The following is a 57,671-nucleotide window of genomic DNA, read 5'->3' on the forward strand; positions in this document are numbered from 1 at the left end:
ATGAGTAGTTTTACAGGCAAAGCCGAAACGGATGATAACCACCTACTGAAGTAGGTGGTTTAGGGCTGAAAATAAAAGAGCGGCAATCGCCGCTCCGAAAATTAAATAGAAGTAGAAAATCACTTAATACCGTGAAGGCTATTTTCTGCATCCATAGCTAAAGGATTGAACGAGTCGTTACGAAGTTCTGCTATCGCGTATAGCATGCGCCCCATGCGACCATTTCCATCGGTAAAGCCATGGTACCCGATAACTCCGGCGAACAAATGTTTACCTAAGTCTTTATCTTCTACAGGGTTCTCTTTCAAAAAGCCTTCAATGTGCTGCTTTAACATGCCCTCACCGCCAATACTTGACGGCAAAGTGCCACCCGAAATATTTGGCCCTCGGTAATCACGCTCAACATTAGGCACCAATCGAGCGTGTAGCTCTTTTAGGTTTTCCATATTCAATAAGTCTTTACCATTAGACGCGTATTCTTTCAGTAAAGACGTAATATTTTCGGCATCGTTTCCTTTAGAGTTAGAAGCATTAATGATCCACGCCGCAGCTCTTTCAACATTATTGGTTACGCCACTTTTGTTAAACGCGTCCTCTGCCAGTCCTTCAGCGTATACACCTTGGTTTAGATCGGTGCTTGCTAGACCTTCGATATGACGTTGCGCCGATTTAAGATGCATCACCTCCATATCAAACACCGCTTGCATTTGATTGATGCTACCTGCCGGATTTTTCTGCGCTGCAGATATACCACCGCCGTAGTCCTTTACTACACGTCCAGCAAGCGACTTCGCTGCACTTTCGCCAATCAGTGATGTGAGGTTTTTACCAGAATCGGTTTCTAACATTGCCTCTGTCATCGCTCGCTCTGCTAACTGGTTTAGCTCAGCAGAGTTCGACTGAACTGATTTACTGTCTAACTTCGCAAAGGCATTTAAGACATCTGATGCGGTTTTTATGTTTCCATCTTTGAAGAACATTTGTCCATGCTCAACAGAAGAAGCAGCTCGTAAACGCTGAGCTTGGCCTTGCTCATTATCAAATACGGCTTTTGTAAGGGCTTTCGCAACCGATTGTGAGCTGCCTTCGCGAAACAATTTTCCTGTCGCTTCAAAAAATCGCGCTACCGCACCATTAGTAGGATTGGTACGAGTAAATTCTTGGGTCGCTGCGTTGATTTGGTATTCTTTGCCACCAATACTCAGCTTACCTTCGTTAAGTATCTCGTTACGAGCTTGCGGCATGGCGGCCTGCAACGCGCTAACACTTCCAAAACTGATCATGTTTTAAACCCTTAATGTGGAAAAATGAGTGGTATTCGTTTCCGGTACTTCGGTTGTTTTGTTGGTTACTTCTTGTGTATTCGCACTTTTTAACCACTCGATGAAATTCGCAAATGACTCATCGAAAAAAGATGCAGTTAGCAGTTGCTGAGGCAGGTGTATGAAACCGATGTATCCGGTCTCTTCCTCCCAGCATACCGCTGGAGAACCTTGCGTTAAGGCATCTTTCATATGTTGATGCAAAATATCAGCACTCGGTTCATCACCTGAAATCAGCCCGATAAGCGTCGCACGATCTTCTTGTGCACGAATTGTGATTGCTGTGTTTTGCTCAACGAGTAGATGGCAACAATCATCTTCATCAAAAACCAACGGCTCCAATTGGCAGCGGCTGGCAAAATCTGTCAGTAAAGAAGTTATAAATCCATTAGCCATTCGACTAAATAATCCTATTTTTGTTGTTTTAGAGGCGCTGCTTGGTTGCAACACTTATCAACTAAGCAGCTTTCTTAGGTGTATTCTTAAGGATTTATGGCAGTGAATATTTTAGAAATGGTCGGATTTTTTTTGTTTAAAGGCATTAAAATGAAAAAACTCAGCAAGTGCTGAGTTTTTAAGGTTTATTCATGAATCGTAATTTTACGCTCGCTGAGCTGCTTCACCATAGCTTGCTTTAACGCATGCAGCTGTCCATCAATACTGGCGTCGATGATCCCAACTTCTGTTTCCAAAATGCAGCCTCCATTTTTCAAGCGCGCATCTGCTACCACGTCAACGTAACCGACTTCAGGGAAATCACTTAATACTCCAGCCACCTTTTCTCTCACCTCAACAACCTGCTCTGGGTGGACATGTAAAATGACCTGCTTTTGGTTACTCACCAGTTGCAACGCTTCTCGAACTACACTCACCGTGGTATCGACATCATCGAAGGTATCGATGATCTTACGTACTGCTTCTAACACCACACCTGTCATTTTTTCTTCGACTTGCTGATAGTAGTCATTACAACGTGCTAAGGTTTCAACCATCGTTTGCGCATTTTCAATCTTGGCTTGTGCAAGGCCATCTTGATAACCACGTTGTTTTTCGGTTTCGTAGGCTTGCTGGGCATTAGCAATGATGCTTTCAGCTTTGGAGTTCGCGGCTTCAACTAAGTGTTGCGAATCCAGATAACTGGCATAATCTTTCGCTTTCAGCACCTTTAAGCCAGGTGCCAGCTGCAAATTGTCTGTTTTTATTTCAACAAATGAAACCATTGAGGAATAACCTGTTTTGCGATTTTTTTTGTGAGTCGATACGCCAGATCTCGTTGATCCGCTTCCAACCAGTTAGCTGTTTCCGCGTTTTCGCTAAGTTGCTTTTCTAATTTGAATTGCCAACGAAGAACAACATCTTCCGGTGAGTTAATCAAAATAAACCTCATCCAAAAATATCCCAGCGCCCTCATGCTTGCTTCAACAGACCTTTCATCCAGTAGTTCTGGTAACGAACGCTGCCAGCCTTGCGGCCAGCTGGATAACAGCATCGGCCCGTTTTGAATTAAGAACCGAGCGCCTTCCAAACCAAAAACGTTGTTCAGAACCTGTTTCGGGTGTTTTAAGACAACGCTTCGCATCGCAACGCAATGTAAAGCTCCACCCACCATCAATACGAGTTGATTCAACGCGTCTGTCGGGAGCAATGCCAAACTATGACAAGGTCTGTTAAAAGCCATCTCAGGAACGGGAGATAACGCCCACTCATTGATACACCATTGGTTGAACATGGGGTTATCTCTCCAGCCTTCGATATTTAGTAACCAAGGCTGCTTTTGCTCTATCCAACTTCTATGGATGTACTGGCAAGGCGCATAGTTAAACTGGTGTTGTACCTGCGCGAGTGGTGTTTCTGGTTTAACCACGCTTCGTGTTCCTACGACACCATGTAAAAGTAGCGATATTCGAGCCGATGAGTGCCGCTACCAAGAACACCAAAATGGCGATAAGATTATTCGCCGTCTCTTTGGTGACCTGAACCGACAAAATGCTTTTAAATTGATTGTTTTGAGTAGCAACTCGAACCTCTGATGAGGGTACCATCACTACGCTGATTCGATCGTAGTTCAACCCCTCAATACTGTTGTTCACTAATAATTTGATCTGCGGAACATATGAATCAAGCGCAATATCTGCCGCGTGTTTAATAAATACGGAGGCAGAAGCTGGAGTTGGACGCTCTCCTGGACGCAGATCTTGATCTTCCAAAACAACATGAACACGTGCCACTAGCACGCCATCAATCTGAGATAAGGTTGAGGAGAGCTCTTGAGATTTCGCGTATACCAAACGTGCTCGTTCTGCTAATGGTGACGAGATCAAATCGTCTTTAGGAAACACCTCTTTCAGTGTAGAAAACTGCTCTCTTGGATAGCCTTTTCGCTTTAGCGCGTCTACCGCGAAGGCGATTTGAGAACTGTCTACCATTAACTTGACGGTGTTGTCTTTGTCAGGTTCTTTTGTTGCAACGACACCTTCGGATAGTAAGATCGACAACATCTCATTACCCTCTTTCTGAGTAACGTTGGTGTATAGCTCGGTCTGACAACCTACCAGAAACAACGTGAGCATGATGAAAACTGCTCTCATTTTATTCATCATCACTATTGTGCCTTCAATAAGGTTTCTACGTTTTGTGTGGTTTTACCCACGGTTTTCGCGATCAGCTCTTCTTGAAAAGTAATGCGTGTCAGCGCCCACTGCATTTGCAGTAATTGCGCCGGATCATCACCCACCATCTTCATGTTGTCTTGCAGGTTACTTTTCGCGTTATCGATAGTGTTTTTCAACTCGCTGATGTTTTCTAGCAAACCTCCCTCCAGGCCATTACTTGCCTCGGGAACCGACATGGCTTGCTCAAAACGTTCGCTTAAACCGTCTTCGACTTGCGCATCCTGCAACTTATCAATGTTGGTTTGCATCACCTCGGTGTACTGCGTGTTTATCATATGTACTCCTAAGATAAATCTAACTTGTGACTGTGAGTCATGATGTTTTTCACCATCGCATTTTTTTGGATCATGAAGCTAAGTTCATCACGAACCATGTCCAGTGTTGATGCCATATCAGGTAACGACTTCAACTCTGCCCAGCAATGCCATAAGGCTTGTTCTTTCTGGGCACCCAGTGGAAAATGCTGCGCTAGCATTGCTTTTAGTGCTGTTTTATCAGCAGGTGGTTCGGCAATAAGCTGTCCCGAAAAATTCCCTAGTAACTCCTGCTTCAACACCTTTAACAAATCAGATTGTGGCTGCTCGTTGCCTTTTGCACTCTTCGCCTCATGAAAGGCGTACCACATTGCCTCTCGTTTAACTTGAGGGTCGGAGAACGCTTCATTTAACGATGATAAGACACTTTGTTTACTGACAACCTCTGCGTCTTTTAATGATTCGTACCACGCTTTAATCTCCGCCAGTTTGGCTTCTGTTTTCTCTAGCGTCTCTTTTGGAGAAACATGTGAAACTTGCTCTTGCTTGTCACTTCGCTCCATGAGTGCTTTCATCTTGTCTTCATCGCTCCGCTCATAATGGCGCGACTCCGACTGACGCAAAGATTGGTGTTGAAGACTTAGGTTGCTTGAATCAATGATCATCCAAGATTCCTAATGTCCTGAGAAAAGCTCGCAGCAAATGCTTGGCTTTCTTCGCTTCCTTGTGACGCAAGTTCTACCCAGCTTTCCGCTTTGCTCAGTAAACCGGCTTTGGCAGAAGCAAGAGCCGCTAAGCTGATCAGATCTGGATAGGCATTACAAAGTGGTTCGAGTAATTGATGAGCCTCTTCATACAAGCCTTTATTCATGAGGCTCATTGCACGAATCATCGCAACGGTCTCTTCAGAACCTGAGCTTGCTTCAAGGCCATCTGCAATCGTGTTGGCTTCTTGATGACGATGCATACCTGTTGCCATCAGCGCGATTTCAGCCAGCAGTTGGCGCGTTTCTCGTTCCATGCTTTACACCTTCTGGAGAATCGACTGCATCACATCTTTAATCGCACGAGTGGTGGTCGCATTGATATTGTAAACAACAGACCATTTGTTGATCGCGTGCTGAAGCTCGGCAAGCTTTGATGGATCATCGGCATTGGTTTCTAGGTTCTTGATGGCTGCCGTCACTTCTGTGTTGGCATCTTTCGCTTGTTGTTCTAACTTAGCTTTAACATCATCAAGGTTTACACTGTTACTAGCATCGTAAAATGACATAAGACTTCCTCGTATTTTTTAGTTAGCTTCGTATGATTCAACGACCGCATGGGCGGCTGTGTAAGCTTCATACTGTTTGAGTAGCAATTGGTACTGCTGTGGTGAGCACCCTAAATCCAACTGACGTTTCACCACCGCTTGTGCTTCTAAGAGCTTGCTCTTAATCTTGTGCACTTCCGCACCGTTTGTGTCGTTATTTAAAATTTGTTCAAGATTTGTCATTGTTCGTCTCGCCTTCATATCCGAGTTCTATTGTTATCACCCGCCCGCCTTTAACCAACTCAATACCAGCAGGTGTAACACTGGATATTCGGTAGCCCTGAGGCGTTCTTGCACCGACCATATAGCGAACGTTATCGGTCAGAATCACATATGGAACCTGGCCAAAGTTAACGCTACGAAACGGGAAATCGATATTGGTGCCTTTACTCACCTTAGGTATGGATTTCAAAACTAAGTACGGTTTCTCACCATATTGTTCCCGGAAGTCTCGGGTCACACCGTAAAATCGAGTCGTTTCGATATCATCAAGCTCACCACGAACTTCGATGCGATCACCGCTGGTGACCAACTGGACTTTTTTCAGTAACTCCGCATCCGTCAATAACGCTTTTAGCGTATCCATGTAGGCACCCGCTCGCTGCAGTTCAACCTTCCACGCAATAAGACCCGGCACGTCTCGCTCCAAGATTTGTTCAACTTGGTTCCAGCGGCTTGCATCATCGATATAGCCCGTCAGCAGCAGTGTTCCGGTCTCATCGCCATTTTCGACTTTCACTTGGTGATAGCCGAGGTTGCGCAAAATAAATCGAACCCCGCGACGGATTTCTTCCATCGTTCTTAAGTCACTTTTGTAATTGATGCCCAATACATCAATTCGACCAAGCAGATCGAGTTTCTGTGTTCGGTCTTCAACATAGCCCTCTAAGACTGCTTGGCGTGCGGCGGCATTCCATTCCACACGAACGTCGCTAAGTTTGAGCTCGCCTAAGATGTTACGTACCAAAACAATGGGTTCTGCTTCTGTAACAATTTCATTGTTGTTTCCGTTAGCTTGGCTGTACCACATACCGGCAAAAATGACACTCGGGACAAAACTACAGAGCAAAGCGATGAGCGTTGTTTTTTTCCAGCTAGAGCGTTGCACAGCAACCACAGGTGTATTCTGTTGGCTAGATTCGTCGCTGACGTTACTCACAATTAACGCATCTTCCGCGTATCCCAGAGCGAACTTCACAACGCCGACCGAGACAACAGCATGGCGTGACAACTCGATACCATCACCTGCAACAGCGATGTCTTCACTGTTAATATTTGCCTCTTCGCAGCCTCGTAAAATGACCGAGTCTTGCTGGCAAACGAGGGTGAAATGGTTCGCTTCGACCCCAGCATCAGACAGTACAAGATCAGCAATAAAGTCGTCACTGCCAAGCACGAGAGCACCTTCAGGTAAGGTGACTTCTACTCCGGTATGCACGCCTGATAAAATACGAATTTTCCATTGCTGCATCGCGGTTAAGACTCCTCTGAAGGGCGCACACACTCACTTTGTGAGTCATCACATTCCAATACTTTCACCCGCCAACCCTTTTGCCCTGTTGGTAATCGGCACTGCGTTAATTGAGACGACTTTTGCTGTGACAATAAGTCTTGTTGATAGCGCTCGGCTTGAACCCTCGATGTGCAGCTATATACTTCCACTACAGATTTAAATTCAGCGCTATTGTTGGAGATGTTGTTAAGCTTGCCGATACTTGGTCGCAAGTCATATTCGTTGCCAATCAACACACTATCGCCAATACCATCCACAACAATTCGAGGTTCTAAAATAAACATTCGTACTGTGCGGCGCTTAGTATTGGTATTACTTCTAAACAGCGCGCCTAAATATGGGATGTCTCCTAGCAATGGCACTTTACGTAACTGATGGCTCACTTCATCTCGGTACACACCACCGATAAGTAAGCTTTGCCCTTGTTTAACCGTCGCTAAGGTGCTGATTTCAGTTTTACGAACGGAAGGAAGGTCATCGACGCCACCATCAGCGATCTTTGCACCGTCTTCGAGATGAAGGCTCAGGTTAATTTCAGGTCGTGCAGCAAATCTATCACCAACGATACGTGGGACAATTCTCAGTAACGTGCCATACGTGACCTCTTCCAGTGCTGCGGTTTCTTTACCAACCAGCTTGACGTAAAACGTGCTGCTGTTGTTCAGTACCGCTTCGACATTTTCCTGAGTTAACAATGTTGGTCTTGAAACCACTTGAGCACTGCCTTTGGATTCCAATAAACGAATTTGAGCCAGCAAGTAATTTAGGTTGGTTGAATCAAGCAAGGACTTAAAGTTCTGTCCACTGCCGAGCGTCACATCCCCCGAATTCACATCCCCTGTTGTTTTGATATCGACAATGCGGTTGTTTCCGACAGACACTCCCGCTCGCCAATCCACGCCTAACTGACTTAAATCGTTGGCACTGATATCGACAATCGATAGCGCGACTTCAATTCTTGATTGCGGCTGGTCTAATTGCGCGACCAGTTTACGATAGAGCGGTAATCGTGCTTGAGTATCACGAACGATAATCGCATTAAGGCCCGGCTCTGCTTCAACTGTTGCGCCACCATGAACTGAGGCGGTTTTATTACTTTTTACAGGCTTATCTGAACTGGTAACTTCTTTGCTAGACGCACTCGTCACTTGAGTTTGAACACCAGACACGACCCGTTTTAACACCGATGCGATGCCAGGGACCGTAATTGTCTGATCTCGATATGCAATTTCTCTATCCGTTGCAGAAGCGTACTTCAAAGGAATTATCTCAACGAATAATTCGTCGGTTGAATTCGATTTCTGCAGCAAGCGCGTTTCCAATGCCTCCGCCGTTTGTACCACTAAGTCGACATAACGTGGAGGACCCGCAAGATAGACTAACCCTTTGCTCTCAGCGGCTCTCCAACCATAACGAGAATCCCAAACGCCGGTGGAAATTAACGTACTGCGTAGCTCTCTAGCCGTAAGTAATTCCAATTGAAGTAAACGTGAGCGAGTTTCTGTCGCCTTATAGACATGTAAGACGGCACCATCGAAATACCACATCAAGTTGTACACTTGCGATAAGTAATCGAGGAATTCCGCCGGATCTTCAGGGGTAAAACGCCCATTCACTCGATCGTTGACTTTGTCACTAACAGAAACCGAGACACGATAATTTGCACCGAAGTTATTCAACAACTCTTTTAATGAGTCGTTATCTGCATAGTAGCGAAACGGTTGTTCAGGCCAGTGTAAGTCTGTTGCTTGCGCATATCCCAAAGGAACAACACTCACTGCGCATAACAATGCCTTTGTTGCAGCACGTCTAATGTTGGGAAAGATTTTTTGCATCATGGTAACCACACTGTATGGTTGATTGTGTGGTTCACGCGTTCTTGTTCCAATAATGCAATGTAACGTTCACATAGATTGACGTGCTTAGAAAGTAAAGTAGAGAACCGTTCCACGGAACAGTCCTCAACCCTTACTTTACTTTGCAAAATCAATTGCTGATCATCATTGGTTGTCAGTACGCCGCCATCCTCACGAATGGTTTTTAATGAGAGCTGCATGCAACGTTGTAACGCTTGTTCTTGTTGATAATCTAGATGCTCTTTAAACTGGAAGGGTAACGTCGCTTCCCATAAAATCCATGACGCATGTTGCTTGATGGTCAGTGATAACTGGTCAACCTCGATGTTGTAAGAACCATTTTCTGAGGCAATAAAATCCCCTACCTTTAGCGCTTCCGCTAAAGATTTCATCATCTTATCTAACATTTAACGCCCTATTTAGATCTGGCTGAGGTGATTGCAAGCCTGGCCGCACTGACCACTTTGAGTATCAAAATAGTAGTGATCGATATCACCAACAGTTTGCATGTTCTTGAACCATTGCCATACTTTCGCAACCGCATTTTGGTCGTTGTAAACCACATCGCATGCATCCCAAACTTCGTTCAGCTCGGGGGCCTCAAGTCGCACTTCCGAACACCAATTTTTCCACTCAGAAATAAATTGTTCGGTTGTAGAGGTGTACTCCGCGAACCCTTTCAGCTCGTCTAAAGACGGTTGCCACTTCTCAATTAACGAACGATGACATTCAATCACTTGCAACTGTTGTTCGCTTAACGTCCCAAGTTGCTTTTTAAGTTGATGCTGCTGGCTCTTAATAAGATCGAGTTGCTGTTGAACAAAGACGGCACTGGTGTCTTCCCCTGATAGCTTCGACCAATATTCCTTCTGAATATCGAGTTGATTGATAAGTTGTTCAACTTTAATCGAAGCATGAAGAGCACTTTGATCGACTTGTCGGTTAATCCACTCGTTGAGTGATAAATGGAAACAAAGCATCAACGTTTTTGGGACAGCCAAATTAAAGCGAAAGCCCAGACGAGAGTTGATGTAGTCCAGCCTTTGTTCGAACGTTGTGATTGTGCTGCTATCACTGAGCTGCGATCCAATTTCCAAAAATAAACGCATAGCAAACCGGTCTATCGAAGCACCAAGTTTTTGATACGTTTTTACTAACTGGCTAGCGCACAGGCTATCGACGACATTTCTATCCAACAAGCGTTGAAGTAAAGATAACTGCTCATAATTTATGACGCCTTCACTCAACAATTGTCGGTGATTGACGTGCACAACATTGAGATCCTGCGTAGGTTTCGAGGCGTTTTCATAACGAGCTCCTCTTTGTAAAACAGTCACTTTCCGCTGTGTCACTATGCTGTCTGGAAAAAGCGAACGGCGTCGCCAATGCTGCTTTTTCATTTATGTTCGTCTCCGCACCCCTTTCGAACAATCCAGAAAGAAAGAGATGTAATAATTTTTAATCGTTCGTTGTTACACGATACATAATAGAATTTACACTGGTGAGTGACTTTCAAAATTAGTCAGAAAATTTTAGTCTCAAGTCATTTCATTTCGCGATAGCCACTTGATCGTCTCCCGAACGTACGCGGCTTGGGGTCGTTCCAAAACGACGACGGTAACTCTGCGTAAAGTAAGACTGGCTGGAAAACCCTGCCTCCATCGCCACATCTACGATGCTCATCTTGCTCGTCAACAGCAGTTTATGAGCATGCAGTAGTCGACGCTCACTGATCCAAGCTCTTGGAGAAATGCCATAGTGCTCATTAAAAAGCTCTTTAAAAGTGGTTAAGCTGGCACCAAACTCCTGCGCGTAGTCTGTCAACTTCCATTCTTTTAAGTAATGCTGTTCCATAAATCGACGTAACCGTTCCGACGTACGGTTTGTTTGTTGTGACAGCAACGCATACAGTGATTCTCCTCCTTTGCTGTGTAGCAAGAGAATGAGTAGTTCTTCGTATTTTAGGCACATAATGGCATCAGGGTACGCTTGTTGCTCAAGCGTCTGCATGCTAGAAAGCACTTGTTCAACGAGTATGTTCAAACCAAAAGTAAACAAACCAGAACAAACTTTGTCTACCTTAGGCAGCATCATCAAGAGATCACTGTGTTTTTGCAGCAACTGACTAACGAGTTCATTGTCGTAAGCAATAATCGACGCTTTGTATGCCCCATCTAGCGGAGAGTACTCTAACAAGTAATCCCCTTGGGATAGAAATACCCCATTTTCTGCAGCAACATCGATTGTGCAATCACCTGTTTGAACTCGAAGCTGACCATTGTGAACGACAACAATGTGAGACTGGTCTGAGTGAAATACTTCGTCAGATTTTTCATAGCAGGAAAAACTACGAATTTTTCGTGAACTCGAGTCGACCCTTTCTGAGTTTAGTTGGCCTGACACATCCATTTTCTACCCTTCATTATTTTGAGTTTCTCAGTGCAAATGTTGAGAAACTTTCAAAGCACTACTTTGATTGTTGTTATTTCTAAGTACTGCTGTATGAATTAAAGAAGCAAAGAAAAGAGCATAGAAGTTCTATCACTTACCATACCCCCCGAATAATTAGCGAATAACCCAAGCATTACCTTTACCTAAAGGTAAAAGTTTGACTTAGTAAATTTCTGCTGTCCGTCTTTATTATTTTTATCAGATAGCGTTTATCATTAGCCAAAACTTAAATATGATTTCGTTATTTAAGTTTGGTTGTTTTGTTATACATTAGAATACAATTAAATAGACTTCGGCATCGTTTCGAGAACAAAATTAAATTTCCAAAATCATAAAAATGTATGTTTTATAGCCTAAAACGCCAAGCCAACGTGTTCAAGGAGCGAGATATAATCATAAAAAATACTGTTTTTGCAACAAGTATGAGTCTAAAAAACAACTGACCCGATGACTTCAAAGTCATGTAATTAATGTTTATAAAAGACAACAAATCTTTCACAAAAGGAAAGATATAGTCTTTATTTTTATAAATTAGAAAACTCTAATAAAAATGTAGTACTTAAAATTTTATCTGTTTATTTTTGGAACAAGAATCAAGTTTTCTTGTTTATTTCCCTCAAAAAATAAATAGTTCTTTTCTTTTTCCGCAACGAGATCACCGTTTGAATAAAGCTTTCCAATAATCTTCATTTTTCCTTCACCAGCTTGAATTGGTGCAATTAAAAACGAATACTGCACAGGCAACTGAACACCTTGGTAGCTCTGAGATGCTGATTTAAGACATTGATTATCAATAACTTTACATATTTCCACCTCAAGAGAAGTAATCGAAGGTGGAAAGTAGCCGTCGACAGAAACCCAACCATAGACTGATGCCTGACTCTGTGTATCAAAGCCATCCACCCCATTGACGGACACAGTCTGACTGCACCCACTCAGTATGAATAACCCAATAAAACCAGCCCATATAGAATTGTTCATTATGACCCCATAAACTTATTTTATATAATCTAGCTCATTTGAAATTCACACAATTCTTTATGTAAAAATATAAAAGATCAACTTATATTTATACTACAAGCGGACAATAAATCGCATTTTTTAACAACACGTAGTTAACATGGACTGTAATTTCAAAAGCAGTTTCTGCTCACTTTCATTCCTTCCTTAATTGAAGTTTATTAGAGAAAAATGATATTCATATATCTCATTGCCATTGAGATATGCATCTGAACACATTTACTTTTGCCTTTCTATTTCTCTCAACACATTTAAAAGCCAAAATATAATAACAACCGACTAATATTGATAAACATGAAGAGATACATCTAATATTTTCCTTGATAAAATTTCAAAAGGGACTATTCCTATGTCAGCACGCCAAACTATCGATGAGATTTTGCTAAAGTTTGCTCATCAAATAGGCTTGCCTGCACTGCATCTAACGGAAAATGAAGTAAGCTTAGCCTTTGATGATAATCTAAGGGTGCATATCATCTTTCATCCTGAATCGACAACTCTGCAGCTCGAAGCTGAGATTGTTGGCCTTCAAATTGTAAATTCCGATCTTTATCGTTCTTTTTTGGCCTTTAATTATCACTGGCCTGAGCACCAGTTATTTTTTAGTTTAGATAACCACCGACACGTCCTATGTTTAAACCGACTCATTAACATTAGGCGACTGGATTACGAATATTTTGAAACAGCTTTAGCAGAATTGCTGACGCACAGCGAGTCGTGGGAAGCGTTATTGTCTTCTCATGTAACTATTGATGAGGCACCACCGATGCCACAAACTTTAGACTTGAGAGTTTAGGTGTCTTTATGTCCAATGACATCCAATCCACATACACCAATTCATCGGTTCATGACGTTCAACAAGCGCAGCAAAGTGATGCAGTGCCGCAAGGAACGTTTCATGGCCGTAAAGTCACCCTACTCTCCTCATCAGAAAGCAGTCTGATGCGAACAAGCTCTAAAAGAGAGCTTGGTGAATGTTTAAATCAATTTGCCAGTCTCGAATCTTGCAATCGCGTTTTGGACTTTGATCCGCAACTCAACATTGACAAGCAAAACGCCGCCGTAGAAAAGCTTATGGAACGAAAAGTGGCGATAATTCAACGTTCCTGATATCACAATATAAGCAGGTTAAACATCTAAGTTAACCTTCAGCCGACAAGCTCACGCTAATAAAAAACCCCGAAGATTCGGGGTTTTGATTCATACTGCTTTTTCTTTATTAATTACTTAGTTTCACTAGAAGAAGCCTAACGGGTCGATGCTGTAGCTAATCAGCAAGTTCTTCGTGTTCTGGTAGTGATCCAGCATCATCTTGTGCGTTTCGCGCCCGATACCCGATTTTTTGTAACCACCGAACGCTGCGTGTGCAGGGTAAGCGTGGTAACAGTTAATCCAGATCCGGCCAGCTTCAATATTACGGCCCATACGATATGCAACGTTCGCATCACGTGTCCAAACACCTGCGCCTAAGCCATATTCAGTGTCGTTTGCGATTTCCAACGCTTCAGCCTCATCTTTGAATTTGGTGATAGCGATCACTGGGCCAAAGATTTCTTCTTGGAAGATTCGCATCTTGTTGTGGCCTTCCAACATGGTTGGCTGAATGTAGTACCCCTGGTTGATAGACTCTGGCTGTTCTGACACTCCCCCACCAAAGACCACTTTTGCGCCTTCTTCACGGCCGATTTCCAGGTAACTTAAAATCTTATCAAACTGTTCTTGAGAAGCCTGAGCACCAACTTGAGTATCGGTATCGAGCGGATTACCTTGTTTAATCAGCTGTGCACGTTCCGTCAGTTTCTCTACAAACTTGTCATAAATCGCTTCATGAACCAGTACGCGAGATGGACAAGTACAAACTTCACCTTGGTTGAAGAAACCAAGTAACGTACCTTCGATACACTTATCAAGATACTCATCTTCGTAATCGAAGATATCTGAGAAGTAGATGTTTGGAGATTTACCACCTAACTCAACTGTCGATGGGATCAAGTTGTCTGCTGCACATTTCAGAATGTGGTTGCCAACTTGCGTAGACCCGGTAAAAGCGAGTTTCGCAATGCGGTTGCTGGTTGCTAATGCTTGACCCGCTTCAGAACCATATCCGTTTACAACGTTGATGACACCAGGAGGAAGAAGGTCACCGATTTTTTCCATCAGAACCAGAATGGATGTTGGGGTTTGCTCTGCTGGCTTCAATACCACACAGCAGCCCGCCGCTAGTGCCGGTGCTAGTTTCCAAGCCGCCATCAACATTGGGAAGTTCCACGGAATAATTTGACCAACCACACCAATCGGTTCTGGGAAGTGGTAGCTTGCGGTGTGCTCATCCAGTTCTGCCGCACTGCCTTCTTGTGCGCGAATACAGCCAGCGAAGTAACGGAAGTGATCCACTACTAAAGGTAAATCTGCCGCCAAGGTTTCGCGAACTGGTTTGCCGTTTTCCCAAGTTTCTGCAACAGCAAGCTCTTCTAGATGCTGCTCAATACGGTCAGCAATTTTCAGCAAGATGTTCGAACGTTCTGTCACGCTGGTTTTGGCCCATTTTGCTCTGATGTTGTGCGCGGCATCCAGTGCTAAATTAATATCTTCCTCGCCAGAGCGAGCAACTTTACAATACGCTTGTCCGTTGATTGGTGAGATATTGTCAAAGTACTCACCACCCGTTGGTTTTACCCATTCCCCACCGATAAAGTTATCGTAATGCGATTTAAAGTTAACAATGGCATTTTCACTACCTGGCTGTGCATAGATCATAACTCTTCCTTTTGTTTCTCGTTCAATGTGTTATTGCAGTGTCGTATCGCACTGTTCACAAAGAGCATTACGCAAGTCACACGCCAACTACGCCACGCTTGTTGTTAATTAAATGTAAAACTATGATTACCAAGCGATAACAAACCAAGTGAGCGATGTTTGAGCGGATGTATGGTGTGAACACCAATGTTCAAGTGTTCCAAAATGGCACACCCTCACTGTGACAAAATGGTACAGTCATGGAACTTCAACATATTAGCGATAACAATTGGCTTTCAACTTCATGGGTCAGAAGTGAACAAGCGGGTTTAAAACAGCGTCGACGCCCTGAAGATATTCGAGTAACGCCAGCGACGCTCCAAGATAGGCGTCACCAACTCAATTTTTTGCTAGAGGCAGTCACTCAATTTGCGCTCCCTTTGTTTAATCAGCTATTTGCTCATAGCGACAGTCGCTTAATTTTGACGGATTCAGATGGTGTCATCATCGGCAGTTGGGGACAGCCTAGATTTCGTGAAAAGTTAACGGAAATCTCGCTAAGCTCTGGAGCATGCTGGCAAGAAAAGGTCAAAGGCACCAACGCGATTGGTACAGCTTTGGTTGAAGCAAAGCCCGTTTCTGTTATTGGTGATCAGCACTTTATCCAACACCATCGTTTTATTAGCTGTTCGGCTAATCCTATTTTCGATCATCTTGGTAACCTCATTGGCGTATTAGATATTACAAGCGAGCAAAAGAGACATGACTTCTCAACGCAAGTACTAGTACAAAACATGGTCCAGCAAGTGGAGAATCAACTACTTAACTTGATTCCACAAGGGCATATTCGTGTGGATTTAGCGTGCGAAAAAGGTTTACTGAATAGTGGTTGGCAAGGAATTATCATTGCAAATGAAGACGGACAAGTTTTGGCTCACAATCAAGTAGCCTCTCAACTTTTTGCGCAAAAAAGTATCATTGGGCAATCCTTAGACGACATTCTATCCACTCGGGGAAATGAGCACCCTTTCGTTTTCAAAACAAAACCGCTTACCGATAAAGATAGCAAGGTCAAGTCTCGTGCTGTAGCGGCGTCCAATGATCTTCATTATGGCGACTCCGCAGTTGAGCACTGTTGGCAGCAAGCCAATCGCGTCATCGATAAAGACATCAGTTTGTTGATTCTCGGAGAGACTGGTGTTGGCAAAAACGAGTTTGTGAAAGCGCTTCATAAAAACAGCCAGAGAAAAACGGGACCGTTGGTTTCCGTTAACTGCGGAGCGCTACCAAAAGATCTGGTTGAATCTGAATTATTTGGCTACGTAGCCGGTGCCTTTACTGGCGCAAACAGCAAAGGCTATCAGGGGAAAATTCGCCAAGCACACAAAGGGATTTTGTTTCTGGATGAAATCGCAGATTTACCCTTGGAAGCTCAAAGCCGCTTGCTCCATGTATTGCAAGATAAAACCGTGCTTCCCGTGGGTTCAAACCAAAGTATTCAAGTCGATACGCAAATCATTGCAGCCACGCATAAAGATCTGGAACATTTGGTCAGCGAAGGATTGTTCCGCCAAGATTTGTATTATCGCCTTAATGGCTTGATCATTGAGCTACCTCGCTTTGAGGAACGTGATGACAAACGACAACTGATTGAGAACATTCATCGGCGTCACGCCGAATCTGAACAACAGCTTTGCCCTCACCTACTTTCTCTGATGCTGTCTTACTCATGGCCAGGAAATTTGCGTGAACTCGATAGTTTAATCAAAGTATCCGCCTTAATGGCGCAAGGTGAAGAAATATTGGAACTCACACACGTCCCAGCCCACCTAAGTAAGAAACTCAGCCAAGCTCAAGAAGGAGCAGCATCCGCTGAACCAACTTCAGAACTGCGTGCAACCGTCGAAGATAAGTTGCTCAAAACATATCAAGCCAACCAGGGGAACATTAGCAAAACGTCTCGTATGCTTGGTGTGAGCCGAAATACCATTTACAGAAAGTTGAAAAGCCTTGGCATATTAAGTTAATTCTACGACCTCAGATACAAAAAGAGCACCGTTGCGGTGCTCTTTCTCTTTGAAACCTAGCTTACAGGCCGCCTTGTTGTTGTGCCTGTTTTACTAATGCCTGACGTTGAGTTTCCTTCTCAGAGATCACTTGATTGTCCTTGTGCATTTCCTGTTCCAATTCTGCTGGAATGAAAACAAAGTACTTGTTAAGAGTCATCTTAGAACCTCAATTTGCTGTGTTAATTACCTTCTTGGTCGACGTAAACAAAACCAGAAAAACATGTTTTACTGGATCCTTGTTGCTAGTTTCAAAAAATAAAGGATGTTCATATAATAAACATCCTCCATGTGGGCGCTAATTATAGGCGTAGTTTAGAGGCTTACCTAGCACTCTTTTTCACCTTTTGTGCAATCTGAGTTTCGATCGAAAAACAGATTTAATTGCCCGTAGTTACTAAGGTATTGTTAAACAGAGAAAAAAGCTTTTACTGTAACTGACGACAGGGATGAGCTTACGAGTGTAGGTTCACTTGCAATTGTGTATCGTAGAGTTCGAATACGATAATAATAGCGCTACATGCCCTTAATCTGCGTAGTTAAAAACTTTGAAGTGATAGACAACCGAAGTCATATCTGTGCAACTCAGTTTAACGATTTGTCTACCAGTTCAATATTTCACCTTTTTTGAGAAATCTTTAGCCACTTTTTTGTGTGAAACGTCCCAAAAGAGCAGACAATTAAAAGTGTGGCATATGACCACAATTGTCTATCCCCACTTAGCTTCGGGAGGCGTTTATGAAAAGTAACAAACTTGGCCATGTGATGTCTTTCAGCAGAATGTTTTCCTTCATTGCATTCTTGACGGCCACATTCGCATGGATTCTCAGCATGTACGCCCTATTCACTGTTTCTTTAGTGGCTCTTGTGGTCAGTGCAATTCTCTACCTAAAAGACAGGTTTTATCAAAACAAGAAAACGACCACTGAAAAGAGCGCCTAGGCGCTCTTGAAGTTCCGTAAAAGCAAAAACAAAAAAGGATGCCACTTGGGCATCCCTTTATATCTTTATATTTAGTCGGTTTACTTAAAACGATTACACGTCGTAAGTTGTAGACGCTGTGTCGCCGCCTGTACCAGTCCAGTTAGTGTGGAAGAATTCACCACGTGGACGGTCAATGCGCTCATAAGTGTGAGCACCGAAGTAGTCACGTTGAGCTTGAAGCAGGTTCGCTGGTAGACGAGCTGTTGTGTAACCGTCTAGGAAAGATAGCGCAGAAATCGTACATGGCATTGGGATACCAGATTCTAGAGATTTCGCTGCTACTTTACGCCATGCTGCTAGGCTGCCTTGTAGGATGTTTTTGAAGTACTCATCAGAACCGAGGAATGCGATGTCTGGGTTCGCTTCGTACGCATCACGGATGTTGCCTAGGAACGCAGAACGGATGATACAACCGCCACGCCACATTAGAGCTACGTTACCGTAGTTTAAGTCCCAACCGTTCTCGTTAGACGCTTCGCGCATTAGCATGAAGCCTTGAGCGTAAGAGATGATCTTAGAAGCTAGTAGCGCTTGACGTAGTGCATCAACCCACTCTTGCTTGTCGCCTTCAACTGGAGTGATTGTCTTACCGAATAGAGATTCAGCTTCAACACGTTGGTCTTTCAGTGCAGATAGACAACGAGAGAATACAGACTCAGAGATAAGTGTTAGTGGAATACCTAGGTCTAGTGCGTTGATACCAGTCCATTTACCAGTACCTTTTTGGCCTGCTGTGTCTAGGATCTTTTCAACGAGAGGCTCACCGTCTTCATCTTTGTAGCCAAGAATGTCAGCCGTGATTTCAACAAGGTAGCTGTCTAGCTCAGTCTTGTTCCAATCAGCGAATACTGCTTGCATCTCGTCTGCAGACATACCAAGACCGTCTTTCATGAACTGGTAAGCTTCTGTGATAAGCTGCATGTCACCGTATTCGATACCGTTGTGTACCATCTTAACGAAGTGACCAGCACCGTCGTTACCAACCCAGTCACAACATGGCTCACCAGCGTCAGTTTTCGCAGCGATACCTTGGAAGATAGGCTTAACCGCTTCCCATGCTTCAGCAGCACCGCCAGGCATGATAGATGGACCGAAGCGCGCACCTTCTTCACCACCAGATACACCAGTACCGATGAAGTGGATACCTTTTTCACGTAGTGCAGCAACACGACGGTTTGTATCTGGGTAGTTAGTGTTACCACCGTCAATAATGATGTCGCCTTTGTCTAGCAGAGGTACTAGCGCTTCGATGAACTTGTCTACAACGTCACCAGCGCGAACCATCAACATTACTTTACGCGGCGTTTCTAGCTTCTCTACTAGTTCTTCTAGAGAGTATGCACCGATGATGTTCGTGCCTTTTGCTGGACCTTCCAGGAACTCGTCTACTTTAGCAGCAGTACGGTTGTGAGCAACCACTTTAAAGCCGTGATCGTTCATGTTTAGGATAAGGTTTTGACCCATTACTGCTAGGCCAATTACACCGATATCACCTTTCATTGTTTCTCTCCAATTTTATTTCATCGACGAGCAGCGTCTTAAGCAATTTTTGCTGCCGCGTCTAAATCTAAATACCATTCCGTTAGGCCCGATTTCGCTTGAATCTTAGCCGCTGGGTATGGCAGTGCGTGTGCTGGTGAACTGTTAATTTCTTCAACAATGTCCGCTTTTCCTGCACCAAGCACTAAGTAACTAATGCGTTTCGCTGCTTCTAATACGCGTGCGGTTTTCGACACACGAAGTTGGCCCGATTCAGGATGCGACGCCACAAGAGATAGGTTCGCATCATCATAATTCGTTTGGCCAGGGAACAGAGAAGCTGTATGACCATCTGCACCAACGCCTAATAAGATCCAGTCAAACACAGGTGTGCCGTTTTCACTCGGGATCACCTCTGCCATCTCTTTTGCAAAGCGCTCGGCTTCTGCTTTAGGCTCATCTTCGCCACGGATGCGGTGAATGTTTTCCGCAGGAATATTTACTTGGCTAAACAACAACGTGTTCGCTTCACCGTAGTTGCTTTCTGCATCGTCAGGGGCAACACAACGTTCGTCACCCCACCAAAAGTGGAGGTTTTCCCATTGAATGGAGGTTGCGTAAGCCTCTGAAGCCAGTAGTTTAAACAGCATTTTAGGAGTGCTGCCGCCAGAAAGAGAGATGTGAACAGGTCTGCCCATTTCGCTAAACGCTTTCATATCGTTAGCTAGGCTTTCAACTACCTGTTCTGCTGTTTGGTAGATCTTATGGTTGATCATAGTTCACAGTAATCCGTATCTGTTAAGTTTTTACATGGGAAACGCCAAGCGCGGCCATCACGCTGTAACAAGTCATCTGACTCTTTAGGTCCCCAAGTGCCGCATGCGTACCCGAAGAGGGATTGTGGATCTTGCTTAAAATCTAAGATTGGCTGTACGTATTGCCAGCACGCTTCCACCGCATCACTACGTGCAAATAGCGTAGCATCACCATTCAAAGCATCAAGTAGAAGACGCTCGTATGCCGTTAGCATTTGCGTTTCTTGCAGGTCAGCGTAATGGAAGTTCATTTTCACTTCCTTCGCTTCAAAGCCTGCGCCTGGCTCTTTCAAGCCAAAGCTCATTTGAATGCCTTCGTCTGGTTGAATACGAATGATCAGCTTGTTTTCTGGTGCGTTTTGACCAAACACAGGATGCGGTGTTTGTTTAAAGTGGATAACCACCTCAGTAACGCGTGTTGGAAGACGCTTACCAGTACGCACGTAAAATGGCACGCCATTCCAACGCCAGTTGTTGATGTACGCTTTCAAACCGATGTAAGTCTCTGTACGAGAATCGTCTGCAACTCCCGGCTCTTCACGGTAGCCGCGTAGGCTTTGCCCACGGACTTCAGACGCCGTGTATTGGCCTAATACTAGGTCATTGCGCAGAGCGTTTTCGTCTAATGGCTTTAGGCATTGAAGCACTTTTACCACTTCATCACGCATCGAGTCTGCATTGATTTGCGCTGGTGGTTCCATACCTACCATTGCTAATACTTGTAGCAAGTGGTTTTGGAACATGTCGCGCACAGCGCCAGAGTTGTCGTAGTAACCACCACGCTCCTCTACGCCAAGGAATTCTGCGCCTGTGATTTCAACGTAATCAATGAAGTTACGGTTCCAAAGTGGCTCAAACATCGCATTAGAGAAACGAAGCACAAGTAGGTTTTGTACCGTTTCTTTACCTAAGTAATGGTCAATTCGGTAGATTTGATGCTCTTGGAAGTGCTCGTGAATTTCTTTGTCCAGAATACGCGCCGATTCAAGATCATAGCCGAATGGTTTCTCAATGATCAGGCGTTTCCAGCCATCCTCTTCACTGTTAAGACCATGTGCTGCAAGACTTGCAGGGATCACACTGTATAAACTTGGTGGGGTTGCTAAGTAAAAAAGCGTATTGCGTTGCTCGAATTGATATTCGTCCGCAAGTTGGTCTAAGCGAGAAGATAGCTTACCGTAATCTTGTGTGTCAGAAGTATTAATTGCTTGGTAGTGCAGATGGTTAATAAATGCATCAAGCGTTTCTGGCTCAGTCTTTTCCATTTCCTGAAGCGATTTTTTCAGCTTCGCGCGGTAAGACTCATCACTGTATTCAGTGCGACTTACACCCAGAATGGCAAAATTCTCTGGAAGCTGCTTGTTCGCGTAGAGGTGGTATAAAGCAGGAATGAGCTTACGGTACGTAAGGTCACCTGAAGCACCAAAAATAACGATGCTGCTGTTTTCTGGTATTACCATCATCTTTCCCTTAAAAACGAGGTACTTATTGTGTGCCCGGATACGGCTAGAGAATGAGCCAACCCTATCAATGGCACCTCAAAATAGAAAATTGGTCTTACCTATTACGTTGATAGGTAAAGTCTATGGGCCCAAAGAACCTCAAGAAGTTGCATTTCCGATTCTTGGAAACACGACGTATTGAGGTCATTTAAGTCACTTATGTCTCAAAAGTACACACTGTACTCGCTGGAGGAGAGTCCGACACGGGGCAATATTGTCTACGACTATTTGATTTACATCAACACTTGCCAGTGCAAACGTTTAAATAAGTTGCACAAAACGTCATAAGCGATTGTATTTTATTGATAAAAAAAGTTTCATCTGAACACTCCAAAATTTAAGCAAAAACTCTAATATGGGCAATAATTACTCATACTTGCAATCCATTACAGTTTTATCGTGATCTGTGTTACTTACTTTTTATTTCATCATGCTATTGATAATGATACTCAATTAAAGATAATGAAATCACTATTAATGTGAAAGTAGAACGCCATGAAATCAAGCGCCATTAACCCACATCCCATAAACCGAATACAATCGGTGCTTGACTACATTCACACCAACTTAGACAGCACTCTGAGCGTAGATGAAATATCGAAAGCAAGTTGTTGGTCTCGCTGGCAACTGCAACGCGTATTTCAACAACACACTGGCGTATCCGTCGCTCACTATATCAGAGAGCTTAAACTTAGCCTTGCGGCTGAGCGCTTAATCCATACTTCTGACCGCTCGTTAGATATAGCGATAGAAATGGGATTTACATCTGAACACGCATTTAGCCGAGCGTTCAGGAATATGTTTTCAAAAAGCCCCCGTGAATATCGAAAAACGCAACAGCTCTCCGGGTTGAGACAACCTTTGACGCTGCGTAAGACACCAAAAGAAGAGAAAAAACATCAGCGCTTTATTGAAGTTCGAATAGAAACAAAACCGGCTTTTGAACTTGCTGGTTATCATGAACCTATTCACGGATTGTTTTCCGCTGCGCCCGATTTCCAATCCAAAGTACCGTCGCTTTGGTCACGTCTTTATTCATCTGAAAACCTTAACAATTCGGAAAGTAGTTACTTTGGCGTGATTGATGTGACTCAAGCGTATTCAAACAACCAACAACTTGAGTATTGGGCAGGTTATGAGTGCAGTCCAACAGCAAACGCACCAAGATCAACGAACTCTTCCAACTCGGGGTTAGACCTCTTGGCTGTTCCTGAGCAAACCTACGCCGTCATTACACACATAGGCAAAGCATCAGAGCTCGCCTCAACGCTGGAATGGTTTATTTTACATTGGCTACCCTACTCTAATTATCATGCTATCGATGGTTATGAGTTAGAGCTTTATCCAGAAGGTTATGATGTTGATAGCGAACAAGCACAAATGCAGTATTGGATTCCTGTCGAGCCAAACGACTCGCTATCTTTAAAACCTAAGAACAGAAGAATAAGTTCCAAAGATTAGTGTTTTGCACCAAATTGTTAACTTTTCCTATTTCTTTGAATATAGAATACAAATAACAATCATTATCAATAAATAGAAAAAGTAGTGGAATTTATAAATATGGAAAGTCCGATTCGATTTCATCGTTCAGCGGTTGCTATCGTCGTATCCGCATTGCTCGCTGGCCACGCCAATGCGACTGAGAGCGTATCCCAACACGAAACGATTACGGTGCTAGGAGAAACATACCGAAACACCGCAACTAAAACCGTTTTAGAACCGGAGGAAACACCGCAAGCGATCACGGTAATCACTAAAGATGACATGGACCTGCGCGGCGTAAACTCGGTGAGCGAAGCATTGCGTTACGCGCCTGGCGTAAATACAGAATTGCGTGGCGGTGCCGTTTCCCGACTTGACCTATTCAATATTCGTGGTTTTATTAACTACACCAACTTTTATGATGGTCTTCCTTTGCTGTACAACGGTTGGAACCTTCAACCTCAGGTCGATTCCGTTGCTCTTGAGCAAATCGAGGTTTTTAAAGGGCCAACGTCTGTTCTTTACGGCAATATTCCACCAGGAGGTATGGTCAACATTATCGCCAAGGCGCCTCAGTCAACACCCTCGCACTCTGTCTCGATTAGTACTGGGACTAACAGCCTAAAAGAACTGACGTTCGACACCACAGGACAAATTGGTGATTCTAATGTGGATTACCGTATTGTAGGCCTAGCTAAACAGCGAGATGGTCAAGCCGATACGTCTGAAGACGAACGTTATGTACTCGCCCCATCTTTCAATTGGCAAGCGACAGAAAGCACATTAGTGAACGTGAATGTTTACTATCAAAATGATCCATCAGCAGGTATCTACACGACTGTGCCTGCGTCTGGCTCAGTGATTAAAAACCCACTTGGCTCGATGTCACCAAGCACTTATTTGGGGGATGAGGACTGGAACACTTACGAACGCGAAGTTCTGATGATGGGTTACAAAGTCCAACACGACTTTAACAACAATTGGCAATTTCTACAGAATGCCCGCTACATGACCGCCGATGCCTATCAGGAAAACACATATAACGGTGCACTTGAAGCGGATAACCGTACCGTTGGTCGAAATGCCTATTTAACCGATGAAAAGTCCAAATCCTTTGTGATTGACAACCAACTATCTGGCTACGTTAAAACAGGAAATTTTGAACATAACTTATTGTTCGGGCTTGATTATCAGTATCTAGATTCAGATGTAAAATACAAAGACACGCTTGGGTATTCGCTAACTCAGGACATTTTTAATCCTGACCACAACAGCATTGATCGTAATGCACTGAATTTCCAATACAAACAAAACTTAGATATCAAAACGAAGCAGATTGGCGTTTATTTCCAAGATCAAGTTCGTTACGACCAACTTGTAATGATTGCAGGTCTTCGTTGGGATAAATACGATTCAAATACAGACGCCGTTAGCGATTATCTAGGAACAGTATCCAACAGCAAGGAAGAGTTAGACGATACCAACGTATCTTTCCGAGTCGGTGGTTTGTATGAGCTAGACTTTGGTCTCTCGCCATACCTTACTTACTCGGAAAGTTTCGAGCCAATTGCGGGTGCCGACTCTTCTGGTAAAGCATTTGAGCCATCAACCGGTCATCAATGGGAGTTAGGCTTTAAATACGCCCCATTATCTGGTGATATCTCAGGTAACTTAGCACTCTTCCATATTACGAAGAAAAACGCGATCTTGACCGATCCGAATAATCCTTATGCACCGAACTATCAAGCGGGCGAAGTGGTATCACAAGGTATTGAACTTGAGGCAAAATGGCAAGCCACAGCACAAGCTGATTTCACTCTAGGCTATACATATACCGATATGGAGATTACCGAGGACAGTTATTACAACCAAGAAGGTAAAACGCCGGTTTGGGTACCTGAGCAAACGGCCTCTCTATGGGCCAATTACTTCTTTGAAGGAAATCTTTCAGGCCTTCGTACCAGTGCTGGCGTTCGCTATGTCGGGGAAGCACAAATTGATGCACAGAATAGTCAAAAAGTACCGGACTACACCTTGTTTGATTTGGCAGCAAGTTACGATTTCTCAACGGTATCTGAATCAATGAAAGGGGCTAGCGTCACGCTTTCTGCAAGCAATCTATTCGATAAAGAATACTATTCTTGTTACGACAAAAATAACTGTTGGTTTGGCGCTGAGCGCTCTATCGAAGCGAAGTTAGAATACAACTTCTAACCTCTTAGAGCGGAACAGCAGTAATTTGTAAAGCGATGGTTTCTACAATAAGCCATCGCTTTTTATTTTGCATAGAGCATCAATATAAACGCTACCGTGTCACTTTTTTATAGCACCTTTCTGGCCTACCAACAGAGCCATAGTTTAAATCAGCCTCTAGTTCACCAGTGCTGATAAGATACTCCAAATAGCGCCTCGCCGTTGTTCGGCTCGCGCCGATCTTTTCGCCTGCCTCATCAGCGGTCAGCGCACTGCCATTTGGGAACAACTCCCTGATCTTGTCTAGGGTTACACCATCAATCCCTTTTGGTAATCGGTTCGGCAAGTTGTCTTGATTGGCGTGAGACTGCAGCATTTTATCAACGAGGTTCTGATCCAAACTCTCTACGATGTCTAGTTGTTGGCGTTGGGACACATACTTTTTCAGTGCGGCATCTAAGCGTGGAAACATCACTGGTTTTAACAAGTAATCGACAACGCCACCCCTCATCGCCTGTTGTAATGTATCGACATCCCTTGCGGCTGTAATCAAAATGACATCACACGTTTGGTTACTTGCACGCAGTGTATTTAGTATCTCAAGCCCTGTGCCATCGGGAAGATAGACATCCATCAATAGTAAATCTGGCTTAAGAATGTCGAGTTGCATTTCTGCTTCCATTCTCGTGGTCGCAATTCCAACCACTTCCAAACCTGTCAGTTGGCTTAAGTATTTGTGGTGCAGCTCAGCAATAGCCAGATCATCTTCAATGATCATTACGCGAGTCGCCATACTCATAATTGTTCTTCCTTGGGTAAGTACACCGTTATTCTTGTCCCATAATTTGTATTGGGTATCATCTCAACATGGCCGTGATATCGAGTAGCAAGCTGATTGACAAGGTGCAACCCAACACCTCGATTTTGACGAGATTTCGTTGAAACGCCTTTTGTAAATAATGTTTGTGGATCCATTGTTTTTGGGAGGCCACAACCATGATCTATCACCTCAAGTATCACTTCATTTCCGTAATCGCTAACGGACACATCAATGTTTCTGCGTTCTGACGCAACATTTGATTCATCGCGAATTGAAGTTAACGTGGCATCGAAAGCGTTATCAATCAAATTACCCAAAATTGTGACAAGGTCTTCCGAATTTAGCCACTCAGGTAGAGGCTCCAGACGACTGCCTTCCTCAACCACCAGTTGTAAGCCTAACTCGCGAGCACGTTCAGTTTTTCCAAGCAACATACCTGCAATTAGCGGGTCCTTAACGGTATCTCTTAAAAACTCAATCATTGCTTGATAGTGTGCGGTTTCTTGTCCAATTAACTTTTGCACCGCATCAAGCTCACCCATTTGTACTAGCCCACTAATGGTGTTGAGCTTATTTCGATGCTCATGGGTTTGCGAACGTAACAAATCTGCATATTCCTTGGTTTGTGATAGCTGCTCGGTTAGATCATTAATTTCATCCCTTAAACGGAAACTCGATACCGCCCCCACGATTTTTCCATCAACATAAATTGGAGAGCGATTTGCAATCAGGCGCTTATGATTAAGGAATATTTCAATATCATGATCTTCCTGCCCGCTTTCTAATACTGTATATAGATCGCTATCACGCAGCGTGTCAGTCAAAGGTTTATTGAGCGCTGATTCTCTATCAATACCGAGAATCTGGCAGGCACTACGATTTATCGAGCGAAGTATCCCTTGGGCATCAATGCTTAACACGCCCTCTTTGATGGTGCTCATCGTCACTTCTAATTCGCCGTACAACCGCCCTATCTCTTCAGGCTCAAAGCCTAAAATGGCGCGCTGAAACTTTCTCGACGCATAATTGGATACAATGGCATTAGCGACGACAACTACGATGACCATTAAAATCAAAAAGGCCAAAAATGGTTCGATGCGGTCTTGCAGTCGGTCGAGTAAATAGCCAACCGAAACCACACCAATGATGTTCCCTTGCTCGTCAAAAATCGCAGCTTTACCACGAACTGAATAACCTAACGAGCCCTGTGCCGTCGAAACATAAGACAACCCCCGTTCTAGCGCTCGACGATTGTCGCCACCTCTCATTGGCTTGCCCAACCGCTCATCAACAGGGTGGATTAAGCGTACTCCCTTATGGTCGCCAATAACGATGAATGCAGCACCTATGGCTTCGGTTAATTCTCTAAAGCGAAGTTGGTATGGCTGGGGGTTTTGGGTTTCGATCATTTCACGAACAACCGCTGAGTCCGCTAAAAAACGGGCAACACCCAGTGCTTTTTCTCCCATTTCTTGCTCTTGATTGATTTTGAGATAAGTGAACCCTGCGGCGACAAGCAATAACAGCTCTATCAACCCCGATAGCGTCATGATAATGAGCATCCGCTTACGAAAGCTGATGGTTTTCCAACTCATTGATACATCCTTGTGATTCACTCTTGAGCGTAACGTTAACACTCAGTTAACAGCATGACGTTGTCGCGGTGATAAATCTGTGAGGAAGGCAAACAAACCGCAGAGTTTACGGTTAATTAATCGACGAGCTGAAACATAAAATTACAACCATTCACCAAATTTAGCATTCCTCTCTGATACTCAATTCCATACATAAATTGCCCTTAAAATCATGATCGCGATCACATCGATTTTAGCGGTTTTTGAGGCGTTTTTAGACTTTACAACGTATAATTTTTAATCAACGAAACCAATGAGAGTTTCGGTTTGAAAGCAGTGAAGCTGGAAGTCTATTAAAAGCTCAACATTGATGTCAGTGGTTTGGACAAAAATAAAACAAAACACAAATACTGACTATATGACAAACACTTAGACACCATCTGAAAACTGGAAAACTATAAACAGAGGTGCATTTATAGTTAGAAGGAACACCAAACATGGAACGCGATACCTTTGGAATATGCCTGAATAAGGCGATGCTGTCAGAGAATATGTATTCAACATTTACACACGTCAGGGCTTATGAAAAAAACGGAGGCGGTACTTCTGATCTCAAAGTCCTGTTATCGTTCCCTCAAATGAGTGGAAAAGATCTATTGAATACGATGCGAGGTTCTCGTCAGCTCGAGTGGAGAGCGGAGTTTCACTGTCCATATACGAAATAAATTTGTAACATCTCCCGCGCCCAGCACAAATATAACTGGGCGCATACTACTGCCCAATTTTCCCTCCTACTTAACACGCAGTTACGAATCCTTTATATTAGAGCTAATACTCTACGACAAAGCAGCCATTATGAAAAAAACAGGAAAGGTTTGGATACTGGGCTTACTTAGCAGCTCGATTTCCCTTGCCTGTCATGCGGCACCGATCACTTTTGATACCGCATGGCAGCTATTGCTAGAAAACAACTATTCTCTTAAAGCTCAACGCTCAAACGTCGAGAACTACCAATACCAAGAGAGTGCCACCAGCAATCTCAACTTACCTCAGGTTACTATTGGCGCGAATTACACGCGTTTAGATACCGATATCACGCTTTCGGGAAAACAGATCCTAGACAGCACAGGAGCACACATTAACGTACCTCCTGCTTTTCAGCCTATTTTTGGTGCCTTAGCTAATACCACTTCGACCATAACCGAGCGCGATATTTTCTCTTCGTCTATTCGTGCGATTTGGCCAATTTTTACTGGTGGTCGAATTTCTGCGGCTCAATCAGCAGCAGAAGGCAAAACGGATGAGGCGAAAAGTCAGCTTCTAATGGAACAACAAGCGCGTTTTGAAGATTTATCGAAGTACTACTTTTCTGTCGTACTGGCAAAGGAAGTACTCGCAACGCGGCAAGCGGTTGAAGCAGGGCTAAAAAAGCATCGAGATTTTGCCATTAAGCTTGAAGAGCAAGGACAAATCGCGCACGTTGAGCGCCTGCAAGCCGAGGCTTCTTTAGATAAAGCATCTGTAGAAACACGTAAAGCAGCCAGCGATTTGAGTATCGCTCAGGCTGCATTAGGTAAATTACTCGCACAAGATGATGCCGTAGAGCCCGCTGAATCTTTGTTTATCAACGACAGTCTTCCCCCTCTTACTGCTTTTGTCGATCAAACGTTGCTTACCTATCCGGGGTTAGAACTTCTGAGCGCTAAACACAAACAAGCCTCTAGCTTAATCAAAGCAGAAAAAGGGAAATACTACCCTGAAGTTTATCTTTACGGCGACTACAGCTTGTATGAAGACGATTCTCTCGCAAGCCAAATGAAGCCTGACTGGTTAGTTGGTGTTGGTGTCAGCATTCCACTGATTGAATCATCAGGGCGAAGCGAAAAAGTCAAAGCCGCTCAAAGCGTCGTCTCGCAGGTCGACTCATTAAAGTCCCAAGCCAAACAAGACTTATCGCTGTTAGTCCAAAAGACATACTTGGAGGCTCAGCAAGCCATTGATGAAGTACAAGGGCTCGCATCTAGCATTGAACTCGCTAACGAAAATCTGCGCTTGCGTGAAAAAGCATTTACTCAGGGTCTGTCGTCTTCTCTGGATGTTGTGGATGCACAACTTTATGTCGCGAGTATAGAAACACAACGTTCAGCGGCGCGTTTCCGCTATTTAATATCTTTAACCAAGCTACTCGCATTGAGCAGTGAAATGAACAGCTTCGAACAATATCAAAATACCGCTTATATCCCTGCTTCAACATCCAAAGAGGTGAAATAAATCATGGCAGCTAAATCACTAAAACCCGTTTTACTCTCACTTTGTGCTTTGGGTGTTGCCTCTTGGGTTGGGTATCAATTTTACCAAGCCTATCAACCAGAACCGATCCGCTTACAGGGATTAATTGAAGCCCAGCAATACAGCATTTCCTCAAAAGTCCCAGGGCGTATTGATGAGGTCATGGTACGTAAAGGCGACGATGTAGAGAAAGGTCAGCTTATTTTTACCCTTCATAGTCCTGAAATTGAAGCGAAGTTAGAACAAGCAAAAGCAGGTGAAAAAGCGGCGGACGCCTTAGCTCAAGAAGCTGAGAAAGGCGCACGTGAGCAACAAATCCAAGCAGCAAAAGATCAGTGGATGAAAGCCAAAGCCGCTGCGAATTTAATGGAAAAAACCTACAATCGTGTGAATAACCTTTATAACGATGGCGTGGTTGCAGAACAAAAACGCGATGAAGCTTTAACTCAGTGGCAAGCAGCGAAATACACAGAAAGTGCTGCGTTTCAAATGTACGAAATGGCAAAAGAAGGCGCTAGAAGTGAAACCAAAGTGGCTGCGGCGGAAAAAGCGCGCATGGCATCAGGTGCCGTAGCCGAAGTAGAAGCGTACGCGAAAGATACTCAGATCTACAGCTGGTTTGACGGCGAAGTCTCTCAAGTTCTACTTCAAAGTGGTGAATTAGCACCTCAGGGCTTCCCGGTTGTTACTGTGATAGATACAGAAGATGCCTGGGCGACACTTAATGTGCGTGAAGATTACCTTCAACACTTTAAAAAAGGAGCAACCTTTGATGCCTATTTGCCTGCCTTAAATAAAAATGTTGAGTTCAAAGTAACGCATGTTGCCGTTATGGGTAACTTTGCAACGTGGAGAGCAACCGATGCTTCTCAAGGTTTTGATCTTCGTACCTTTGAAGTAGAAGCTCGTCCAGCTCAACCCGAACCTGAACTGCGTATGGGAATGAGTGTTGTCGTTGAACTTTAATCACAACCACTAGGTTAATGCTATGACGATTAAGATTTCACAGCGGCATATCTTACGACGAGACAAGTGGTTGCTTTCGTGCCTTACTTGGATACCGATTTTGCTCGCGATGATGATTTGGGGAGTGTTCTCTGCGGGCATTGCCCGGGATCTGCCAATCGGTGTGGTTGATCTACAACATTCCCAACTTTCTCGAAAGCTCATTCAATCTTTGGATGCGTCGTCGAGTCTGGCTGTTAACTATCACTACACCAGTGCAAGCGAAGCAAAAAATGCGATGATTGAAGGCGATATCTACGCTTACGCGGTCATCCCATCTAAGTTCGACCAAGACATTCTCCAGCACCGCCAACCTCAACTTTCTGTCTTTTACAACAGTCAGTACATTTTGGTAGCGAAACTGATCAACTCTGCTGTTGCGCAAGCACAAGGCTATTTCGACGCTCAGGTTGAAGTAATGGGCAACTTGGCTAAGGGTAACACCACAACGTTAGCAGCGGCTGGACAGGCTGTACCCGTGTCAACACAAATAACCGCATTATTTAACCGTAACAATAACTACGCACAATTTTTGGTAACGGCTATCGTGCCAGCCATTTGGCAAATATGTATTGTAGTAAGCACTATTTTGATTCTTGCCGCGCACTTTCGCATTTATGGTGGAAAGAATGGCTTTGCATTTTTGGGCGAAAAGCCATACGCCAGGCTCACTACCTTATTAAGTCGGTACATTCCGGTCTTTATGGCGCAAGGTGCGTTGTTCTTGTACTGGTTTTATTCCGTGCTTGATTGGCCAATGGAAGGCAGTTTTGTGGTTATGCTATTAGCACAATTGGCGACGGTTATCGCCTGTATCATTATGGGAGCGTTGTTCTTCTTCTTGTCGATGGATCCTGCACGTGCGATGAGTTTTGCTGGCGCATTTACGGCTCCAAGCTTCGCGTTCATGGGAATTACATTCCCAGTTTCTGACATGAACACGCTCGCTTATGCATGGCGTTCATTATTGCCGATTACCCATTACATTGAAGTACAAGTGAGTCAAGCAAGCTATGGAGCATCGGCCGCGCAATCTTTAAGCTCGCTATGGCCTATGATTGGTTACGTTATGCCTCTGCTCATTACCGCAGCCTTGATGGGTAAACATCGAACAGCTTCATCAACACGCCAAGCGAAGGAGGCGGTATGACATTGTGGCAACTGATTAAAGCGGAACTTAAGGCCGTTCTAACCAATCCAGTCGTTACGTTGACCGTGTTTGGTGGTGTCGTATTTTACTCGTTTTTATACCCTTTGCCTTATGCACAACAAACGCCTCGTGAACAAACAATCGCGATTGTTAATCTAGATGGTAGTCAGACGAGTTTAAAGCTGGAACGTATGGTTGATGCCACCCCACAAGTCAACGTAGTCACTCGACTTCATACGATTGCCGATGCAAAGCAAGCATTTTTACAACGAGAGATCACCGGTTTTTTAGTCATACCAGAACACTTTTACAAAGACCTAATGCTAGGTAAAAGCCCGACTCTGGCCTACGCTGCGGACGCCTCGTATTTTCTCGTGTACGGAACCGTGGTAGAAGGATTGGCCCAAGCGGGAGGCACATTAGGGGCCCAAGTGAAAGTCAGTAAAATGGTGATAGATGGTGTGCCCATGAGTATGGCTAGCCATAATTACTCTGCTATTAAGCTGAATATGAAACCGACGTTCAACCCAACCATGGGTTACATCGAATACGTAGTGCCGGCAGTATTTGTTCTGATTTTACAACAAACGTTGATCATGGCGGTTGGATTGCAAACGGGAACACAGCGTCATGGTCGTGGCTATTGGTCACAAGTATCAACGGGATCGCTGCTGCTTGCGAGAACGTTAGTATTTGTGGCAATTTATTATTTACTCTGCGCCTATTATTTTGGTTTTAGCTTCGAACGCTTAAACGTAAACCATATCGCCAATGCGGGCGAATTGCTGGCTATGTTGTTCCCGTTCTTTTTAGGTTGTTGCGGACTAGGCTTCTGGCTAGGTTACTTATTACCTCGGCGTGAACTTGTCACCTTAGTCGTCTTAGTGAGCTCTATGCCGCTCATTTTCTTGGCTGGTTTTATTTGGCCGATTGAAGCCATACCTACTCCCTTACTATGGATTGCTGATTTAAGCCCAAGCACTTGGGCGATAAAAGCTTTCTTAGCGCTAAACCAAATGGGGGCAACCTGGCAACAAGTCGCTCTACATTGGACGGCACTTTGGGCACTCACTGTGCTTTGGGGTAGCGTTGCGTACTGGATTGCTAAGCGAAGTAACAAGCCAGTTGTAACAGAGAGCTTGGGGTGACAGCTGACATTTTCTATTACTATAAAAAAAGCCGGGTAACTAAACCCGGCTGAAAATCTGCGTCCTTGCAGCGGACATATGGTAAAAACACTTTTTGCTCTGGGCTTACCCATTGAGCGAGATTAGATTAAGCCAAAAAGTATGGATTCCATACTCTCATATAGAGGGTCATATCCTTCCAATAGACATTAGTCTTCGCTAGAAAGATAACGTTTTTCAGACACAAAAAAACAAGACTCACATTGAGTCTTGTTGTTGATAGGGATGAGCAGGATACATGTCGCCGCTAAATCATATCACGGATTATTTTCTCTCGGTATTCTGTAACGACCTTCATGATTGAATTTTTTACATCACCGACTTGCTTAGAGGGTTGGCACCATAGGCCAAAACCAAACTTAAAACCTTCCAATAATTCAGAAGCTTCCACTGGCTCTATATGATTATTAGAAAACTCCGAATGGGCAAACGTTCTGGGGAGAATCGCCCATCCTAAACCTGCTTCAACCATTTTCACTACAAGGGCCAATTGGTCGACCTCTTCATGGTTCGAACTTACGATGACTTTTTCGCCCATTCCCTCTTCAATAAGAGACCGCAGTACAAATTGTTTACTATTCCTCAAGGCTGTCAATACTCGATCTGGTGCCATAGAAGCGAGTTCACCACCTTTCTGGACGAAAGGAACAAATTCAAAATGACCTAAAAACGTCGCATCCAGACTATGTATTGCTCGACTATCATGCACATTGACAATACCGAATTGATAATCACCATTCTGTAAACCCTCTTTAATTTCGTTGCGATTACGAACAAGAAAGTTAACTCGCATCATCGGAAAATCTGCTGCTAATTGAATACGAAGCAATACAAGAAAACGGTGTGGTATAGCGCTTGAATAGGCGATACTAACATTCTCTAACCCACCGTAAGCTAGACTTAATGCGACTTTATCGAAAGTACGTGCTTGTTCGATGGTTTGCTTAGCATAGTGGTAAAGAAGATGACCATCTTCTGTCGGTTCTACCGAGCGCCCCACTCGCTCAAACAGGTTGACCGCCAGTTGGTCTTCAAGATTGGTAATCACCTGCCCTATTGTGGTTCGGTGCTTATTGAGTTTGACCGCCGCCTTACTAAACGAAAGCTGTTCATAAACGGTTACGAACGCGAGAAGTTGTTCAAAACTAAAATTCATAGGTTGTGCTTACTTTTTAGAGTTATCTAATTAAATTACCACAAGATCGTAGAATTGCTACTTGGTAACGGAAACAATCTGCGTTTGAATTCCTTCTCGACGACACAAAAAAACCTACTAGCTTCAGTAGGTTTTCTCTAACTTAGTTGTACTCAACGACACGAGCTAAATAGTTGAATTCTCCTAAGTCACCATGGTAATCGCGGTAGACATCGACACTGAAATATTTAGGTTGATCAGCGTAAATGTGGTCAACGACTTTTTGCTCAAGTGACTCCAACGTTTCACCGACCTGAGAGTACACGAACTGCTTGTTCACTTTTTCCAATTTACGTTTTTTCGCTTCTTTGTGTGACACATAGTTGTTGATCTCTTCCCACTTTCCCACGAACTCGACCGCCACGTAACTCGAGTTCTCGTCAATCATGATAAAGGCTGCACCTTCTTCTTTGATTGCAGACAGTTGCTGCATATCACTATCCACTTTTTGCTGGTCAAGATGGGCTCCACTTTGGGCGAATGCAGTCGCGGAAGCGGTAAGTATCATGAGTGTAAGAACGGCTTTTTTCATTGTATCGTTTTCCTGTATTAAGGGAGTTCAGTTACCCAAAGTTGCCCTTGGGTGGCTTTTTTGAATCCATATTCGTAAATCGTCAGCAAGTAGCGGTGATCGAACATATCTTTCGTTACTTTGGCGTACCTGAAATCTTGATCAATGTAGGTAAACTGCATCTCGATATCGTTGATTTCACTGATGTATTTCATTCGATAGAGATCACCACGAGTTTGCGCTAGCGTAAGGCTTGAGACACTTTTCGATACCAAGTCCAAACCTTTGTCTTTTAGTGGACGATACGGCGCTTTTAACGCACCATTGCGAATCACATCCAACTGAGGCGCTTTTTCTAACCCCAAAGCATCTGAGATTTGTTGATAGTTGAAGTTAGACGGATTAAAGAACACCTGCGCTGCGAGACCGCCATCTACGTGTAACTCCTCAAGTGTTTCTCCATCATGTTCAACATCGATAAATTGTGGAGGGAAAACACCAGGGATCGATGCGCTCGCAGCAAGCACCTTGTAAATAAGTTCAGATTTGTCCGCTAAATCACTGTTCGCAATCGCACCAATATTCCAAATCACCAGTTCGCCTGAATCAAAATGGGTACTGCCAATAAAGAGGCGTTTACCATTGCGGTGTTGCTGCGCCATCGCCTCGATCATGGGCTCAGGGTAAGCGTCTGCGATGAAATCATAGAGGTTCTCACCATCGGTAAACGCGTCCTTAAACAGGGTATTTAAGAAGTTCTTCTTACCCAAAATATTCTTATCATTGATGTTGAGCATGACTTCTTTCATCTTTGGCATCGCATCACCGCCAATGAAAACAAAAGGAGCGATTAGGGCACCCGCACTGACTCCAGTAATGATGGCATAATCTTTTAGCTCCCCCTTTTCCTGTAGCCCCATCAAAACGCCGGCCCCGTATGCACCGTTTACGCCACCACCCGATAAGGCCAAAATATTGAGCTGTTCACCCTCTACTTTGATCGGTGTGGTTTGATTGTGCGCTGAGTAGAGAAAATCCGGCGCTTCATTGGCCCACATTCGAAGTGGCTCATTTGGTGTCGAACTCGCGATCTCGACATCTTTATAGTTGCTTTGAGAAACACGAACATCCAGCGTATGAGGTGAACTACAAGCTACTATCAGCAGCGAAAGTGCAACCGTCACACCAGAGGAAATTAAACGATTCATAATCAGTCTCATTTAATGTTCTCTGGCGTATGACCAGAGACTCAGTTTGAAGTTAATTGGGTCAAAATGAAGTCCGTTTCGTTGTTTGGAGTTACTATAGCTAGGCACGGCTAAACCCCATAATCGCGATTGTAGGATGCTATCCATCAAAGCAATTATGCCAAGTTTCTATATGCTAACTTTACGCTTCTCCGTTAATTAGGTACTGCGCTAAGCAATTTTCACGACGTTGAACTCATGCGTCGGTTCGACAAATTCGTATTGGGCATTGATCGTCTGTAGCTCCCATGTGCCATAGCCTTTTGTGATCTCCAATACACCGTAAACGGCGTTATGTGTATGACGAAAGGCTGCGACAGGAGACATCTTCTTCACCAAACAAGAGGTGAAAATCGCAGAAATTAAATCACCGACTCCGACTGGCTGCATAGCAAATTCAACACTAGGTCGTTGGGCCAAATAGCTTGCTTTCGGCGTCGCTAAAATCATACTGAAGGCGTCATCTGTTAGTGCATGCAGGTGTTTCACCAATACCATTTTCGGTCCTAACTCTAAGGCTTTTTTACATGCAGTGACCGCATCATAAAGAGAGTTAATTTTCACACCTGTTAACTCGCTCAGTTCAAACTGGTTAGGAACAATCACATCAGCGATGGGCAACAAGCTATGGCTTATCGCTTCTTTGACACCGTCTGCCACAATGCAACCTTTGTCTGGATCACCCATAACTGGGTCACACACATACAGTGCACTATGGTTACGCGATTTGACTAAACTTACCGCTTCGGCCACCGCTCGACATTGCTCTGCGCTGCCTTGATAACCGGACAGTATCGCGCCACATTCGCCTAACTTCTCAATGTTATCTAAGCCTCTCATTAGAGAATGAATTTCATCTGCCCCAAACTTCTGTCCAGTCCAACCTTGCTGGTACTGAGTGTGATTTGAAAACTGAACCGTGTGAATTGGCCAGACTTCGAGGCCCATTCTCTGCATCGGGAAGACGGCAGAACTGTTTCCTGCGTGGCCATAAACCACATGAGATTGAATAGAAATAATGCTTTTCATAAGTCACTCTTAATTGAGAAGTTTGTTAGCTTGGCGACTAAATAAACACAATATCGCGCACTGTGCTTATTTGGTCGGAATAGCCTCGACAACGCCGAGGCTTATTCTTAATCAGGCTGGATTAATTAGCCTTGGAACTCAGCGAAGTACTCATCCAACACTTTGCGCGTTGCACGACCGATAAGCTCGTATTCGTGATGAGTAAGGTTTGCTAACGAAACTCGAACTGATGCGTGTACTACATCGAAGCCTTGGCCTGGAAGTAGGATAACGCCGGTTTCATGTGCAAGACGGAACAGGAAGTCTTTGCCCTTCTCGCTCGCTTTGAACCATTCAACGAAGGCTGGTCCGTACAATTTGCCGCCCAAAGTGTCGAGCTCAAGCAGTGTGTAGTAGTCCACACGATCTTTGTTTTCTTCAATTTCTACACCCATGTTTTTGTACAGAGTTTTGTAACGCTCGCGAATGATGCGTTTACATGCTTCTTTGTAGTTTTTCTCTGAGTCCATCAGACAATTCAATGAGAACAGCGCCATTTGAACTTGTTGAGGAAGAGACAAACCTGCTGTGTGGTTAAGCGCTACGCTGCGGCTGTCTGCTACGATACGGTCAATAAACTTAATCTCACGAGGTTCCGGAGTCAGTGTTTTGTAACGATCGTCCAACTCAAGTTGACGCGCTTCAGGAAGGCTGCGCATTGCATCGTCAAACACGTTGTTGTGTTGAATCGCAATCGAGCCTAAACGCCAGCCTGTTGCACCGAAGTACTTCGAGAACGAGTAAACACAAAGCGTGTTGTATGGCAGTTTCGCGAACAGTGAGACAAAGTCGTCCGCGAATGTGCCGTATACATCGTCAGTCACAATGAACAGGTCGCTGCGTTCGTTGTTCACAAAATTTGATAGGTTATCCAGAGTCTCATCCGAGAACTTCACAGACGCTGGGTTTGCTGGGTTCACGACACAAAGCAGTTTGATGTCTGTATCTGCAAGCTTTTCGATTTCAGACATCGGCAGCTGCCATGTTGTCTCATCCAAACGTAGTTCAACGATTTCCAGTTCGTATTCACTCAGTTCTGGAATTTCTAGGTACGGCGTAAAGATTGGAGTGATTAGCGCGACCTTGTCACCTTTCTTCAACAGACCGTTGTTGAACATAGTTTGGAACGTGTACGTCATAGACGCTGTGCCGCCTTCCGTTGCAAACAGATCGAAGTCTGTTGTCATTGGCATCGGGCCGTACATCTCTTCTGCGATGTACTGCTTCACAACCCTTTCGATGTTCGTCAACATACGTGGTGGCACTGGGTAGTTACATGCAAGGTATGCGTTAACCAGCTCATTCAAAAATGCCTGTTTCTCTAGACCCAAACGGTCTTTTGCGTAGCTCAGCGACTTTTCCAAGAACTGTACGCCTTGGTCTTGTTTATTCTTGCTTGCAAACGTATCGAAGCGCTCAACAATGCCCACACCATCTGGAATGCCACCGAAACCACCATCTAGGTATGAATAAGTGCGCTCGGCTTCCAATATTGCGAACTCACCCAAACGAATGAACGCTTTACGTGGTAGTGTCGCAAGAAAATTAGGATTACCACGACCTGCATCTAATAACGCGCGGTCAGGAACAGTTTGTGCCACTTCAATAAGTTTATCTTTTAATTCAAATGGGCTTAAATCTGCAAATTTTGAAAAATCAATTGTTGTATTTGGCGTAGTCATAATATTTACCTGAATTTATTATTTAGTGAAATTTGGATAATACTTCCCCTACCGCCTATTTAATTAGGCGATAAGAGTGTTCGAATTTATTTAAATTACATGCCTGCGTTTAAAGTAATAATGCCGACAATAATAGGACCCCATAGGGTGAGCAGTACATTGGCGACAGCATAAGTCACGGTGAATGAGAATACTGGCGTTGCGTTACCTGTTTTTTCCATTAAAGCCGCGAATGCTGGGTTCGCACTTCGTCCACCTGTAACACAACCAAGTGCTTCAACTGGGTTCTTAATCTTCAATACAAAGTATGAGAAAAAGAACGAAATAAACTGAGGAATAATGGTCACAGCCATACCAAGGAACAACAGAGACATACCGTGTTCTTTGATGGTGTCGACCGCTTGAGGCCCAGCCTCAAGGCCAACAATGCCCACAAATGCTGCCAAACCGAAATCTCGAATAAAGTTCGCGGCACCCACAGGAAACTGAGCAACATGCGGATTGCGGCTACGCAACCAACCGACAATCAAACCTGAGATCAAACAACCTGCACCAGAACCGATAGTGACGGGAATACCAGCAATCTTAAAACTGATTAGACCAATTAATAGACCCACCACCATGCCCATACCAAGCACGACTAAGTCAGTCACGTTTGCTGAGCCCATTCGCTGACCAATGTTTTTCTCAACGCGATTGATATCTTTTGCGGTACCTGTAAGCTGGATGACGTCGTTTTTCTTCACCACAAGATCCGGCGTCATTTCGATAGAGCTGCCTTCACGAATGTAATCCGTCACATAAATACCGCGCATAGAGCCTTGGTTCGAAGCCTCTTTAATCTCTTGCAGCGACTTACCAATCAGTTTGCGGTTGTCTGCGATCAGTTGACGGTTTTCTTCAATAACTTCATAGCCTTCTGGAAGTGCAATCTCGTTGTCAGCCAAACCATCTTGCAGCTGATGTACTGCATTACGGCGACCTGTTACAACAATGACATCCCCTTCTTTCAGTGCTGTGAATTTGTCCACTTCTAGCACTTTGCCATCACGTTGAATCAATTCAATACAAGCAGCTAGAGCGTGTTGGTTTAACTGAGCTAGGGTTTTGCCTGCTAGCCCGCCATCTTTGCTCACTTTAAATGCTCGTGTAACCAGCGCGGTTACTGCGTTGAATTCACCCGGCGCAAGATCGCGCTTACCATTTGAGTTTTTCTCTTCTAGCGCAATCGCTTCTGCTCGGATATCCCACTTCATCAGTGTTGGGAATACCCATGTCACCATAAGAATTGGACCAAGCGAACCAAAGATGTACGTAACTGCATAGCCGACTGCGACGTTGGTCTGCATTAGGTGTTTCGCTTCTTCTGTCACACCACCAAGACGTGCGATCGCATCACCCGCTGTACCGATGATTGCCGATTGAGTCAAACCACCAGCTGCAAGACCAGCTGCCGTACCTCTGTCTAGATCAAACATCCAAGCTGCTGCTAGTACACAAAGCAGGCCAGAAACCGTCATCACTACAGCAGAAAGTAGAATGTTGATGGTTCTAAAGTTCAATGCTTTAAAGAACTGCGCACCACCTTGATACCCTACTGCGTAAATAAAGAGCGCAAAGAAAATGCTTTTTACGCCGGGATCAATATGAACACCAAATTGCCCAATAATTACACCCATTAATAATGTTCCCGCAACACCGCCAAGAACAAATCGACCAATGGTAATTTTACCTACCATATAACCGAGAGAGAGCGTAATAAAGAGAGCAACAAATGGTGCCATGTCAAAAAGGTTAGAAATAATTTCCATGACAATTTTACTCTTACTAATAAATATAAAACTCAAATAATCTAACGAATAATCTGTCACTCATATTTGTTGGATTATTTAATTTAAAAAGCATCTCGTTTGCTTCGAAGCGAATATTAGAAACAAAACCTCACAACTCGTAATCCCATTTGAAGGATGAAACCATCACTTCGCATATTCAAACGCAAACATTGAACAATAATTGTCGAAAATTTAATAACTTAGTGGTCTGAAATGAACATCAAATAAATTGGAAAATAAATTTATTTTTATTTTCACTGTCCAAAAAGCTACTTTGTTGCGCTATTCCCTCTATATAGCGCATAACACCTTTCTCTTGATGGATTAGATCCTACAAAAGCGATTATCACGGATGCCATCACTTGCCTTATCTTTACATTCATCAAGTTAATAGAGAAAAACACCATGAACTCAATGCCACATGAACTTGTGTGGGGCGAAGTTTACTTCCCTCCCTTGTTGCTGGTTATTGCATTGGCTTACATGCTCACCATTTTGGTTGGAACCGTTGCAACAAAACTGGGACTCCACAAATACGTTGCATTTCCTGCGCTCGCTGAGCTAAGCCTAATTGTGATTTTTACTGGCGTTATTGGTCGATTCATTACCATATTTTGAGGCAAATTCCGTGATAAAACGTTATCTCATCACACTGCTATTACTGTGTTCCGCTGGCACCGTGATTTTCAGCTACTACCAATCATACTCTGACAACCCTTGGACTAGAGATGGCCAAGTTAGCGCGCACATCGTTTCTATAACCCCCCGCGTAACAGGACAAATCATCCAAGTCTACGTCGAAGACAATTCGCAAGTGAAACAAGGCGATTTGCTGTTTGAGATTGACCCAAGCATCTATAAAGCGGCGTACCACAAAGCGCTAGCAGCTCAAAAGCAAGCCATTGCATTACTAGCAAAGGCCAAAAATGAAGAGCAGCGAGCACTTAAGTTAGAAAAGCGCACACCTGGCGCCGTACCTGTACTGACATTGAATAACCTAGACAATGCGGTGGAGACAGCCGTTGCCAACGTAGAACTCGCGAAAGCCAATGTTGAAGAAGCCAAGCTAAACCTTGATTACACAAAAGTTTATGCGCCAACGAATGGTTATATCACTAATTTGAACTTACGCGTCGGCTCTCAAGTCGTCGCTAACTCCCCAGTCGTGGCTTTAATTGATGAAGACAGCTTTTGGATCGAAGGATATTTCAAAGAAACGGATTTAGTTGGCGTTGATCCACAAGATAAAGCCTACGTGACCTTAATGATGCACAATGAAGCTGTGCTGGAAGGCAAAATCAAAAGCATTGGCTACGGCATTGCGAAGCAAGATGGTAGTACTGGTAACGATCTTTTGCCCAATGTGAACCCTAACTTTCAGTGGATACGCTTAGCTCAACGCATTCCAATTAAAGTTAAATTAGATCACTTACCGAAAGATTTTCAACTACGTGTTGGTATGACGGCCTCTATCAAAATCATCAAACAATAATGTGGTGGAATGTATGTTTAATGCCTCAACCAAAGAAGCAATCAAAGCTGCGCTGTCTATCGTTATCGCGATCTGCCTTGCCTTATGGTTTCAATGGGAGAAACCGTATTGGGCAGCGATCGCAGTCGCGGTAATGGCATTAAATGAAAGCTTCGCTCACTCAATAAACAAAGGTCATAATCGCTTATTAGGAACCCTCCTTGGCATCGGTTATGCCTTTTTCCTCATCACGACGTTTTCTCAAGATCGCTTTTTGTTTCTCACCTTCTTCACCTTGTTTTTAGGTGCGTGCATTTTTATGTCGAGCGACGAAAAGTATGGTTATGTGTTCTCTATCGGTTTTGCTGTGTGCTCCATCATCGCATGTATGGGAGGATTTGATAGTCAAGCAACGTTCCACTTCGCTGTTCTTCGTATGCAAGAGACGATTCTTGGTGTGATCACGTTTTCTGTTGTGTACCGATTAGTCTGGCCAGTCAGTACAGAACAAAACTTCATTCAACGTTTTGAGGCCAGCAGAGAGGCGATGCTTAACGCTATGAAATCGCCCAATGATATAGATATTGAAGCTCTTGAGACCAACACCGCCAACATAGAAAAGTTATTCCAACTGGTCGGCTTACCACTTACTGGCAGCTACCACTTGAAAGAACATCGTCAGCTATGGCGTGCGCGTTTAAATGAGATGGCACAAATCCAAGACCGATTGCTAGAACAAGCAGATAAATCGCAAAGTCGTGAGATCGATTGGCCAACGCTAACGCAGCAACTTCAAAGCTTTGATATTAAAAATCCAAGTACGTCGCTCATTGGTCACGTTGCTTATGTTATGCAAAGAGAGAAAAACACGGTTTGGCATCACGAGCATCGGACCTTCATCCAGCATTTGAATGAAGACGGCAGAAAGGTACTGCAAGGTGTCTCCATGTTCGTAACGTCACTGCTGATCTGGATTTACCTTCCTGTGCCCGGAGGTTTCATTTTTCCGATGCTAGCAGGCGTGTTCTCTTCAATCGTTCCTACTATGCCACCAAGCATTATTAAAGATGCATTTTTTGGTGTGATAGGCACTGGCACGGTGATTCTATTGCAATACATTTTCCTAATGCCAATGATGACCGAGCTTTGGCAGCTTGGGCTATTCTACTTCATCAACATCATCGTGATTTGGAAGGTATTTTCCACACCAAAGCTGATGGTACACAGAATTCTAGGTATTAACTTATTGGTTGTCTTGACATCAGGAGCGCTCAATTTAACCCCAGCGTATCGAATTGAAACGCCCTTGCTGATGCTGGTAAACATTATGACTATTTTGATGATTGCCAAGTTGTTTACTGATCTGTTCCGTGTTCGCGTCACGGCCTAAGCGTCACCTCCGTTCTTGAAACTAAAGCCCCGCATTGCTTTTGCTCTGCGGGGCTTTTTGCTTTGTTCACTGCCCTATTCCTGCCTCACCCATAAAGCGAGGATAGTATCCATCAAAAGCGATTAACGGAATCTCTCTTCACCTCATAAAATCCTCTCATTGATTCACGAAATGCAATCGAAAACTCTGCATTCACAACGTCAATCACAGCAAACACATCTATCTAACTGAACAAGAAGTTCAGTGACACATTAACTGTCTGAGTCTCGAAGGTTTGAGGCTATTCAGAGTGGAAACTGTCATGAGTTTTTTTGAATTACGCGCCGGCAAGACGTCTTCTCTTACTGTGCTCGCGAGCGCACTAATGCTTACTACCCCCACTTTTGGCTTCGCCGCTGAAGAGACGACGACCTACAACGAAGTAATCGAGCAAGGCCGAGCACTGTTCGACAAATACGGTATCAGTCATGATTTACCAAAACTGGCCATCAGCTCTCTAGTTCAAGGCGAGCATTTGGTCGAGCATGCCCACCGAAGTGTTAAAATCGGTGATAGCGTTCGCGATTCGTCCGTCTACTTGGTTAAGAACACCGATAACAAAGGCAACATTGATCTGCGTATCAAGTACAACCCTGAACAACTCGATGAAAATGAAAAAGTACTTGATGAGATCGAAGCTTTCACACGAACAGAATACCGCCTTCGAAACTACGCGGAGAGTTTTGATCCGTCATCAGTAAGAGCCAAAGAGGATCAGAATGGTAATGTGATCATCAGTTTTAATTACTCAAAATACGGTCTTCCTCAAGATATCGCCTACTTTCGCTTTTTAAGCGTTGATATTGAGTTGGTTAATGGTGAACCGAAACGTATGGTCATTACCAACGATAAACCGTTCACACATCACAACTACCAAGTGGATTCTTACGATCAAGAGATCCTCTTCCAGAAATTAACATCAGGCAAAATTGCGATTGCCAGTAAAAACACCAAGATAGTTGGTTCAAAGAAAAATAAACCCCTCGAAATGATGAGCAGCGTAAAACCGGTAGCGATTTATGAAGATAAGCTTGGCGTGCAAGTACTAGACGAAAAACGCTTGAATGAGGTCTCTGATCCACGCATGCAAGAAGCCAGTGTTAAGCTAGACCGAGTTTTTCCTTTAATGGGTGATATGGTTCGTCGTCAAGGTATCGATTTGCCTCTGCCGTTTGGTGTGTCGCTAGCGTATCGAAATCAAGATATGAATATTCCATTTAATGATTTCACGATTGAAGGCATCGGCCTTAATGAACTGTTTGATCCAGAAGACAGTGTCGGCATCGTCAGTGCTGAGAGCATGACGCTTCGTGGCGATGTAAACATCCTGCCATTTTGGAATGTATTTGGTTACATCGGAAAAGTTAATGTCGATGCCAATGTTGATGCCGCCTACACGGGTGAAGGTGGCCAGTACATAAAAGATAAGCTGAACGATAAACTGCCAGGATTAGGTGATAAGTTTTGCGATGGTTTATCTGCACTTTGTAGTCGCGGACGCTTAGACGTGCCGCTGCATTTGGAATATGACCTTCGTGGTATAGGTACAACCCTTTCGGTTGGCTATAAAGAATTCTTTGCTTCTGTCACTGGTACCTATTCGCAAACTCGCTTAAAGGGCTTAGATGATTGGGGCGATGGTATTGTTACTGTACAGCCGATGTTGGGTTATCAACTTGTCGATTATCGCACGCAGTTCTTTGTCGGAGCAGAATATCAAGGACTGGACGCTCGAATGGACGGGCATGTAAAAAGTGGTGATATCGAATTCGATTACGACATTGGTGTAGATCTTAATCAATGGGCGTTTTTGACTGGTTTCAATAAGCAAATCGGCAAAAACTACAACCTGACCTTTCTCTATAACAAAGGGGAAACTCGAGAGTCAGTAACCTTAAATCTTGGTTACCGTTTCTAGCTCTCATAAAGAGCCGGCCCCTAGACGATGGTAGGACTGCATCCTACAAAGGCGATTACTGAAACTGTCGCCGATGTCCTACCATTTGAGCCATCAATACAACAAGCCATCCAACCATTCACGGATTAATGCCAAAGCGTCAGGACGTCGCTTGTTAGATGCCGTTTAACATTTTCGGTGCACGCACCAAATGACTTTTTGGACATAACAATGACTTTACTCAATCGCTCAACTTTAGCCATTACCATCACTCTTGCCTTAGCAGCTTGCAGTGATGACTCAAGTAAACCTAGCGTTCCTAACGGCCCGAAGCCACTACAACCCTTACCACCAGAGCAAATCGCTTTGGAAATTGGCGATGCAACCATTCAAGCGACCAAAGAGTCCCTCGTCATCACGCCTCTTGATGCGGATGAAAAACTGGCAGCGGTAGAGGCGTTCAAAGGTATCCAATTTGCGCAAGCAGACCGCTTTCAGCACAGCATTGCGGTCCCACTTGAAGGCGATATTGATGCGACTCAGTTCGGTGATGCGTGCCCGCAGTTAAAAACCACGGCACAAACGCAATCAGAAGATTGTTTGAACCTAAACATTTGGCGACCAGCAGGGACAGAAGCGTACGCAGATTTGCCAGTGTATGTCTTTATTCACGGTGGAGACTTTGAATACGGCGCGGGCTCAGAACCGCTGATTCATGGTGATATGGTGGTTGCACAAGGTGCTGACGATGGTAACCCGTTTATTGCAGTTACTTTTAACTATCGCTTGGGCTTGTTGGGCAGTGTTTGGGTCGATGGTTTGGACAACCCAGAGGGCGGTAACTTTGGCCTAGGCGATCAAAAACACGCGCTTGAATGGGTTCAACAAAACATAGAGGCATTCGGCGGCAATCCGCAAAACGTGACACTCATGGGTCAAGGTGCGGGTGCCATGTCTGTGGGAATTTTACAGCAATCAAAAGGCGATGCTGCAATCGCAGGTGAGCACTTTCAACGTGCCATCATGCAAAGCAACGCTTACGGCTTTGAATATAAAAGTTACGATGTTGCCAAGAGCCAAAGACCAGAGCAAAGCGTTGAAGATCTTGCGTTACTGCCACTTGAAGAGGTTATGAAGGTACAGAGCGAGATGCTTGACCCTATTCAACGTCTTAAGAACTGGGTACTGACCGCCGCGAATATTCCGGTTATAAGCCCAACACGCGACAACAGCCCATTAGCTACGTTGATGCCATTTTCGCCTTACATCGAGCATCGCCCACCAGCGTTTCTAGTGAAAGAAGTACCGGGCTATCACTTTACTGAACAAGCGATTGAGAGTGAATGGATCGTACCGACGGTAATTGGCTCAAACAGTGCAGAAAGCAATACTCTGGGCATGCTGCCGAGCCTGACATTTTTGATCCCAACTATTATTGAAATCTTGGGCCAAGAAGCGCCAGAAATCATTGAAAGTGGTGACGAAACCTTAATCGTCGAATACATGGTTGAGTGGCTAGAATCGGAAACGAACTTAAACCGTTTACGTGCTGAATATCGTTCATTACTCAGCGATTCAGCTTCAATTGAACTCGATCTTTCTGACTTATTTGAACTGCTACCTAGCACCGCTTATGAGGCGATGACTAAGTTGTTCTTCGGTTTGGGGAACTCCGATTCAACCACGGAGTTACTTGCTCTGACTGACTTCTTCCCTAACGATGAAAGCGAACTGAATGGCGCGGCCAAAAACATGCAGCAATTCAAAACCACGTTGCATGATTTGCTCTTCACGGGTCCAAACCGTCATAAAGTTTCAACTGAAGAAGCAACAGGAGCGACGCCAAGCTTCTACTACTTTGACTACAAACCCGGATTCAACGTATGGACTTACAACACCAAAGGTGAAAATGGCGATCTTGACGTTGGTGATTTACTCAAGAGCATCAGTTGTATTGTGGGCGCTTGTAATGCATCGGAATTACCATTTGTGTTTAACAAGGCATTAAAGCTTGATGGTTCAAGTGTTCGCCCGGGTAGCAAAGACAAAGCAATGATGAACGAGCTCTCTCGTATGTGGTTTAGCGAACGTTTATTTGAAGACTTCCAATACAACAGCGCGACTGACCGAGTATTGCTGATCGATAACGATGGCGGTATTCAATCCACACAAGATTGGGACAATGCTCATCACTCAGGCATCGATCCAAAACTGCGCCAAGGTCGCCTCAACGGTCTCGAGGAACTTGGGCTGATTCTGAGTCACATGTAACGTTATCTTCAGTTACTAAAAACTCGTTACCAAATACCTAAAAGCCAGTTCACTGGCTTTTTTCATCCTTATTCCTTGAACATCATTAGGAAGGTTTACTCATGTTTCCTAACGCCCTTCGTGCCCTGCTACTCTTTATCTTCAGCGCACTATTGGTTGGCTGTGCCCAGCCCTACCCGCAAGTTGAACCGGATTTTGAAGCCAATTGGCAAACTACTCAGCATCAAGCCGAAGTTTACTTAATTCCTACCGCTCCAGAAGCCTTTGCGCGTCGCGTTGAACTGGTTAGAAATGCTCAGCAAAGCATCGATATGACTTATTTTTCTTGGGAGAGTGACGCGCTTGGTTTGATGCTACTCAATGAACTCAAGCAAGCAGCAGATAGAGGCGTGCAAATTCGACTCACTCTCGATGATCTATTGGTTTTTAACGAGAAATGGCTTGCTGATCTCAGCGCTCACGACAACATTCAAATTCGTTTATTCAATCCGTTTGATTCACGTAAGTCAGGTTGGATTGGTCGCGCCGTCAACTTCTCTACTCATCAACAACGTTTGGACAATCGTCTGCACGAGAAGTACTTCAACGTTGACCATCAATGGATGATTCTAGGTGGACGTAACATTGGCGACGACTATTTTGGTTACAGCCGCAAAGCCAACTTCTTTGATATGGATGTCTTGTTCAAAGGCAGCATTATTCGAACGTTCGACCAGAACTACCAACAACTTTGGGACAGCGAGCATGTTACGCCGATAGAAAACATCGTTAACGTTACCCCAAACTATTCCGCGTTTACTGAAGCGCTTAATAAAGGTGAGAAAGACAAAAGCATCATTCTGGCGGAAGTTGAAAAACAAGTTAAGCAACTGACCAGTCCCGACTTCATCGCTGCGCAAGTCACCCCCGTTTTCGACTCATTAAACAAGTTAGCAAACAACAAACCCTACTTTAGAAAACGTGCAGAACACCAAGTTTGGCAACAAATAACCACTGCATCCAAAGCAGTGATATCAACGCCTTACGTGGTACCGAGTGATGGTGAATTTGCCTTTATTGATACCTTGATGGAGCAAAAAGCGGACATCACGTTAATGACGAACTCGTCTGCCTCTAATGATTCTGGCTTTATTCCGGCTTATTACGAGGAGCATCGCCAAACCTTGTTGGATAAGGGCGTTCATATACTAGAGTACAAAAACCAAGCGAAAAATGATGACCATTACTTCCATGCAGATACTTATTATCACAACAAGACGGTGATACTCGATGATCGGCTGACTTATATCGGCTCATCAAACTTCGACCCAAGATCGGATTTCCTCAATGTGGAATTTGGTGTGTTGGTCCAAAGCGAAGCTTTTGCAGAACATGTCATGCACTACTTAACTCGACAACAAGATGAACTGTTTTGGCAAGTATCTCGAGATAGACAAGGCCAAACTCAGTGGCAATCAATGAATGAGATCCATACTAAGAATCCAAACTATGGTGGATGGCATAAGGCGCCTAACTGGATATTCAAGAAACTGAATGGTGAGTTCGAACTCTAAACAATCAAGACTTAAAAAGGCTCTCTATCTGCAAGGATGAGAGCCTTTTTAATGCCCGCTAAAACTGCGTGCCTAGCGAAAAGTGAACGCGGAATTGGTCTCCTTGAGGAGCATCTAAACCGTAAGCAAAATCCACTTTGACGGGCACGTATTTTGAGCTCCATATCAAACTCAACCCTGTACCGCTTTTCCAATCCACCCTATCGTTGAAGGCATCACCGACATCATAAAATGCCCCAAGCCACAATTGGCGGTAGACCTGATATTGATATTCCAGCCCAGCAGTAAACATGTAACGAGCACCGGTTAAATCGCCATTTTCATCTCTCGGAGAGATAGACTCATAACCATAACCACGAAGATTGCCATCACCTCCCGCAAAGAAACGTAATGATGATGGAATATCGCTCAAAGTGTCAGCGACATTAATGCCAACATTAGAACGAAAGTGAAACTTGTGTTTTTCACTAATGTCCCAAGACAGAACACTATTGCCCTCAATACGTAGCAAACGAGAATCCGAGAAAAAATTGGGGTCTGAGTATTCCAATGAGTAGACGTGACGGTGCTTTACTTCTAATTGATCGTTCTTACGATCAAGCAGTGAAAATGTCACCCCCGGTAATAACAACTGTGATTCGTTATTCTCCGACGCTTGTCGATAACTCTCTTGCAAATAACGAACGTGCATGGTGCTTTGCCAATCACTGTCTAACTGCCAGTGTTTTTCAAACGATAAATCATTAGAAAAACTCGATGTGTCTCGATAGTCGACATGCTTAGATTCAAACTGAATCCCGTAGTAATCCGTTAGAACATTTTGTGTGGGAATTTTGTAACCAAGTAATAGCGATTGTTCCGGTTTGGAAGCGTACGCTTGTGCCTCAAAACTGTGTCCACGTGCGTTATACCAAGGCTTGCTCCAATTCAGCGAAGCGCGTAACCCCAAGTCTGTCGAATACCCACCGCCGACTTGCACAATATTGCGTGAATTCGGCTCTGCTAGCACTTCTATCGGCACCTTATGACCATCGGATACCTCCTCGAAATCCGCTTTCACAATCACACTGCGAAACCAATCAGCACTGGAGAGATCGGCCTGATATTGACTCAATTTCAAAGTGTCAAAATCGTCGCCCCACTCAAATGTTCTCATCGCTTCTATTCGAGCCGTTTCGATACCCGACGTAAGGACAGAGAGCTCTCCAAATTGGTAACGAGAACCACTAGAGAAATGCAGATTCACATGAGCTTGATTCAAACTTGGAATGACTTCCAAAGACGATTCGATAAAACGTCCATCTAAGTAACCTTTTTGCTGAGCCAATGAAATCAAGTTTCGTTTTAGCGTGTCGTACTCAGAATGAAGCAACGGCTGCCCTTGTTTAAGTTGAGCTTGATTAATTAGTTCGATGAAATCTTGATCGTTACTGGCCTCTCCCGACACAGCAATATTAGATTTTTTGACCAACATAACCTCCCCCGCGTCAACCTCAAGCGTGATGAGATCATTCTCTGATCTCCGAACATTGAGCTCGGAATGATAGTAGCCATAAGGGTTTAACGCATTATTAACCATCTGCGTTAGTCGATTTGAGGTAATGTTTGAAACAGAGAGTTTCGTTAGTGGTGTAAGGTGACTTTCAAGATTTTTCTCTAATATTGGTGTTAGCCCTTTGATTTTAAATTGCGCTCCGAGTGCATGATGTAAAGGCATAGAAGCTAAAACTGATATACCTATTATTTGTTTAATGAGAGGAGACACACCGCTACCTAGTTTAGCAATACACTCGACAAGGTTAATGATGGAATGGCATATCTGTTAATCGCGTTTGTAGGATTGCTCCCTACGAAATCCTCTCGAAAATTCACGTTTCACAAGTAGATTCTTTGAACAATAAGTGGGCTCAAGCTAGGAGGTGGCAAATCATGCGGTCTGAAATAGGTATACTGTTTGCCAAAAATACAAAACCCAACGCTGAATGGATCTCATCAAGCGTTGGGTTACATTGATAATGTGTTTTTTAATCTAAAAAGCGGTCTGTTTGTAAAACTAGATCGAAGAACAGTTTCCTTTTTCTGCCATGTCGACTTTTAGTACTTCTGCTTTACCTTTGCTTTCGTCTACGAGTTCTACGCCCGCACCACCAACAAATACACCCATTTTAATGTATTGATTAACGAAATAATTACGGCCCTCTTCCGTTAAGATAGTTAAGTGATTTTCAGAAAACTCAGACTCTGTACTTACTTGATGTTCTTTATTGCCTTCGACCTCATGGTAGAAGAATACACCAGGAGCGGTTTCACCAATACATTCCCCATCGACGTAAACATACTTTTTAAGCGCTGCTCCGACAAAAGCATCTTCTCGGTAAATGTAAATCCCTGCGTTCCCTTTTTGAGGTGCTTCAAATGATTTCATTTGATTTGATACTGTCGAATCAACAGTAGGAACAGAAGCACAACCTGACAAACCCAAAAGGAATGCGGAACACAGAATTACTTTATTTTTCATGTTATTAACCTAGCTACGATAAAATCGCGCCAACCATACTATAAATAAATACGTTCACTTATTGGTATTTTTGAAATTTGTGATTCAACCTATGCAATAGCACTCATTTAGCGTATAGATTGAGCAAACATTAGCCATATAATAATCACGAGAATAAAATGCCCTGTATCTAACGATCACTAAATGCCACTTTACTCGCTAGACTGATAAGTAGAATACCTGAAACACCTTCAAGAGTTCTTGAATAACGCTGAGAGTGTGGACGACTAAATACCCAATTACCCACAGATGCGTACAAAACGTTACATGTCGTCGCAAGTACGCTGAACAGCAAGCCAAGTACTAATAATTGCATTGATGTTGAGCTTGCAGACGTATCAATAAATTGAGGCAGAAACGAGAGAAAGAATAGCGCTACTTTTGGATTCAAGACGCTGACGATAACCCCCTGAACAAACACATTTTTATTATTATCAACATTTTTGTTTTCAACGATTTTACTTTCTCCACGCCACATAGACAGTAATGACTGAACACCTAAATAAACTAGGTAAGCGGCCCCTAACCATTTAACAACGCTAAAAGCCAAAGATGAACTCAGAATTATTGCTGACAAACCTAAACATGCCGCTAGTGTATGAAAAAAGTAACCAATACCAAGCCCCAGAGCCGCTTTCAGCCCAGCAGATAATTTACCTTTCATTGTATTGGAAACAATATAAATTACATCAGGTCCAGGAATCATGTTGATAGCGAGACAAGCGACAACAAATAATAATAGTGAGTTTGAATCCATTCTTTTCTCCAAATTAACGTCTTGCGGGATAACATTTCATCGAACTACAAGTAATGCAACGTCCAGGTTTCAATTGGTTATATTTAGTATTAACAACACGTTACTAATACTACAGCACTGCGCGAAGAGCACAATCATGAACAGTGATACGAATTAAATTATGGGCCTTTGTTAGCCCTTTGAATGATAATATTTAGCATCGTTTGGTTGTAAGCTTTTTCTAGCCAGCAGCTCTTATGGAAGTTAACAAATCGGCTACTTAGTATACTTAATAGACCGTCAAATCAGATAGATTATCTATTCTTATTTCTTCAAGCCTTTTTTGCTTCATTTTCCTGCCTCACTAAGCAGCAACTTAATACTTGCCACACCAAAAAATAACGCGAACACGCCTTCAAAAACTGCTTTGAATCTGAGATAGGTTTGCCTGACCTTTTTATACGCGAAAAGAAAAGCATAGCCAAAGAAAACCAAAGCACTAACCAGCCCTACAACAAAAATGACCGACAACAATTCCAACGGACTGGCCGTAGGAGGAACCCCTATCGAATAAAGCGCACCAAAAAACAGAATAGCCTTTGGGTTAGTTAAGTGAATTAACACTCCGGTTAAGTAGTTACCCTTCTCTGTCGTTACGTATGTTTTGGGTAACTTTAGCTGCTCGATGTTGCAGGCAGAATGTACGGACTTTAAAGCCAAATATAAAAGATAAAATGCCCCACAATATCTAAGAATTTCAAAAAGCCAAACATTGCTATAGAGTATGGTTGCGAGACCAAAAGCGGCTGAGGTTGACCAAAATAAAGACCCCGTTAAAACACCTGCAGCCAAATACCCACCAAAGCGCCGACCGTGGTTCATTGACGTGCCTGCTATCGCAAGAGTTGCAGGTCCGGGGCTAGCGATGGCAGCGATAGCTGATACGACAATCAGTGAATAATTTATCTCTTCCATTTTTACTCTAAGCCTCCAAATGGAGTTTTATCAACACTTATCGCAGAATAGTCTATTGAACGTACATCAGAAGCGTAATACTGATTAAAACACCAAGTATCACGAATCGAGTTGAGATTATTTGGTATTTTACTGCTCCAAAATAACATCAAATCCGCCATAAATGAGACGCTTTCCATCAAAGGGCATTGGGTTATTGTCTGGACTCATTCGAGGATCACCCATGATCCGCAGCCACCCTGAGTCTCGAACTTCTTTTGAAGGCCAGACTACCCACGAAAACACAACGGTTTCGTTGCTTTCAGCGTTAACTGCCATGGGAAATGATGTGATCTCACCATCTGGTACTTCACTCCCCCACGTCTCAACAACCTTTAAGGCCCCAAACTCCCTGAACATTTCTGCTGCTATTTTTGCGTGTGCGATATACTTTTCTTTATTCGCTGTCGGCACTGCAGCGACAAACCCATCAATGTATGACATAAGTAAACTCCTTTCATTGGAGTTATAACCATAGCTCAATAAAAAGAATGCACATGATGCCAAACCATAGAAGCAGGTACGTAATACAGCTTGAGAGCTACATTCCTAGCTTGGACTTTATATGCATATTTGAAAGGTATGTGTTTGGATCAAGCTTGGTTAGCATATTTATAATCTCCAAAACACTCGAATACTCAATACGTTCCTCTTCAGCATGCCCGATCCCACCTATTGTAAAGTGAGTAAAGCGGTAATCACGATAAACGTTTTGCAGCTGGCTAGAAATATCTTTGAGTAATCTTTTACTGAGGGCGAATGCAGGGTATTCACTACTTTCTGAAAGCTCTGCTGTAGAGCCAATAGATACAATATTGCATTTATCGTTAAGTGAACCTAAAGCGTTAAGCTCATTGACTAAATTAAGATACCCAATCGGACCAACATTCATAAACTCAATCAGTTCGTTTGTTGTCAATTCTGAAGACTCTCCCCACATCGACGCCAAATAAACTATGATGTCAAACTCTACACCTTTGAAGCACGTATAATCTGGTTTTTTACCGGGATCAACGTCAATACAAACAGAGGCGACTCCCCCCTTAACTAGCTTTGATCTAGAAATCGCATAAATTTCTGTACCCTGTAAGTTCGTAGCCAAGAACCTTCCTAGCCCTTTACTACCTCCAACGATTAAAATCTGCATAACCCTATTCCTTGATTAAGGTTGTCTTTCATATTGTCCGTCAAACTGTTCATTAGGCATCACTTTAACGTTTCTATTGCCCTACTTAGTTCTATCTTCAATTTCATCGAATGGTTCAACTGAAATACGCTCTGCAATTTCACTCATCTTCTTCATTTTTTCTGGGTTACTAGTTCCCCAAAACCGCTCCCAGTCTTCACGTGTTCGCCACTTGGCAATAGTTAAAACCTTTTCCGGTACATCGTAAGAACGAAGCATAAAACTACCAAGCGCCCCATCTACTGACTCATGAATTGAATCTGTCGTCGAACGCCATATATTTTGAAACTCATCCATTTTTTCACTTGGCACACGCCATTCATACACAACTCTAAACATAACACTTCCATTAAAATTTCTAGATTTAATACGGCAAAGTATCAAGAACACTAAGCCAGGTTAATAGATGAATAAAGCAACATAGTAGAGCGTAGAGCAATCTAAAAAACAAAGCGTAAACGCTCTAAATCACTCCGATTCGATTAGTCATGCACACATTCAAAGATTTCGTATTGCCGTTTAACATTGGCTGTTACTTTTCCCCAATGTGAGGCTTGAACTCTTTCCTGATGTTGTTTAAAAGAGGCTTTGTCGACGAACTCCTCATAGACATCAAAACGAAACGGATTAGTCGAGCTTTGAGTCACAAGAAAAGTAAGGCAGCCCGACTCTTCTAACGTGAGCCTTTTGTGAATTATTAACTCATGTTTTACTAATTCTAAATCCTTTTCCGGAACTAAAATAAAGCCTTTCAATGTTACTTTCGACATATCATCCTCTCACCCCTGTAACCTTTTGTTCAGAAGTAGCCAACATGCCCTATCGACTTACGAGCATAAGGTTATCTCTACCCTTTCTTTGCCTTTACCGATGTTCTTGCGTTTTAATTGAATTTGGCCGACTTCTGATGTGCGCTTTAAGTGAGTGCCACCGCAAGGCACTTGCGCAAACCCATCCACTCTCCAATACCTTCTTTCACTCTCTTGATCGGAAAAGTCACTAATAATAACTGAATCAGAGTTAATCAAATCTTGCACATCAGTTTCAATTTCTTTCAATAGCGGGCCAATACTTTCAGACCACTCGAAATCTATGCGACTCTTATTTTCAGAAATATGCGCGCCTATCTTAACAATGCCTTCCCGACGCTGATAAAACATCTCGAGCACCACTTCAGCCGCAAAGTGTAGCTTCATTAAGGCATATCTACGCTTCCAATCAATATTCGTAGTTACAATGTCACCAAGAGTAAAATTTGGAGAGGATTCCAATGTGTAAATAAGTCGAACACCTAACTTTTGAGCAATCAAAACCGGAATACCATTAATCGTTCCTTTATCACTCTCTTGGCCTCCAGACTCTGCAAAGAAGATAGTCTGGTCCAATTCAACCTTATTTCCGTCTACATTGGTCACTCTTGAGTTAAGTTCTGTTTGGTAGGGATTAACCCAAAATAATTTCTCGCTCATGCTGCTATCCTTGCAGTAAGTCCTATCCGTGATAGTACATTCAGTGACCACCAAGTCAATTCAAGAAACCTCGCCGTCAAGTGTAAGGCTGTGTATTGAGTACGAGCAGGCTAGATCTATTAGATGCTTTTAAGGCTGGGTACTAAACGCTGTCCAGGGGTTTAGCTAACAACCCGTAAATTGCTGAATCTGAGACTACTCCATTCACTTCCCAACGCTGCCTAAGGAAACCTTCCTTTATAAAACCTAACCGTTCCAAGACTTTACCTGAAGAAGCATTGTCTGGATCTATCTCAGCCTCGATTCGACGTAAATTCAGTGTTTTGAATGCGTGTTCGATTAATGCAGTTCCCGCCTCTAATACAATGCCTTTACCCCAGAAATGACGACTAACGCCAAAGCCAATTTCTGCGCGCCTAGACTCTTTCACGTGATTAAACAGCATTATCTTACCCAGAAGTTGGCCATTGCTCTTTAGGAAGATGCCTAGTGTCACTTCTGTATTGCTATTCATGGCCTGTGTACTCTTGGCTATAAATGTCCGCGCTTCTTCAATTGAAACCCAAGGGCCAGAGTTCCAATATTTCATGACCTCATGGTCTGAGAAGATGTCAAACAATTCGCTTGCATCATCTTCAACTAGCTCTCTTAGAATTAATCGTTCCGTTTCAATCTTTGTTACTAACATTTTGGGGTCAGCCTTTTGGTTTGTTATTGGTGACGAAAATCCAATAAAAGTATGAGACACGTAATACAAATGATTTCGTATGAGACTTTTAAACAAGCTCAACGCACGGCAAAAGCGCCACGTGTAACGATTCTATATTGAAGCAAATTTTAGACATTCAAGTGCGTCAACAAGTAACCGCTG

Annotated in this window: 56 protein-coding genes; 17 read left to right on the top strand and 39 right to left on the bottom strand. The window is 43.6% G+C overall.

Going from position 1 to position 57,671, the window contains the following annotated elements; all coding sequences use genetic code 11:
- Positions 1-119 precede the first annotated feature (119 nt).
- The 16 genes from R7Q38_RS19180 to R7Q38_RS19255 all read right to left on the bottom strand — a co-directional run bounded on the left by R7Q38_RS19180 (position 120) and on the right by R7Q38_RS19255 (position 12,361).
- Positions 120-1,283 (bottom strand): VopS family T3SS effector adenosine monophosphate-protein transferase, encoded by a 1,164-nt coding sequence (locus R7Q38_RS19180; protein WP_239939240.1) that lies wholly within the window; start codon positions 1,281-1,283, stop codon positions 120-122.
- Between the two features lie 3 nt (positions 1,284-1,286).
- Complete coding sequence (locus R7Q38_RS19185) at positions 1,287-1,718, bottom strand: type III secretion system chaperone (protein ID WP_239939239.1); 432 nt, start codon at positions 1,716-1,718, stop codon at positions 1,287-1,289.
- 185 nt (positions 1,719-1,903) lie between these two features.
- Positions 1,904-2,542, bottom strand: coding sequence for an HrpE/YscL family type III secretion apparatus protein (locus R7Q38_RS19190; RefSeq protein ID WP_005387146.1), 639 nt, complete (start codon positions 2,540-2,542; stop codon positions 1,904-1,906).
- The gene (vscK, locus tag R7Q38_RS19195; RefSeq protein ID WP_115386029.1) at positions 2,521-3,186 is read right to left on the bottom strand and encodes a SctK family type III secretion system sorting platform protein VscK; all 666 of its coding nucleotides are present in this window, start codon (positions 3,184-3,186) and stop codon (positions 2,521-2,523) included. The genes R7Q38_RS19190 and vscK overlap by 22 nt, the downstream gene beginning before the upstream one ends.
- A complete protein-coding gene (gene sctJ, locus R7Q38_RS19200; protein ID WP_086012989.1) occupies positions 3,179-3,925 on the bottom strand; it encodes a type III secretion system inner membrane ring lipoprotein SctJ in 747 nt (248 codons plus the stop codon). The genes vscK and sctJ overlap by 8 nt, the downstream gene beginning before the upstream one ends.
- Positions 3,925-4,269, bottom strand: a complete 345-nt coding sequence (gene sctI, locus R7Q38_RS19205; RefSeq protein ID WP_005387149.1) for a type III secretion system inner rod subunit SctI — start codon at positions 4,267-4,269, stop codon at positions 3,925-3,927. The genes sctJ and sctI overlap by 1 nt, the downstream gene beginning before the upstream one ends.
- A gap of 8 nt (positions 4,270-4,277) precedes the next feature.
- Positions 4,278-4,913, bottom strand: coding sequence for a YopR family T3SS polymerization control protein (locus R7Q38_RS19210; protein WP_025768115.1), 636 nt, complete (start codon positions 4,911-4,913; stop codon positions 4,278-4,280).
- Positions 4,910-5,269: a YscG family type III secretion system chaperone gene (locus tag R7Q38_RS19215; protein WP_005377200.1), complete on the bottom strand. Its 360-nt coding sequence runs from the start codon at positions 5,267-5,269 to the stop codon at positions 4,910-4,912. The genes R7Q38_RS19210 and R7Q38_RS19215 overlap by 4 nt, the downstream gene beginning before the upstream one ends.
- A gap of 3 nt (positions 5,270-5,272) precedes the next feature.
- Positions 5,273-5,521 (bottom strand): type III secretion system needle filament subunit SctF, encoded by a 249-nt coding sequence (sctF, locus tag R7Q38_RS19220; RefSeq protein ID WP_005377199.1) that lies wholly within the window; start codon positions 5,519-5,521, stop codon positions 5,273-5,275.
- Positions 5,522-5,539: 18 nt separating this feature from the next.
- Positions 5,540-5,743 (bottom strand): EscE/YscE/SsaE family type III secretion system needle protein co-chaperone, encoded by a 204-nt coding sequence (locus R7Q38_RS19225; protein ID WP_005377198.1) that lies wholly within the window; start codon positions 5,741-5,743, stop codon positions 5,540-5,542.
- Positions 5,730-7,031 carry a type III secretion system inner membrane ring subunit SctD gene (gene sctD, locus R7Q38_RS19230; protein WP_005377197.1) on the bottom strand — a complete coding sequence of 434 codons (1,302 nt, stop codon included), beginning with the start codon at positions 7,029-7,031 and terminating at the stop codon, positions 5,730-5,732. The genes R7Q38_RS19225 and sctD overlap by 14 nt, the downstream gene beginning before the upstream one ends.
- Before the next feature lie 5 nt (positions 7,032-7,036).
- The gene (gene sctC / locus R7Q38_RS19235; protein ID WP_250154654.1) at positions 7,037-8,911 is read right to left on the bottom strand and encodes a type III secretion system outer membrane ring subunit SctC; all 1,875 of its coding nucleotides are present in this window, start codon (positions 8,909-8,911) and stop codon (positions 7,037-7,039) included.
- Positions 8,908-9,336, bottom strand: a complete 429-nt coding sequence (locus R7Q38_RS19240; protein ID WP_054575043.1) for a YscB family type III secretion system chaperone — start codon at positions 9,334-9,336, stop codon at positions 8,908-8,910. Before R7Q38_RS19240 ends, sctC begins: the two co-directional genes overlap by 4 nt.
- Positions 9,337-9,348: 12 nt before the next feature.
- A complete protein-coding gene (locus R7Q38_RS19245; RefSeq protein WP_238844300.1) occupies positions 9,349-10,329 on the bottom strand; it encodes a T3SS regulon anti-activator ExsD domain-containing protein in 981 nt (326 codons plus the stop codon).
- Between the two features lie 148 nt (positions 10,330-10,477).
- Positions 10,478-11,338 (bottom strand): AraC family transcriptional regulator, encoded by an 861-nt coding sequence (locus R7Q38_RS19250; protein WP_005377191.1) that lies wholly within the window; start codon positions 11,336-11,338, stop codon positions 10,478-10,480.
- 609 nt (positions 11,339-11,947) lie between these two features.
- On the bottom strand, positions 11,948-12,361 hold the full coding sequence (locus R7Q38_RS19255) for a YscW family type III secretion system pilotin (RefSeq protein ID WP_054576970.1): 414 nt from the start codon (positions 12,359-12,361) through the stop codon (positions 11,948-11,950).
- A 388-nt stretch (positions 12,362-12,749) separates the two neighbouring features.
- Here R7Q38_RS19255 and exsC point away from each other — a divergent pair, with 388 nt between their 5' ends.
- Together exsC and exsE2 are read left to right on the top strand one after the other, a co-directional pair.
- Positions 12,750-13,196, top strand: a complete 447-nt coding sequence (exsC, locus tag R7Q38_RS19260; RefSeq protein ID WP_005377174.1) for a type III secretion system regulatory chaperone ExsC — start codon at positions 12,750-12,752, stop codon at positions 13,194-13,196.
- Between the two features lie 8 nt (positions 13,197-13,204).
- A complete protein-coding gene (gene exsE2 / locus R7Q38_RS19265) occupies positions 13,205-13,510 on the top strand; it encodes a T3SS regulon translocated regulator ExsE2 (protein WP_017821350.1) in 306 nt (101 codons plus the stop codon).
- A gap of 126 nt (positions 13,511-13,636) precedes the next feature.
- On the opposite strand, the gene R7Q38_RS19270 is transcribed toward exsE2, so the two are convergent.
- Positions 13,637-15,157 carry an aldehyde dehydrogenase family protein gene (locus R7Q38_RS19270; protein WP_005377169.1) on the bottom strand — a complete coding sequence of 507 codons (1,521 nt, stop codon included), beginning with the start codon at positions 15,155-15,157 and terminating at the stop codon, positions 13,637-13,639.
- 239 nt (positions 15,158-15,396) lie between these two features.
- Between R7Q38_RS19270 and R7Q38_RS19275 the strand changes: the two genes are divergently transcribed.
- Positions 15,397-17,163, top strand: a complete 1,767-nt coding sequence (locus tag R7Q38_RS19275; RefSeq protein ID WP_005377167.1) for a sigma-54-dependent Fis family transcriptional regulator — start codon at positions 15,397-15,399, stop codon at positions 17,161-17,163.
- Between the two features lie 61 nt (positions 17,164-17,224).
- Here R7Q38_RS19275 and R7Q38_RS19280 read toward each other — a convergent pair whose 3' ends face one another.
- The gene (locus tag R7Q38_RS19280) at positions 17,225-17,362 is read right to left on the bottom strand and encodes a hypothetical protein (RefSeq protein ID WP_005377165.1); all 138 of its coding nucleotides are present in this window, start codon (positions 17,360-17,362) and stop codon (positions 17,225-17,227) included.
- A gap of 578 nt (positions 17,363-17,940) precedes the next feature.
- On the opposite strand from R7Q38_RS19280, the gene R7Q38_RS19285 reads away from it, so the two are divergent.
- The gene (locus tag R7Q38_RS19285) at positions 17,941-18,144 is read left to right on the top strand and encodes a hypothetical protein (protein ID WP_005377162.1); all 204 of its coding nucleotides are present in this window, start codon (positions 17,941-17,943) and stop codon (positions 18,142-18,144) included.
- A gap of 93 nt (positions 18,145-18,237) precedes the next feature.
- On the opposite strand, the gene gnd is transcribed toward R7Q38_RS19285, so the two are convergent.
- From gnd to zwf, 3 genes are read right to left on the bottom strand one after another with little or no spacing between them, the layout of a single operon-like run.
- Positions 18,238-19,686 carry a decarboxylating NADP(+)-dependent phosphogluconate dehydrogenase gene (gnd, locus tag R7Q38_RS19290; protein ID WP_005377160.1) on the bottom strand — a complete coding sequence of 483 codons (1,449 nt, stop codon included), beginning with the start codon at positions 19,684-19,686 and terminating at the stop codon, positions 18,238-18,240.
- A 38-nt stretch (positions 19,687-19,724) separates the two neighbouring features.
- Entirely contained in the window at positions 19,725-20,441 is a 717-nt protein-coding gene (pgl, locus tag R7Q38_RS19295) for a 6-phosphogluconolactonase (protein ID WP_017634562.1), read from the bottom strand.
- Complete coding sequence (gene zwf / locus R7Q38_RS19300; protein WP_017634563.1) at positions 20,438-21,940, bottom strand: glucose-6-phosphate dehydrogenase; 1,503 nt, start codon at positions 21,938-21,940, stop codon at positions 20,438-20,440. The genes pgl and zwf overlap by 4 nt, the downstream gene beginning before the upstream one ends.
- 537 nt (positions 21,941-22,477) lie before the next feature.
- Between zwf and R7Q38_RS19305 the strand changes: the two genes are divergently transcribed.
- Both R7Q38_RS19305 and R7Q38_RS19310 read left to right on the top strand, forming a co-directional pair.
- Positions 22,478-23,443, top strand: a complete 966-nt coding sequence (locus R7Q38_RS19305) for a helix-turn-helix domain-containing protein (protein ID WP_137282067.1) — start codon at positions 22,478-22,480, stop codon at positions 23,441-23,443.
- A 99-nt stretch (positions 23,444-23,542) separates the two neighbouring features.
- The gene (locus tag R7Q38_RS19310; RefSeq protein WP_213968878.1) at positions 23,543-25,678 is read left to right on the top strand and encodes a TonB-dependent siderophore receptor; all 2,136 of its coding nucleotides are present in this window, start codon (positions 23,543-23,545) and stop codon (positions 25,676-25,678) included.
- Positions 25,679-25,769: 91 nt separating this feature from the next.
- On the opposite strand, the gene R7Q38_RS19315 is transcribed toward R7Q38_RS19310, so the two are convergent.
- On the bottom strand, positions 25,770-26,456 hold the full coding sequence (locus R7Q38_RS19315) for a response regulator (RefSeq protein ID WP_005377133.1): 687 nt from the start codon (positions 26,454-26,456) through the stop codon (positions 25,770-25,772).
- On the bottom strand, positions 26,453-28,072 hold the full coding sequence (locus R7Q38_RS19320) for a sensor histidine kinase (RefSeq protein WP_104975367.1): 1,620 nt from the start codon (positions 28,070-28,072) through the stop codon (positions 26,453-26,455). The genes R7Q38_RS19315 and R7Q38_RS19320 overlap by 4 nt, the downstream gene beginning before the upstream one ends.
- Positions 28,073-28,548: 476 nt before the next feature.
- On the opposite strand from R7Q38_RS19320, the gene R7Q38_RS19325 reads away from it, so the two are divergent.
- The 5 genes from R7Q38_RS19325 to R7Q38_RS19345 all read left to right on the top strand — a co-directional run bounded on the left by R7Q38_RS19325 (position 28,549) and on the right by R7Q38_RS19345 (position 33,643).
- Positions 28,549-28,776, top strand: coding sequence for a hypothetical protein (locus R7Q38_RS19325; protein ID WP_005377125.1), 228 nt, complete (start codon positions 28,549-28,551; stop codon positions 28,774-28,776).
- 130 nt (positions 28,777-28,906) lie between these two features.
- The gene (locus tag R7Q38_RS19330; RefSeq protein WP_104975368.1) at positions 28,907-30,322 is read left to right on the top strand and encodes a TolC family protein; all 1,416 of its coding nucleotides are present in this window, start codon (positions 28,907-28,909) and stop codon (positions 30,320-30,322) included.
- A gap of 3 nt (positions 30,323-30,325) precedes the next feature.
- Entirely contained in the window at positions 30,326-31,306 is a 981-nt protein-coding gene (locus R7Q38_RS19335) for an HlyD family secretion protein (RefSeq protein WP_054575051.1), read from the top strand.
- Between the two features lie 22 nt (positions 31,307-31,328).
- Positions 31,329-32,495 (top strand): ABC transporter permease, encoded by a 1,167-nt coding sequence (locus tag R7Q38_RS19340; protein ID WP_017821358.1) that lies wholly within the window; start codon positions 31,329-31,331, stop codon positions 32,493-32,495.
- On the top strand, positions 32,492-33,643 hold the full coding sequence (locus R7Q38_RS19345) for an ABC transporter permease (protein WP_239939078.1): 1,152 nt from the start codon (positions 32,492-32,494) through the stop codon (positions 33,641-33,643). Before R7Q38_RS19340 ends, R7Q38_RS19345 begins: the two co-directional genes overlap by 4 nt.
- A 286-nt stretch (positions 33,644-33,929) precedes the next feature.
- Here R7Q38_RS19345 and R7Q38_RS19350 read toward each other — a convergent pair whose 3' ends face one another.
- The 6 genes from R7Q38_RS19350 to aspT all read right to left on the bottom strand — a co-directional run bounded on the left by R7Q38_RS19350 (position 33,930) and on the right by aspT (position 41,196).
- The gene (locus R7Q38_RS19350; RefSeq protein WP_239939079.1) at positions 33,930-34,838 is read right to left on the bottom strand and encodes a LysR family transcriptional regulator; all 909 of its coding nucleotides are present in this window, start codon (positions 34,836-34,838) and stop codon (positions 33,930-33,932) included.
- A gap of 142 nt (positions 34,839-34,980) precedes the next feature.
- Positions 34,981-35,409: a hypothetical protein gene (locus R7Q38_RS19355; RefSeq protein ID WP_239939080.1), complete on the bottom strand. Its 429-nt coding sequence runs from the start codon at positions 35,407-35,409 to the stop codon at positions 34,981-34,983.
- Positions 35,410-35,426: 17 nt separating this feature from the next.
- On the bottom strand, positions 35,427-36,596 hold the full coding sequence (locus R7Q38_RS19360; RefSeq protein WP_017634571.1) for a patatin-like phospholipase family protein: 1,170 nt from the start codon (positions 36,594-36,596) through the stop codon (positions 35,427-35,429).
- Between the two features lie 210 nt (positions 36,597-36,806).
- On the bottom strand, positions 36,807-37,664 hold the full coding sequence (gene pdxY, locus R7Q38_RS19365) for a pyridoxal kinase PdxY (RefSeq protein WP_033906186.1): 858 nt from the start codon (positions 37,662-37,664) through the stop codon (positions 36,807-36,809).
- Between the two features lie 125 nt (positions 37,665-37,789).
- On the bottom strand, positions 37,790-39,385 hold the full coding sequence (locus tag R7Q38_RS19370; RefSeq protein ID WP_137282073.1) for a bifunctional aspartate transaminase/aspartate 4-decarboxylase: 1,596 nt from the start codon (positions 39,383-39,385) through the stop codon (positions 37,790-37,792).
- A gap of 95 nt (positions 39,386-39,480) precedes the next feature.
- Positions 39,481-41,196, bottom strand: coding sequence for an aspartate-alanine antiporter (gene aspT, locus R7Q38_RS19375; RefSeq protein ID WP_137282074.1), 1,716 nt, complete (start codon positions 41,194-41,196; stop codon positions 39,481-39,483).
- Positions 41,197-41,622: 426 nt separating this feature from the next.
- Here aspT and R7Q38_RS19380 point away from each other — a divergent pair, with 426 nt between their 5' ends.
- From R7Q38_RS19380 to R7Q38_RS19405, 6 genes are all read left to right on the top strand, one after another.
- Positions 41,623-41,835 (top strand): DUF1656 domain-containing protein, encoded by a 213-nt coding sequence (locus R7Q38_RS19380; protein ID WP_005377106.1) that lies wholly within the window; start codon positions 41,623-41,625, stop codon positions 41,833-41,835.
- A gap of 10 nt (positions 41,836-41,845) precedes the next feature.
- On the top strand, positions 41,846-42,709 hold the full coding sequence (locus R7Q38_RS19385; RefSeq protein WP_005377105.1) for an HlyD family secretion protein: 864 nt from the start codon (positions 41,846-41,848) through the stop codon (positions 42,707-42,709).
- 13 nt (positions 42,710-42,722) lie between these two features.
- A complete protein-coding gene (locus R7Q38_RS19390) occupies positions 42,723-44,078 on the top strand; it encodes an FUSC family protein (protein ID WP_065274594.1) in 1,356 nt (451 codons plus the stop codon).
- A gap of 301 nt (positions 44,079-44,379) precedes the next feature.
- Entirely contained in the window at positions 44,380-46,035 is a 1,656-nt protein-coding gene (locus R7Q38_RS19395) for a hypothetical protein (RefSeq protein ID WP_017821369.1), read from the top strand.
- 210 nt (positions 46,036-46,245) lie between these two features.
- On the top strand, positions 46,246-48,285 hold the full coding sequence (locus tag R7Q38_RS19400; protein WP_017634577.1) for a carboxylesterase family protein: 2,040 nt from the start codon (positions 46,246-46,248) through the stop codon (positions 48,283-48,285).
- Positions 48,286-48,386: 101 nt separating this feature from the next.
- Entirely contained in the window at positions 48,387-49,838 is a 1,452-nt protein-coding gene (locus tag R7Q38_RS19405; protein ID WP_130546142.1) for a phospholipase D family protein, read from the top strand.
- 58 nt (positions 49,839-49,896) lie between these two features.
- On the opposite strand, the gene R7Q38_RS19410 is transcribed toward R7Q38_RS19405, so the two are convergent.
- The 10 genes from R7Q38_RS19410 to R7Q38_RS19455 all read right to left on the bottom strand — a co-directional run bounded on the left by R7Q38_RS19410 (position 49,897) and on the right by R7Q38_RS19455 (position 57,488).
- The gene (locus R7Q38_RS19410) at positions 49,897-51,555 is read right to left on the bottom strand and encodes an autotransporter assembly complex protein TamA (protein ID WP_239939012.1); all 1,659 of its coding nucleotides are present in this window, start codon (positions 51,553-51,555) and stop codon (positions 49,897-49,899) included.
- A 336-nt stretch (positions 51,556-51,891) separates the two neighbouring features.
- Entirely contained in the window at positions 51,892-52,356 is a 465-nt protein-coding gene (locus R7Q38_RS19415; protein WP_005377099.1) for a DUF2846 domain-containing protein, read from the bottom strand.
- A gap of 169 nt (positions 52,357-52,525) precedes the next feature.
- Positions 52,526-53,152: a LysE family translocator gene (locus tag R7Q38_RS19420; RefSeq protein WP_033907480.1), complete on the bottom strand. Its 627-nt coding sequence runs from the start codon at positions 53,150-53,152 to the stop codon at positions 52,526-52,528.
- Between the two features lie 327 nt (positions 53,153-53,479).
- Positions 53,480-54,106: a LysE family translocator gene (locus tag R7Q38_RS19425; RefSeq protein WP_005387183.1), complete on the bottom strand. Its 627-nt coding sequence runs from the start codon at positions 54,104-54,106 to the stop codon at positions 53,480-53,482.
- Between the two features lie 129 nt (positions 54,107-54,235).
- Positions 54,236-54,589, bottom strand: a complete 354-nt coding sequence (locus R7Q38_RS19430) for a DUF1428 domain-containing protein (protein ID WP_005387184.1) — start codon at positions 54,587-54,589, stop codon at positions 54,236-54,238.
- Positions 54,590-54,686: 97 nt separating this feature from the next.
- Complete coding sequence (locus R7Q38_RS19435) at positions 54,687-55,292, bottom strand: hypothetical protein (RefSeq protein ID WP_170893431.1); 606 nt, start codon at positions 55,290-55,292, stop codon at positions 54,687-54,689.
- Positions 55,293-55,373: 81 nt separating this feature from the next.
- The gene (locus R7Q38_RS19440; protein ID WP_031781322.1) at positions 55,374-55,670 is read right to left on the bottom strand and encodes an antibiotic biosynthesis monooxygenase family protein; all 297 of its coding nucleotides are present in this window, start codon (positions 55,668-55,670) and stop codon (positions 55,374-55,376) included.
- A gap of 143 nt (positions 55,671-55,813) precedes the next feature.
- A complete protein-coding gene (locus R7Q38_RS19445) occupies positions 55,814-56,101 on the bottom strand; it encodes a putative quinol monooxygenase (RefSeq protein ID WP_158173947.1) in 288 nt (95 codons plus the stop codon).
- A gap of 57 nt (positions 56,102-56,158) precedes the next feature.
- Positions 56,159-56,800 carry an alanine--tRNA ligase-related protein gene (locus R7Q38_RS19450; protein WP_005377082.1) on the bottom strand — a complete coding sequence of 214 codons (642 nt, stop codon included), beginning with the start codon at positions 56,798-56,800 and terminating at the stop codon, positions 56,159-56,161.
- A 142-nt stretch (positions 56,801-56,942) separates the two neighbouring features.
- Positions 56,943-57,488, bottom strand: a complete 546-nt coding sequence (locus R7Q38_RS19455; RefSeq protein ID WP_025768089.1) for a GNAT family N-acetyltransferase — start codon at positions 57,486-57,488, stop codon at positions 56,943-56,945.
- Positions 57,489-57,671: the final 183 nt, after the last annotated feature.

Origin of the sequence: Vibrio sp. Vb0598 (assembly GCF_033338935.1) — a bacterium.
Classification (GTDB): domain Bacteria; phylum Pseudomonadota; class Gammaproteobacteria; order Enterobacterales; family Vibrionaceae; genus Vibrio; species Vibrio alginolyticus.

Excerpts from the sequence above, each read along its gene's own strand:
- R7Q38_RS19400 (WP_017634577.1), top strand. The coding sequence starts at position 46,246 with ATGACTTTACTCAATCGCTCAACTTTAGCCATTACCATCACTCTTGCC.
- R7Q38_RS19370 (WP_137282073.1), bottom strand. The coding sequence starts at position 39,385 with ATGACTACGCCAAATACAACAATTGATTTTTCAAAATTTGCAGATTTA.
- exsC (WP_005377174.1), top strand. The coding sequence starts at position 12,750 with ATGTCAGCACGCCAAACTATCGATGAGATTTTGCTAAAGTTTGCTCAT.
- R7Q38_RS19415 (WP_005377099.1), bottom strand. The coding sequence starts at position 52,356 with ATGAAAAATAAAGTAATTCTGTGTTCCGCATTCCTTTTGGGTTTGTCA.
- R7Q38_RS19325 (WP_005377125.1), top strand. The coding sequence starts at position 28,549 with ATGGAACGCGATACCTTTGGAATATGCCTGAATAAGGCGATGCTGTCA.
- R7Q38_RS19425 (WP_005387183.1), bottom strand. The coding sequence starts at position 54,106 with ATGGAAGAGATAAATTATTCACTGATTGTCGTATCAGCTATCGCTGCC.
- gnd (WP_005377160.1), bottom strand. The coding sequence starts at position 19,686 with ATGAAAGGTGATATCGGTGTAATTGGCCTAGCAGTAATGGGTCAAAAC.
- R7Q38_RS19390 (WP_065274594.1), top strand. The coding sequence starts at position 42,723 with ATGTTTAATGCCTCAACCAAAGAAGCAATCAAAGCTGCGCTGTCTATC.
- sctD (WP_005377197.1), bottom strand. The coding sequence starts at position 7,031 with ATGCAGCAATGGAAAATTCGTATTTTATCAGGCGTGCATACCGGAGTA.
- exsE2 (WP_017821350.1), top strand. The coding sequence starts at position 13,205 with ATGTCCAATGACATCCAATCCACATACACCAATTCATCGGTTCATGAC.
- R7Q38_RS19240 (WP_054575043.1), bottom strand. The coding sequence starts at position 9,336 with ATGTTAGATAAGATGATGAAATCTTTAGCGGAAGCGCTAAAGGTAGGG.
- pgl (WP_017634562.1), bottom strand. The coding sequence starts at position 20,441 with ATGATCAACCATAAGATCTACCAAACAGCAGAACAGGTAGTTGAAAGC.
- R7Q38_RS19410 (WP_239939012.1), bottom strand. The coding sequence starts at position 51,555 with ATGCCTTTACATCATGCACTCGGAGCGCAATTTAAAATCAAAGGGCTA.
- R7Q38_RS19360 (WP_017634571.1), bottom strand. The coding sequence starts at position 36,596 with ATGAATCGTTTAATTTCCTCTGGTGTGACGGTTGCACTTTCGCTGCTG.
- R7Q38_RS19255 (WP_054576970.1), bottom strand. The coding sequence starts at position 12,361 with ATGAACAATTCTATATGGGCTGGTTTTATTGGGTTATTCATACTGAGT.
- R7Q38_RS19250 (WP_005377191.1), bottom strand. The coding sequence starts at position 11,338 with ATGGATGTGTCAGGCCAACTAAACTCAGAAAGGGTCGACTCGAGTTCA.
- R7Q38_RS19185 (WP_239939239.1), bottom strand. The coding sequence starts at position 1,718 with ATGGCTAATGGATTTATAACTTCTTTACTGACAGATTTTGCCAGCCGC.
- R7Q38_RS19215 (WP_005377200.1), bottom strand. The coding sequence starts at position 5,269 with ATGGAACGAGAAACGCGCCAACTGCTGGCTGAAATCGCGCTGATGGCA.
- R7Q38_RS19445 (WP_158173947.1), bottom strand. The coding sequence starts at position 56,101 with ATGTCGAAAGTAACATTGAAAGGCTTTATTTTAGTTCCGGAAAAGGAT.
- R7Q38_RS19340 (WP_017821358.1), top strand. The coding sequence starts at position 31,329 with ATGACGATTAAGATTTCACAGCGGCATATCTTACGACGAGACAAGTGG.
- R7Q38_RS19280 (WP_005377165.1), bottom strand. The coding sequence starts at position 17,362 with ATGACTCTTAACAAGTACTTTGTTTTCATTCCAGCAGAATTGGAACAG.
- R7Q38_RS19180 (WP_239939240.1), bottom strand. The coding sequence starts at position 1,283 with ATGATCAGTTTTGGAAGTGTTAGCGCGTTGCAGGCCGCCATGCCGCAA.
- R7Q38_RS19380 (WP_005377106.1), top strand. The coding sequence starts at position 41,623 with ATGAACTCAATGCCACATGAACTTGTGTGGGGCGAAGTTTACTTCCCT.
- R7Q38_RS19320 (WP_104975367.1), bottom strand. The coding sequence starts at position 28,072 with ATGAGTTGGAAAACCATCAGCTTTCGTAAGCGGATGCTCATTATCATG.
- R7Q38_RS19450 (WP_005377082.1), bottom strand. The coding sequence starts at position 56,800 with ATGAGCGAGAAATTATTTTGGGTTAATCCCTACCAAACAGAACTTAAC.
- sctC (WP_250154654.1), bottom strand. The coding sequence starts at position 8,911 with ATGATGCAAAAAATCTTTCCCAACATTAGACGTGCTGCAACAAAGGCA.
- R7Q38_RS19335 (WP_054575051.1), top strand. The coding sequence starts at position 30,326 with ATGGCAGCTAAATCACTAAAACCCGTTTTACTCTCACTTTGTGCTTTG.
- R7Q38_RS19310 (WP_213968878.1), top strand. The coding sequence starts at position 23,543 with ATGGAAAGTCCGATTCGATTTCATCGTTCAGCGGTTGCTATCGTCGTA.
- R7Q38_RS19455 (WP_025768089.1), bottom strand. The coding sequence starts at position 57,488 with ATGTTAGTAACAAAGATTGAAACGGAACGATTAATTCTAAGAGAGCTA.
- sctF (WP_005377199.1), bottom strand. The coding sequence starts at position 5,521 with ATGTCATTTTACGATGCTAGTAACAGTGTAAACCTTGATGATGTTAAA.
- R7Q38_RS19285 (WP_005377162.1), top strand. The coding sequence starts at position 17,941 with ATGAAAAGTAACAAACTTGGCCATGTGATGTCTTTCAGCAGAATGTTT.
- R7Q38_RS19405 (WP_130546142.1), top strand. The coding sequence starts at position 48,387 with ATGTTTCCTAACGCCCTTCGTGCCCTGCTACTCTTTATCTTCAGCGCA.
- R7Q38_RS19355 (WP_239939080.1), bottom strand. The coding sequence starts at position 35,409 with ATGAAAAAAGCCGTTCTTACACTCATGATACTTACCGCTTCCGCGACT.
- pdxY (WP_033906186.1), bottom strand. The coding sequence starts at position 37,664 with ATGAAAAGCATTATTTCTATTCAATCTCATGTGGTTTATGGCCACGCA.
- R7Q38_RS19225 (WP_005377198.1), bottom strand. The coding sequence starts at position 5,743 with ATGACAAATCTTGAACAAATTTTAAATAACGACACAAACGGTGCGGAA.
- R7Q38_RS19350 (WP_239939079.1), bottom strand. The coding sequence starts at position 34,838 with ATGAATTTTAGTTTTGAACAACTTCTCGCGTTCGTAACCGTTTATGAA.
- R7Q38_RS19190 (WP_005387146.1), bottom strand. The coding sequence starts at position 2,542 with ATGGTTTCATTTGTTGAAATAAAAACAGACAATTTGCAGCTGGCACCT.
- R7Q38_RS19305 (WP_137282067.1), top strand. The coding sequence starts at position 22,478 with ATGAAATCAAGCGCCATTAACCCACATCCCATAAACCGAATACAATCG.
- R7Q38_RS19395 (WP_017821369.1), top strand. The coding sequence starts at position 44,380 with ATGAGTTTTTTTGAATTACGCGCCGGCAAGACGTCTTCTCTTACTGTG.
- R7Q38_RS19245 (WP_238844300.1), bottom strand. The coding sequence starts at position 10,329 with ATGAAAAAGCAGCATTGGCGACGCCGTTCGCTTTTTCCAGACAGCATA.
- R7Q38_RS19275 (WP_005377167.1), top strand. The coding sequence starts at position 15,397 with ATGGAACTTCAACATATTAGCGATAACAATTGGCTTTCAACTTCATGG.
- aspT (WP_137282074.1), bottom strand. The coding sequence starts at position 41,196 with ATGGAAATTATTTCTAACCTTTTTGACATGGCACCATTTGTTGCTCTC.
- sctI (WP_005387149.1), bottom strand. The coding sequence starts at position 4,269 with ATGATAAACACGCAGTACACCGAGGTGATGCAAACCAACATTGATAAG.
- R7Q38_RS19440 (WP_031781322.1), bottom strand. The coding sequence starts at position 55,670 with ATGTTTAGAGTTGTGTATGAATGGCGTGTGCCAAGTGAAAAAATGGAT.
- R7Q38_RS19315 (WP_005377133.1), bottom strand. The coding sequence starts at position 26,456 with ATGAGTATGGCGACTCGCGTAATGATCATTGAAGATGATCTGGCTATT.
- R7Q38_RS19420 (WP_033907480.1), bottom strand. The coding sequence starts at position 53,152 with ATGGATTCAAACTCACTATTATTATTTGTTGTCGCTTGTCTCGCTATC.
- R7Q38_RS19430 (WP_005387184.1), bottom strand. The coding sequence starts at position 54,589 with ATGTCATACATTGATGGGTTTGTCGCTGCAGTGCCGACAGCGAATAAA.
- R7Q38_RS19330 (WP_104975368.1), top strand. The coding sequence starts at position 28,907 with ATGAAAAAAACAGGAAAGGTTTGGATACTGGGCTTACTTAGCAGCTCG.
- R7Q38_RS19435 (WP_170893431.1), bottom strand. The coding sequence starts at position 55,292 with ATGCAGATTTTAATCGTTGGAGGTAGTAAAGGGCTAGGAAGGTTCTTG.
- zwf (WP_017634563.1), bottom strand. The coding sequence starts at position 21,940 with ATGGTAATACCAGAAAACAGCAGCATCGTTATTTTTGGTGCTTCAGGT.
- R7Q38_RS19210 (WP_025768115.1), bottom strand. The coding sequence starts at position 4,913 with ATGATCATTGATTCAAGCAACCTAAGTCTTCAACACCAATCTTTGCGT.
- R7Q38_RS19270 (WP_005377169.1), bottom strand. The coding sequence starts at position 15,157 with ATGATCTATGCACAGCCAGGTAGTGAAAATGCCATTGTTAACTTTAAA.
- R7Q38_RS19345 (WP_239939078.1), top strand. The coding sequence starts at position 32,492 with ATGACATTGTGGCAACTGATTAAAGCGGAACTTAAGGCCGTTCTAACC.